The organism is Streptomyces sp. CA-250714 (genome assembly GCF_050936705.1).
Classification (GTDB): Bacteria; Actinomycetota; Actinomycetes; order Streptomycetales; family Streptomycetaceae; genus Streptomyces.
The window spans coordinates 1-57,104 of record NZ_JBNJMI010000003.1 but is presented as its reverse complement, the minus strand read 5'-3'; the positions used below and the strand labels follow the sequence as shown (position 1 = coordinate 57,104).

At 69.2% G+C, this 57,104-nt stretch carries 50 protein-coding genes and 1 pseudogene; 22 read left to right on the top strand and 29 right to left on the bottom strand.

Going from position 1 to position 57,104, the window contains the following annotated elements; all coding sequences use genetic code 11:
• Positions 1-766: 766 nt before the first annotated feature.
• The 11 genes from ACQEU8_RS35915 (at position 767) to ACQEU8_RS35865 (ending at position 10,717) form a co-directional block, all read left to right on the top strand.
• Positions 767-943 (top strand): hypothetical protein, encoded by a 177-nt coding sequence (locus ACQEU8_RS35915; RefSeq protein WP_433109106.1) that lies wholly within the window; start codon positions 767-769, stop codon positions 941-943.
• 95 nt (positions 944-1,038) lie between these two features.
• Positions 1,039-2,235, top strand: a complete 1,197-nt coding sequence (locus ACQEU8_RS35910; protein ID WP_433109070.1) for a JmjC domain-containing protein — start codon at positions 1,039-1,041, stop codon at positions 2,233-2,235.
• Complete coding sequence (locus tag ACQEU8_RS35905; protein WP_433109102.1) at positions 2,232-3,032, top strand: aldo/keto reductase; 801 nt, start codon at positions 2,232-2,234, stop codon at positions 3,030-3,032. The genes ACQEU8_RS35910 and ACQEU8_RS35905 overlap by 4 nt, the downstream gene beginning before the upstream one ends.
• 652 nt (positions 3,033-3,684) lie before the next feature.
• Complete coding sequence (locus ACQEU8_RS35900) at positions 3,685-4,956, top strand: glycosyltransferase (RefSeq protein WP_433109068.1); 1,272 nt, start codon at positions 3,685-3,687, stop codon at positions 4,954-4,956.
• An 875-nt stretch (positions 4,957-5,831) separates the two neighbouring features.
• A complete protein-coding gene (locus ACQEU8_RS35895) occupies positions 5,832-6,290 on the top strand; it encodes a hypothetical protein (RefSeq protein ID WP_433109066.1) in 459 nt (152 codons plus the stop codon).
• A 1,040-nt stretch (positions 6,291-7,330) separates the two neighbouring features.
• Complete coding sequence (locus ACQEU8_RS35890) at positions 7,331-7,489, top strand: hypothetical protein (protein WP_433109064.1); 159 nt, start codon at positions 7,331-7,333, stop codon at positions 7,487-7,489.
• Positions 7,490-8,155: 666 nt separating this feature from the next.
• On the top strand, positions 8,156-8,452 hold the full coding sequence (locus ACQEU8_RS35885; protein WP_433109063.1) for a hypothetical protein: 297 nt from the start codon (positions 8,156-8,158) through the stop codon (positions 8,450-8,452).
• A 399-nt stretch (positions 8,453-8,851) separates the two neighbouring features.
• Positions 8,852-9,001, top strand: a complete 150-nt coding sequence (locus ACQEU8_RS35880) for a hypothetical protein (protein ID WP_433109061.1) — start codon at positions 8,852-8,854, stop codon at positions 8,999-9,001.
• 203 nt (positions 9,002-9,204) lie between these two features.
• The gene (locus tag ACQEU8_RS35875) at positions 9,205-9,327 is read left to right on the top strand and encodes a hypothetical protein (RefSeq protein ID WP_433109059.1); all 123 of its coding nucleotides are present in this window, start codon (positions 9,205-9,207) and stop codon (positions 9,325-9,327) included.
• A 566-nt stretch (positions 9,328-9,893) separates the two neighbouring features.
• The gene (locus tag ACQEU8_RS35870; RefSeq protein WP_433109057.1) at positions 9,894-10,019 is read left to right on the top strand and encodes a hypothetical protein; all 126 of its coding nucleotides are present in this window, start codon (positions 9,894-9,896) and stop codon (positions 10,017-10,019) included.
• Between the two features lie 527 nt (positions 10,020-10,546).
• Positions 10,547-10,717, top strand: a complete 171-nt coding sequence (locus tag ACQEU8_RS35865; protein ID WP_433109055.1) for a hypothetical protein — start codon at positions 10,547-10,549, stop codon at positions 10,715-10,717.
• Between the two features lie 89 nt (positions 10,718-10,806).
• On the opposite strand, the gene ACQEU8_RS35860 is transcribed toward ACQEU8_RS35865, so the two are convergent.
• Positions 10,807-11,265, bottom strand: coding sequence for a hypothetical protein (locus tag ACQEU8_RS35860; protein ID WP_433109054.1), 459 nt, complete (start codon positions 11,263-11,265; stop codon positions 10,807-10,809).
• A gap of 601 nt (positions 11,266-11,866) precedes the next feature.
• Between ACQEU8_RS35860 and ACQEU8_RS35855 the strand changes: the two genes are divergently transcribed.
• The 3 genes from ACQEU8_RS35855 to mobF all read left to right on the top strand — a co-directional run bounded on the left by ACQEU8_RS35855 (position 11,867) and on the right by mobF (position 20,455).
• Positions 11,867-13,093, top strand: coding sequence for an MFS transporter (locus ACQEU8_RS35855; RefSeq protein ID WP_433109052.1), 1,227 nt, complete (start codon positions 11,867-11,869; stop codon positions 13,091-13,093).
• 524 nt (positions 13,094-13,617) lie between these two features.
• Positions 13,618-14,853 (top strand): hypothetical protein, encoded by a 1,236-nt coding sequence (locus ACQEU8_RS35850; RefSeq protein WP_433109050.1) that lies wholly within the window; start codon positions 13,618-13,620, stop codon positions 14,851-14,853.
• Positions 14,854-15,391: 538 nt separating this feature from the next.
• Positions 15,392-20,455, top strand: a complete 5,064-nt coding sequence (mobF, locus tag ACQEU8_RS35845) for a MobF family relaxase (RefSeq protein ID WP_433109048.1) — start codon at positions 15,392-15,394, stop codon at positions 20,453-20,455.
• A 39-nt stretch (positions 20,456-20,494) separates the two neighbouring features.
• Here mobF and ACQEU8_RS35840 read toward each other — a convergent pair whose 3' ends face one another.
• From ACQEU8_RS35840 to ACQEU8_RS35830, 3 genes are read right to left on the bottom strand one after another with little or no spacing between them, the layout of a single operon-like run.
• Entirely contained in the window at positions 20,495-21,673 is a 1,179-nt protein-coding gene (locus ACQEU8_RS35840) for a DUF5710 domain-containing protein (RefSeq protein ID WP_433109046.1), read from the bottom strand.
• 26 nt (positions 21,674-21,699) lie between these two features.
• The gene (locus tag ACQEU8_RS35835) at positions 21,700-22,020 is read right to left on the bottom strand and encodes a type II toxin-antitoxin system PemK/MazF family toxin (RefSeq protein ID WP_433109044.1); all 321 of its coding nucleotides are present in this window, start codon (positions 22,018-22,020) and stop codon (positions 21,700-21,702) included.
• Positions 22,017-22,229 carry a type II toxin-antitoxin system CcdA family antitoxin gene (locus tag ACQEU8_RS35830; protein WP_433109042.1) on the bottom strand — a complete coding sequence of 71 codons (213 nt, stop codon included), beginning with the start codon at positions 22,227-22,229 and terminating at the stop codon, positions 22,017-22,019. The genes ACQEU8_RS35835 and ACQEU8_RS35830 overlap by 4 nt, the downstream gene beginning before the upstream one ends.
• A gap of 166 nt (positions 22,230-22,395) precedes the next feature.
• On the opposite strand from ACQEU8_RS35830, the gene ACQEU8_RS35825 reads away from it, so the two are divergent.
• Complete coding sequence (locus ACQEU8_RS35825) at positions 22,396-22,734, top strand: hypothetical protein (RefSeq protein ID WP_433109040.1); 339 nt, start codon at positions 22,396-22,398, stop codon at positions 22,732-22,734.
• Here ACQEU8_RS35825 and ACQEU8_RS35820 read toward each other — a convergent pair.
• The 3 genes from ACQEU8_RS35820 to ACQEU8_RS35810 form a co-directional block, all read right to left on the bottom strand.
• Positions 22,680-23,027 (bottom strand): DUF1330 domain-containing protein, encoded by a 348-nt coding sequence (locus tag ACQEU8_RS35820; RefSeq protein ID WP_433109038.1) that lies wholly within the window; start codon positions 23,025-23,027, stop codon positions 22,680-22,682. The two genes, ACQEU8_RS35825 and ACQEU8_RS35820, sit on opposite strands and share 55 nt — an antisense overlap.
• A 599-nt stretch (positions 23,028-23,626) precedes the next feature.
• Positions 23,627-24,049 (bottom strand): hypothetical protein, encoded by a 423-nt coding sequence (locus ACQEU8_RS35815; protein ID WP_433109036.1) that lies wholly within the window; start codon positions 24,047-24,049, stop codon positions 23,627-23,629.
• Between the two features lie 312 nt (positions 24,050-24,361).
• A complete protein-coding gene (locus ACQEU8_RS35810) occupies positions 24,362-24,817 on the bottom strand; it encodes an NUDIX domain-containing protein (RefSeq protein WP_433109034.1) in 456 nt (151 codons plus the stop codon).
• A 530-nt stretch (positions 24,818-25,347) separates the two neighbouring features.
• On the opposite strand from ACQEU8_RS35810, the gene ACQEU8_RS35805 reads away from it, so the two are divergent.
• Together ACQEU8_RS35805 and ACQEU8_RS35800 are read left to right on the top strand one after the other, a co-directional pair.
• Positions 25,348-25,770, top strand: coding sequence for a hypothetical protein (locus ACQEU8_RS35805; RefSeq protein ID WP_433109032.1), 423 nt, complete (start codon positions 25,348-25,350; stop codon positions 25,768-25,770).
• 3 nt (positions 25,771-25,773) lie between these two features.
• Positions 25,774-28,401 carry a hypothetical protein gene (locus ACQEU8_RS35800; protein ID WP_433109030.1) on the top strand — a complete coding sequence of 876 codons (2,628 nt, stop codon included), beginning with the start codon at positions 25,774-25,776 and terminating at the stop codon, positions 28,399-28,401.
• 326 nt (positions 28,402-28,727) lie between these two features.
• Here ACQEU8_RS35800 and ACQEU8_RS35795 read toward each other — a convergent pair whose 3' ends face one another.
• Genes ACQEU8_RS35795 through ACQEU8_RS35755 form a run of 9 tightly spaced genes read right to left on the bottom strand, consistent with a single transcriptional unit; the run spans position 28,728 to position 42,482 of the window.
• Positions 28,728-33,587, bottom strand: coding sequence for a hypothetical protein (locus ACQEU8_RS35795; RefSeq protein WP_433109029.1), 4,860 nt, complete (start codon positions 33,585-33,587; stop codon positions 28,728-28,730).
• Between the two features lie 49 nt (positions 33,588-33,636).
• Entirely contained in the window at positions 33,637-34,197 is a 561-nt protein-coding gene (locus tag ACQEU8_RS35790; RefSeq protein WP_433109027.1) for a hypothetical protein, read from the bottom strand.
• On the bottom strand, positions 34,190-35,926 hold the full coding sequence (locus ACQEU8_RS35785; protein ID WP_433109025.1) for a type IV secretory system conjugative DNA transfer family protein: 1,737 nt from the start codon (positions 35,924-35,926) through the stop codon (positions 34,190-34,192). Before ACQEU8_RS35785 ends, ACQEU8_RS35790 begins: the two co-directional genes overlap by 8 nt.
• Positions 35,926-37,482: a type VI secretion protein gene (locus ACQEU8_RS35780; RefSeq protein WP_433109023.1), complete on the bottom strand. Its 1,557-nt coding sequence runs from the start codon at positions 37,480-37,482 to the stop codon at positions 35,926-35,928. Before ACQEU8_RS35780 ends, ACQEU8_RS35785 begins: the two co-directional genes overlap by 1 nt.
• Positions 37,482-39,011, bottom strand: coding sequence for an SCO6880 family protein (locus ACQEU8_RS35775; protein ID WP_433109021.1), 1,530 nt, complete (start codon positions 39,009-39,011; stop codon positions 37,482-37,484). Before ACQEU8_RS35775 ends, ACQEU8_RS35780 begins: the two co-directional genes overlap by 1 nt.
• A 3-nt stretch (positions 39,012-39,014) precedes the next feature.
• Positions 39,015-40,892 carry a hypothetical protein gene (locus ACQEU8_RS35770; RefSeq protein ID WP_433109019.1) on the bottom strand — a complete coding sequence of 626 codons (1,878 nt, stop codon included), beginning with the start codon at positions 40,890-40,892 and terminating at the stop codon, positions 39,015-39,017.
• Positions 40,834-41,589: a hypothetical protein gene (locus tag ACQEU8_RS35765; protein ID WP_433109017.1), complete on the bottom strand. Its 756-nt coding sequence runs from the start codon at positions 41,587-41,589 to the stop codon at positions 40,834-40,836. The genes ACQEU8_RS35770 and ACQEU8_RS35765 overlap by 59 nt, the downstream gene beginning before the upstream one ends.
• A 6-nt stretch (positions 41,590-41,595) precedes the next feature.
• Complete coding sequence (locus ACQEU8_RS35760; protein WP_433109015.1) at positions 41,596-41,922, bottom strand: hypothetical protein; 327 nt, start codon at positions 41,920-41,922, stop codon at positions 41,596-41,598.
• The gene (locus ACQEU8_RS35755; RefSeq protein ID WP_433109013.1) at positions 41,919-42,482 is read right to left on the bottom strand and encodes a hypothetical protein; all 564 of its coding nucleotides are present in this window, start codon (positions 42,480-42,482) and stop codon (positions 41,919-41,921) included. The genes ACQEU8_RS35760 and ACQEU8_RS35755 overlap by 4 nt, the downstream gene beginning before the upstream one ends.
• Positions 42,483-43,343: 861 nt before the next feature.
• Here ACQEU8_RS35755 and ACQEU8_RS35750 point away from each other — a divergent pair.
• The 4 genes from ACQEU8_RS35750 (at position 43,344) to ACQEU8_RS35735 (ending at position 45,774) form a co-directional block, all read left to right on the top strand.
• Positions 43,344-44,237: a peptidoglycan DD-metalloendopeptidase family protein gene (locus tag ACQEU8_RS35750; RefSeq protein WP_433109011.1), complete on the top strand. Its 894-nt coding sequence runs from the start codon at positions 43,344-43,346 to the stop codon at positions 44,235-44,237.
• Positions 44,234-44,860, top strand: coding sequence for a hypothetical protein (locus ACQEU8_RS35745; RefSeq protein WP_433109009.1), 627 nt, complete (start codon positions 44,234-44,236; stop codon positions 44,858-44,860). Before ACQEU8_RS35750 ends, ACQEU8_RS35745 begins: the two co-directional genes overlap by 4 nt.
• A gap of 413 nt (positions 44,861-45,273) precedes the next feature.
• Positions 45,274-45,435: a hypothetical protein gene (locus tag ACQEU8_RS35740; protein WP_433109007.1), complete on the top strand. Its 162-nt coding sequence runs from the start codon at positions 45,274-45,276 to the stop codon at positions 45,433-45,435.
• A 117-nt stretch (positions 45,436-45,552) separates the two neighbouring features.
• A complete protein-coding gene (locus tag ACQEU8_RS35735) occupies positions 45,553-45,774 on the top strand; it encodes a hypothetical protein (RefSeq protein ID WP_433109005.1) in 222 nt (73 codons plus the stop codon).
• Between the two features lie 145 nt (positions 45,775-45,919).
• Here the strand turns inward: ACQEU8_RS35735 and ACQEU8_RS35730 are convergent, their stop codons facing one another.
• Positions 45,920-46,216, bottom strand: coding sequence for a hypothetical protein (locus ACQEU8_RS35730; RefSeq protein ID WP_433109003.1), 297 nt, complete (start codon positions 46,214-46,216; stop codon positions 45,920-45,922).
• Between the two features lie 2 nt (positions 46,217-46,218).
• On the opposite strand from ACQEU8_RS35730, the gene ACQEU8_RS35725 reads away from it, so the two are divergent.
• Positions 46,219-46,608: a hypothetical protein gene (locus ACQEU8_RS35725; protein WP_433109001.1), complete on the top strand. Its 390-nt coding sequence runs from the start codon at positions 46,219-46,221 to the stop codon at positions 46,606-46,608.
• A 151-nt stretch (positions 46,609-46,759) separates the two neighbouring features.
• Here the strand turns inward: ACQEU8_RS35725 and ACQEU8_RS35720 are convergent.
• From ACQEU8_RS35720 to ACQEU8_RS35665, 12 genes and pseudogenes are all read right to left on the bottom strand, one after another.
• Positions 46,760-47,225 (bottom strand): annotated as a pseudogene (locus ACQEU8_RS35720) (IS5/IS1182 family transposase); the annotation flags it as partial.
• Between the two features lie 117 nt (positions 47,226-47,342).
• On the bottom strand, positions 47,343-49,913 hold the full coding sequence (locus ACQEU8_RS35715; protein ID WP_433108999.1) for a BTAD domain-containing putative transcriptional regulator: 2,571 nt from the start codon (positions 49,911-49,913) through the stop codon (positions 47,343-47,345).
• A 749-nt stretch (positions 49,914-50,662) separates the two neighbouring features.
• Positions 50,663-51,112, bottom strand: coding sequence for a TadE/TadG family type IV pilus assembly protein (locus tag ACQEU8_RS35710; RefSeq protein WP_433095621.1), 450 nt, complete (start codon positions 51,110-51,112; stop codon positions 50,663-50,665).
• Complete coding sequence (locus ACQEU8_RS35705; protein WP_433095620.1) at positions 51,112-51,597, bottom strand: TadE/TadG family type IV pilus assembly protein; 486 nt, start codon at positions 51,595-51,597, stop codon at positions 51,112-51,114. Before ACQEU8_RS35705 ends, ACQEU8_RS35710 begins: the two co-directional genes overlap by 1 nt.
• Positions 51,594-51,932 (bottom strand): TadE/TadG family type IV pilus assembly protein, encoded by a 339-nt coding sequence (locus tag ACQEU8_RS35700; protein WP_433102064.1) that lies wholly within the window; start codon positions 51,930-51,932, stop codon positions 51,594-51,596. The genes ACQEU8_RS35705 and ACQEU8_RS35700 overlap by 4 nt, the downstream gene beginning before the upstream one ends.
• A gap of 32 nt (positions 51,933-51,964) precedes the next feature.
• Entirely contained in the window at positions 51,965-52,162 is a 198-nt protein-coding gene (locus tag ACQEU8_RS35695) for a hypothetical protein (RefSeq protein ID WP_433095619.1), read from the bottom strand.
• A gap of 41 nt (positions 52,163-52,203) precedes the next feature.
• Positions 52,204-52,332, bottom strand: a complete 129-nt coding sequence (locus ACQEU8_RS35690) for a hypothetical protein (RefSeq protein WP_433108997.1) — start codon at positions 52,330-52,332, stop codon at positions 52,204-52,206.
• A 57-nt stretch (positions 52,333-52,389) separates the two neighbouring features.
• Positions 52,390-53,022: a type II secretion system F family protein gene (locus ACQEU8_RS35685; RefSeq protein ID WP_433108995.1), complete on the bottom strand. Its 633-nt coding sequence runs from the start codon at positions 53,020-53,022 to the stop codon at positions 52,390-52,392.
• A 75-nt stretch (positions 53,023-53,097) separates the two neighbouring features.
• Complete coding sequence (locus ACQEU8_RS35680) at positions 53,098-54,684, bottom strand: CpaF family protein (protein ID WP_433108993.1); 1,587 nt, start codon at positions 54,682-54,684, stop codon at positions 53,098-53,100.
• Positions 54,677-55,579, bottom strand: coding sequence for a hypothetical protein (locus ACQEU8_RS35675; RefSeq protein WP_433108991.1), 903 nt, complete (start codon positions 55,577-55,579; stop codon positions 54,677-54,679). Before ACQEU8_RS35675 ends, ACQEU8_RS35680 begins: the two co-directional genes overlap by 8 nt.
• The gene (locus ACQEU8_RS35670; protein ID WP_433108989.1) at positions 55,573-56,211 is read right to left on the bottom strand and encodes an SAF domain-containing protein; all 639 of its coding nucleotides are present in this window, start codon (positions 56,209-56,211) and stop codon (positions 55,573-55,575) included. The genes ACQEU8_RS35675 and ACQEU8_RS35670 overlap by 7 nt, the downstream gene beginning before the upstream one ends.
• An 83-nt stretch (positions 56,212-56,294) precedes the next feature.
• On the bottom strand, positions 56,295-56,720 hold the full coding sequence (locus ACQEU8_RS35665) for an ATP/GTP-binding protein (protein WP_433095611.1): 426 nt from the start codon (positions 56,718-56,720) through the stop codon (positions 56,295-56,297).
• Between the last annotated feature and the right edge of the window lie 384 nt (positions 56,721-57,104).

The following is a 57,104-nucleotide window of genomic DNA, read 5'->3' as shown; positions in this document are numbered from 1 at the left end:
CCTGTCGCTGTCGGACGCGCGGGCAGGGCTGGACGGGGCGAGCGGAGGCGGGCGCTGGGGCAGGGCCGGGGCAGCAGCGTCTCTTCCCCCTGTCTTCCCCCGACGGGTGACCCGCTGACGTTGCGAATCGAACACCTTGCAGACGTGGGCGGGGTGTCAACCAGGGGCGTTTCTCACCCGGTTGACACCCCGCCCGGGTCTGCGTGGCTGCCGACATCGCAGCGCCAGCTATGGCGGGGATCCCGTGGCGGACTCGTCAGAAACGGAGTCACCAACGGCCGCAGGTCCTTCCCTGCCCCTTCTGCTCTGCTGTCGTTCCGTCCGGTGACGCCGCTTACGCGTTGAGGACAGACCCGAGGTCACGGTGGTGACCGACGAGGCGTTGGGCGCTCTCCCAAGACAGCAGCTGCGCTGTCGGACGACGATCGCGGGTGCCAGGCGGCGGGTCAGCGCTGGGGCGCTTCGGTCGCGGAAGGCCGGTGATGTGGCTACCCCGGGGGACCCACTGCGCAGTTGAGGGTTACCGGGGTCGAGGCGTTCAGCCAGGTCCTTTCCGGCCCTTGAGCCTGGCAGACCCGCTGGGGGGGCCGCAAGGGAAAGCACCTTGCGGCCCCCCCAGCGGGTCTGCCGTCCGGCTCGTGCCGGAAAGGACCCGGCTGGACGCCTCTTCGTGAGGAGGAGGTGTTGATGTGCGGTTCTCTCCCGAGTGGAGGGAGTCGCTCTCCTGCCCCAGAGCGGGGCGGGAGTTCAGCGGAAGGAGCACGACGTGAATGCACAGGTGCAGGCGACGCCTGCCCCGGCGAAGCCCGTTGCCGGGCTCGTCCTGGCGGTGCAGGAGCTGACCGTCGTCCAGGACCGGTACGACAGCCTCCGGTCCGACAACCAGGGCAGCTCCGGCGACGCCCCGTGGCCGGGTGGTGACGGCAACCTGAGCGACCACTGACGGTCCCGGTTTCGGCGGGGGTCGGCGCGATTCGTCGCGTCGGCCCCCGCCGGCTTTTCCGCACGACACGAGTGACTTCCAAGGGGGAAGAAGAAATGGAACACAAGTTGATCAAGGCGATCGAGACCGCGCTCGGGTGGAGCGGCCCGGACGAGATCGGGAAGAGCTTCGCACGGGGGAACGTCGGTGATACCGCGCTCCTCTCCGAGATCCTGACGCCGAACCGGCTGCTGGACATCGTGATGCGCAGGAGCCTCAACCGTCCGCAGTTCCGGCTCTTCCAGAACGGTGAGGAGGTGCACCCGGCGGTGTACTTCACCGACACCGTCAGCCCTCGGGGCCAGAGCATCCCGATGGTGAACATGGAGCGCCTGGGCGGGCTGCTGCGGGAGGGTGCGACGCTGATCATGGATCAGCTCAACACCTTCGACCCGAAGATGGAGGCCGCCTGCCGGGCTCTCCAGTGGTGGTCTCACGAGCGGGTGCAGGTGAATGTGTACCTGACCACGAACGAGGCGTCGGGCTTCCCGCTGCACTGGGACGACCACGACGTGGTGATCGTGCAGCTGGCGGGCGAGAAGGAGTGGGAGGTGCGGAACACCTCCCGGCCGGCGCCGATGTACCGGGACGCCGATCCCAACACCACTCCGAGCGAGGACATGGTGTGGGAGGGGGTCATGAAGCCGGGCGACGTCATGCACATCCCCCGGGGGTTCTGGCACCAGGCGACGCGTAACGGCAGCGGCTCCGGCTACAGCCTGCACGCGACGTTCGGCATCACGAAGCGCACGGGCGCGAGCTACCTCACGTGGCTGGCGGACTGGTGCAGGACGCGGGAGATCTTCCGGCACGACCTGGACCGGGCCCCGTGGGCGGACACGACGGCGCTTCAGGAGGCGGCTGCGGAGTTCATCCGTGCGAACCCTCCGGCCGACTACCTGGCGGCGTACGAGCAGCAGCCGTTCCCGACCCGGCACGTGCCTTTCGTGGACATCTTCGGGCCGCTCGAAGGGGTGGTGTGCACCACCCACTTCCGGCCGAAGGTCGAGCGGGAAGGGGCGGCGGTGAGCGTGACCGCCGCGGGACGGAAGATCCTCTTCGCCGAAGCGGCCATGCCCGCTCTGCAGCTGCTGCTGAGTGGTGGGCCGGTCAGCCTGGGCGCCGTCGAGGCGGCCGTGGGCTACGACGTGACGGAGATCGCCGAGACTCTGGTGAAGGAGGGACTGTGCGCGCCGCTGACCGACGAGTTGTCCTCGGGCTACACCGGTCTCGTCACGAGCCCGCTGTCCTGAGGGAGGCGCTGGACCTGGGAGTTGGGGCTCTCGATACGAGCTCCAACTACCTGGGTTTTCGTTCGCACGAGACGTTGGCGCGGGTCGCTGGTGATCTGCTGCCGCGGTTCAGGGTGTCGACGAAGGTCGGGTACTTTCCGGTGCCCGGCCGGCCGTCGGAGCACTCCCTGGATCCGGAGCGTCTGCGTGCGGCGGTGGAGCGCGCGGCCCAGGAGCTGGGGCGGGAGCCGGATGTGGTGTTCCTGCACAATCCGGAGCACAGCCTGTCCGCGGGTCCTGAGGCAGCGCGCCGCGAGCGGCTGGCGGCTGCCTGTTCGGTTCTGGAGGATGCCGCGTCGAGCGGCGTGTGCGGGTCCTGGGGCATCTCGTCCTGGGACCCGCGCCCTCTGGGCGCCCTCACCGGGGACGGGCTGCCGCGTCCTGACGTTCTGATGGTCCGTTCCGGTCTGCTGGTCAGGGCCGGGATCCTCGAAGCCGCCGATCTGCTCACCGCCCGTCTGCGTCCGTCGCAGGTGTGGGGGATGAGCCCCTTCGGCGGCAGTACAGCGGAGGACGTGTGGGGGCGGTTCGACCCACGGGTGTTCCTGCGTGAGGCGGAGCAGGCCACTGCGACGCAGGCAGCTTTCCGAGCTGCCTACCGTCTCCCCGCGGTTGACGCGGTGGCGGTCGGTACGGACAACCCCGCCCATCTGCGGGAGCTGGTCGATGCGCTGGCTCTTGAGGTGGACGAGGACGTCGTCGGCCAGTATCGCCGCCTTCTGCGGGATGCCGCCGATAGGAGTGAAGCCCGGCAGTGAGCCGGGCTGCGGGCCCGCACGCATACGCGGCGGGCCCGCGACTCCGTACGAAGGAAGGGCGCCACCAGTCGGCCGGACATGGAGACCATGTCCGGCCGGTTCTGGTCAGATGGAAGGGCCGGGCGTTCCCTCTGTTTCCGGTCGTGAGAGGGGCGACCACTGCTGTGGTGCGGGCCTCTGCGCCCCCCTTCCCGGTGCCTGAGCCTGCGCCACACCGGAACGGGGGGTCAACCGAGCAAAAGGCGCGCTCGGTTGACCCCGCGCCCCGGCGCGGCGCTGTCGGCCGATCACCGGGAAGGGGACCACAGAGCCCCGGGCCGCCGCAGCGGCCATCCCTCCCGGCCACAGTTACCAGGGGGCTCCAGGAAGGCGGACGGGACCTACGGCGACGACCAGCTCGTTCTCACGGAGGTCATCGTTCGCCGGAAGGCTGAGCAGCCGGTGGCCACGCCGAAGTTCCTGCAGGGCCTGGTGGGGGAGTAGCCATCCCCCGGGAGGGGGCGGCAGCTTGCCGCCCCCTCCCCAATTCGCAAGGGCGGTCCCTCACCCGAGGGGCCGCCCTCTTCGTTGCCTGAGGCCCGCCGTAGTGCGGGCCTTCCGGGTTTCCGGGCGGGCCAATTCCGGTCCGTCCTCAACAGTGAGGAGAGATCAAGTGAGTACCAACGTGGTTCTTCCGAGCGGTGTGCGTCGTTACGCGGTGCAGCCGTCGGTCGCGTGGGACGAGTGGGCGCGGCATGGGTTCGCGCCGCTGGAAGTGGTGGTGGAGACCGTCGTCGGGAGCGGCCAGCTGTTGCGGCTGGCGGGTCCTGCCCGGCAGAGCTGGCATTGGCGTTGGCGTTTCGGCCGCTGGGTGCCGATCAGTTCGGAGAAGGCCATGGCCATGACGGCCCGTGCGGTGCGTTCCCGGCAGACCGTCCCGGCCCGGGCGCTGCTGGTGGTGCGGGACAACCCGCAGGAGGTCGTCGCGAAGCTGGCGTGGGCGCCGGAGATGGCGCTCGGCGAGGTGCTGGCGTGGCTGGGCTGGCCCAGGGCACACGAGGTCGAGCGGCTGGTGAGTGTCCGGGAGCGGCTCCGGGCCCGCAGCAACGACTACTGGGTGCTGGAGGCGGCCATGGAGGCTCTGGGGCTGCCGGAGACCAGCCGTGGCCTTCCGGCGCTTCCCGGTATCAGCGTCGTCGTCTCGGCGCGGGGCGCGCAGAGCGTGCTGGCCGGAACGGTCGGAAGCATCATCGAGGCCGCAGGACGGCTTCCGGGTGGGACGCCGTGGGAGTGCGTCGTCGTGGACGAGATGAGCCAGACCCCCCTGTGGCTTCCCGAGGGGCTGCCGTCGCAGGTGCGGCTGGTGCGGGCCGCCAAGCGGATCTTCCGCGGTGGTGCCAGGAACCTGGGCCAGGAGCTGTCGAGTCACCCGGTGACGGTCTTCATCGACGACGACCTCCAGATGGCGCCCAACTACCTGCTGGAGCACGCGGTACGGCATCTGCTGTCGCCGTATCTGGTCACGGTCTCCGGCCGGATGGAGTACCTGGAGCCGACCGCTCCGACGCCGGAGCGTCTGCCGTACGGCAAGTCGGGTGCAGATGCGGGTGCTTTCCGGGGGCTGGGCGAGGTGAGTCCGGACGAGATGTACCGGCTGGTCCAGCGTGGCGACCTGGTGGTTTCGCGGCCGATGGCGGACATCGGTTTCCCGCCCGACTACGTGGGCCGTGGTCCGGAGGAGGGGACGTTCGTGGCGAAGGCGCTGGCCCGGGGCGCGTTCGTGGTGCCGGTTGCGGGGACCGGGGTGTTCCGCCGCGGTTACCGGCGTACCGGGGATCAGGAGGCGGTGCAGGCGGTGCAGGTCGACTGTTTCCTGGCGAACCTGGAGCGTCAGCGGCGGCACCTGGACGCGCCCGCCGACGGCGGGTGGGCCGCCACCCGGTGACGGGTGAGTGACCGGTGCTTCCGGCTCCCTCCGGGGGGCCGGAAGCACCGGCCCGTGCGCTTCTCCGTCAGCGGTCCGTGGTGGCCCCTGCCCGCCGCTTGCAGCGTGCCCCGGGGGTGGGGTGGCGGCAAACCGAAGAGCGGTTTGCCGCCACCGCCCCCCGGGGCTGATCGGCTGCGCCGGGCAGGGTCCACCACGGATCCCCTCCCTCTCAGGAGGCACCGCCCGGCACTGTCGAGAAGGAGAGTGTCATGGCGAAGCAGGGCGGTATGTGGACGGACGCCGGCGGTCACGAGCCCCGGCCCGCGCCTCCCCGTCCCGAGGACGGGGACGGGTCCGGCTCGGAGGAAGGCAGCTGAACTTCGGCTGAGCCGAGAGGTGTTGCAGGCCCCGGTACCGCCGATTGCGGCGGTACCGGGGCCTTCGGCGTGATTGCGGTGCGGCCGGTTGAGCCGGGGTGTTTTCCGATGCGCGGGTGGCTTGTGACGGCGGCAACGCGGCGGAACGCAGTCGCCCGTGATGCATGGCCGAGCGGACGGCTCAGCCATGCCCCGTGGCGTTCGCCGACGTACCGGCGGCGGACACCGACGGGTTCCCGACGTACAGCCACCGGGGCACCGGGGTGCCAGGGACGGTCCGCCCGCCTACGTGGTGGTCCTCTCCCGAAGGCAGGGGTGTGACCTGTGGTTGCCCTGGGTGCCTGTTCCCTTCCCGTCATGCGAGCCTGCACCACGCCGGGGCCGGGGGCAACCGCAAGAAAAGCGCGGTTGCCCCCGGCCCCGGCGCGGCGCGGACGGCCTGTGCCGGGAAGGGCACAGACGCCCAGGGCAGCCCGCACGGGCCGCTCCCCGGCTGTCTTCAGCGGAGGAGCTGTCATGTCGAGCGTGATCAACCGTTCTTACTGGTCCACGGAGTTCGACCGTTCTTACTGGCGCATGGGGTTCAACGGCGTGCTGGTGAGCGTCGCGTCCGTGGGGGACCCGAACGAGGGCAAGGGAACCGTCCTCCTGCAGGTGGAGGTGCCCCGGCAGGGGCAGCGGCCGTGGGAGTCGCGCTCGGACTCGTGGATCGTCAAGGTTCCGTCCGAGCAGCTGAAAGAGGCCCAGGCCATCTACCGCCCGGGCGGGGAGAGCGAGTCGGGTGAGCGGGGCAAGTCCCTGAGGGACGTGGAGTACCGGTGGGTCTCCGTCGAGTTCGGCCCCGGCTATCTCACGAAGTCCCGGCGGTTCGCCTGGCTGCGCCGTCTTCTGCGGCAGCCGCTCGAACTGGGCGACGTCAAGAGCGTCGAGTTCGGCCCCCTTTACGAGGACTCCCACGCCGGGGAAGCGGCGTAGGGCGCGAGCCCAGCACGGTGAAGGCCCCGGCCCCCACTTCGGTGGGGGCCGGGGCCTTTCCGTGTGTGGTGGCCCCGCGCCGGCGGGGCCGTCTGCGTTGGGCAGGGCCGGTCCCGGCCCACCTCCTCGACGGAGGCCTGGTCCGGAGCTTTGTCGTACGGAGTGCGCAAGCACGCGGCGTACGGGCCGGGGCCCTCATCCCCCGGGCAGGCGGGCCGGGTTCTGCCTGTCCGCGCGTGGCGGTTCCGTTCCTTGTGGGCTGTGCGGTGGCTGGTTCGTTGGCGGTGGGTCGTGTCCGGCCCTGCCCGCCGCTTGCAGCCATGCGGCAGGGGCGGGGTGGCCGCAAACGAAAAGCGCGTTTGCCCCCACTCCACCCCTGCCGCTGATCGGCTGCGCCGGGCAGGGCCGGACACGGCCCGCCTCCTCGACGGAGGCCACCGCCCGGCACAACCGAAGAAGGAGTACGCCCATGAAGGAGCAGGACGGTAAGGAGCAGGACGGTAAGGACACCGGCGGTCGCGGGTCCGACGACCTCCCCACCCTGAACCCGACTCGGCCTCGGCCTGGCGATGGCGGGTCCGGCTCGGGGGGCGGCGGCTGCTGAACCTCACCAGCCCGCTGAGTAGTTGGCCCTGGTGCCGCCGATCGCGGCGGCATCAGGGCCTTCGGCGTGAGGGGGCAAGACCGAGGCGAGCTGGGCGGCTTGGCGCCGGTGACCCGGTCTCCCGCCGTGGCCGGCGCTGCGTCTTCTCCGCGTCGACGCTCTGTTCCCGTACGCCCGTAGGGCTGTTGCGTCGTCGGCTGCCGCTCCCTGCGGGACGGGGTTGCTCTCTCCCCTCTCCCGTCGAGGGGGGGCGTTCTCGGGCGGGTCCGTGGGTGCCCCTGCCCGGCGCTTGCAGCCTGCCCGGGGGGTGGGGTGGCCGCAAACGAAAAGCGCGTTTGCCCCCACCCCACCCCCCGGGCTGATCGGCTGCGCCGGGCAGGGGCACTCACGGACCGCAGAGAGCGGCCTCCCCTCTCCGGCGGAGAGGAACGAGCTCATGAAAGCCACGCGGAAGAACTTCCTGCAGGCCCTGCAGGCGATGGCGACCCTGAACAACGCGTGCCCCCAGGGCGAGAACGGCGAGAGCTGCGTGTGGGTCCAGTTCGAGGGGTTCAAGCAGTGCGGCAGGTGCTACGCGACGGAGCAGACCGGCTGAACCGGTCGTCACCGGCTCCGGCGTCCGTCGCACTGTGACGGGCGCCGGGCCAGGGTTGCCCGCCCCCTCGGGGCGGGCAACCCGCGGTCTTCCACGTCAGCTTCAGACTCGCGCGCCCGAATGTCCGGCCCTCCACTGGGGGGCCGGCCGCGTCGGAGTCTTCCCCCTCCCGCCCCCACCCCCCTCTGTGCGTGGTCGCCCCTGGACGGTCAACGGGGTGGGTGTCCTGTTCGTTGGGCTGGGCGGGCGGCGAGTCCGGTCCTGTGCCGGGCTGGAGTGACGGAGCTGAGTATGCAGCGGTGGGTCGGCCGCTTCCTCCGTGGCGCTTCCGCCGCTCCGGCCTCTGTCGGCAGCGGTGAGTCCGGGTCTCTGCCGGGATTCTTGCTCGCCGCTTTGTGGGCTTGGTGCGCGTAGGCAGCCAGGAATTGCGTCAACTCAGACGTCACGGGCTTCACGTTGCAGCTGTCCCTTTGTCATGACCGAGTTGAGTGCGGGTGGTGGTCCCCTGTCCGACGCTTTGAGCCTGCGCCACGCCGGGGCGGGAGGCAACCGGGCTCGTTCCTCCCCCGGTTGCCTCCCGCCCCGGCGCAGCGCGGTCGGCACGCGTCGGACAGGGGACCACCACCCGTCGCAGAGAGCGGCGAGTCCCCTTCCAGAGGAGGGACCATGAACGAGGACCGCAAGCGGATCAAAAGGGTGGTCTTGGCCATCGTGGGCGTGCTCGTCGGCGTCCTGCTGATCGCGCAGTGCGCGGCCAGCAGCGATGGCCGTTGCAGCGATGACAGCCGCGGTGCCACGAGGGTGCAGGCGGCGGCGTTCTCCGCGTCGAAGTCCGGAGGAACGATCCTCAGCAAGCCCGTCCCGAAGCCGAAGTCGAACTCGAACTCGAACTCCGGCCGAGGCGGCGGCGGTGGCGGCGGCTTCTTCAGCATCTTCATCATCCACGACAACGACTGCGACTGAGTACGTCCCGGTCGACGCTCAGCTGCACGACGACGTGCAGCTGAGCGGCCGAGACCCCGGTGCCCGCCGGTTTTCCGGCGGGCACCGGGGTTTGTTCGTGTGCTGGCTCCTGGTCTCAGTACGGGACCGGCGCGGGGGTCGTTCGTCGGCGTGCGGCTTGCTTCCGTGCTGCCGACTGCTCGCTTGCGCGGGGGGTGGTTCCGTCGTTGGTGGGTCGTGTTCGGCCCTGCCCGCCGCTTGCAGCCTGCGGCGGGAGCCGGGGTGGCCGCAAGCCCGAAGGGCGTGGGCTTGCCCCCACCCCGCTCCCGCCGCTGATCGGCTGCGCCGGGCAGGGCCGAACACGGCCCACCTCCCTCTCGACGGAGGCCATCGCCCGGCACATCCGAGAAGGAGAGCACCATGTCGAACCAGTCCCCGCAGCCCCAGCCGGCCCCGCAGACCTGCAACGGGTGCGGGGGACAGAACGGTCAGCACAAGGAGATCCAGGTCGTCACCAACGACGATAAGAACAACGTCGTGAACAGGTCGGAACCCTGCAAGGGCGGCTGAGGCAAGGCGACAGGCCCTGGCGCCGTCGGACCCCGACGGCGCCAGGGCCTTTTCGTGTGGAGTGCGCAAGCAAGTGGTGCGGCATGGGGGTAGCTCGGTGGCGTGCGTGCCGTGATGGCGGTCTCGCGCCGGCGGGCAGCGGCGCGCCGCATCCCCGTATCCGTACGTCTTATCTGTTCGACCTGCATGGAGGTTTCAAGGCTATGAGTCGCTACCCACAACGCCGTCCAAGTCGCGCGGTCCGGCGGCAGCGCTACTACCGCGACCGTTCCGGTGTCGCCGGGTTCTTCCGCTGGTTCCTGGGCATCTTCGGCGACTTCGACTGAACGGTTGCGGCGCGGGCTCGGCCCGCGCCGCAACCGTGCTGTTCCGTCCGTCTGCTGTGCGTGCGCCGCCGAGGGATTTGCCGCCCGGGTCTCCGTTCGTCTGCTTCTGTTCGGGCGCTGGTTCGCCGCCCCGGTCCGCGTCGGGTGATGTCGGTTCATTTCCGTCCGGTCGCCTTGGGCTACGTGTCCGAGCTCTATGCCGTTCGCCGGGAGCCGGTGCCGTCTCTTCCGTTTCCCGTTCTGCCGTTGCGCAACGCGCCGGTTCTTCCCCCGGGTTCGGCTCCGCACCTGACTTCGCCTGCCGTGTCCGCAGTCGGCTCCTCGTCCGTCCTGCTCCTTCTCGACGGTGCGTCGGCGGTACCAGCCGTCGAGATGGGGCCCCTTGGCGGTCCCTTCCCGGCGTTCAAAAGCTGGGTCGGGGGGTGGGGTGGGGGCAAGCCCGAAGTGCGCGGGCTTGCCCCCACCCCACCCCCCGACCCCAAAGGGGCAGCGCCGGGCAGGGCCCACCAAGGGGCGGGCCCGAGACGGAGTCAACCGGCCCGGCACTACACGGAAGGAGTCCCGAGATGGGCGAGGAAGTCAAGATGGAGGTCGACGACAACAACACGCTCTGGCTCTGGACGGCCTCGGATGAATCGGAGTCCGGCGGAGAGCAGCAGGGCCAGGAGTCGCAGAGTGAGAAGAACTCCTGACTCCAGTGAGTGATACGGGCCCCGGTGCCGCCGAGATCGGCGGCACCGGGGCCCTTTTTTGTGTGTGAGGGCCGTGAGTACCTCGCCGTCGTGCAGCACGGGGCCGTGGTTTTGTTCCGTCCGCTGAGTGGAGCTGCTCGGCACGGCGCCGTACCCCCGGTACTCGCCGTGCCGAGCGGCCTCTCGGCCGGTTTCCCGGGCTTGTGCACCGAGCCGTTCGGCTGTTGTGCACATGCGAGTTCGCCGCTCTGTTCGGTCCGCCTTGAACGTCGCGGCTTCTGCCAAGGCAATGCCTTTCTTCCGCGGTGTCGGGTGTCTGGCTCTGTCTGCGGGGGCCCCTTGGTGACCCCTACCCGGCGCTCAAAAGCTGGGCCGGGAGGTGGGGTGGCCGCAAGCCCGAAGTGCGCGGCTTGCCCCCACCCCACCCCCCGGCCCTGAAGGGCGGCGCCGGGCAGGGCCCACCAAGGGGCGGGCCCCTCCGAAGACGGAGTCAGACGATGCCTGGCAGCCAAGAAGGGACGTCAGCCATGACGGACACGAGCCAGAGCGGCGCCTCCACCCAGAGCGGCGACAGCACGGATCTGGGGGTCCCGAACCTCGATGTGACGTACGAGGAGGCCAGCGAGCGCGTGGACGAGATCGTTGCGGATGTCTACGAGCGCGGGCAGCAGAGGGCCGAGGGCACCCGCAAGATCTGAACCCTCGCCGAGACCGACGGGTAGTAGGTCCCGGCGCCGCCATCGCGGCGGCGCCGGGACCCTTTTTTGTGTGCGGGTTGCTGGTTGGGTCAGACCGAGTGCGGGGCCTGGGCCGGTGTGGTGGCGGGGGGTTGTGCGGCCGGGGGTTCCGGGGCCGGGTGCGCAGTGGTTTCGGGGGGTGCGGGGGTTTCGGCTGCCGGGGCGCCCGGGTTGGTGTCCGGGGCCGCGTTGTCCTCGGCGTCTCCGTCTCCGTCCGCGTTCCTGTCCGCGTCGCGGTTGTGTGTGTTGAGGTAGTCCCGCACTTCGGCCGCGGTCAGGCCGAGGGCCGCGGCCACCTCGCGTCGGCCGCCGAACACGGCGACGGCCTCGGCGACTGCCTCGGCCACCTCGCGCCGGGCGTCCTCCAGTTTGGCTATGCGCTGGTCGAAGGTGGTGACCGTGGCGAGCTGAGCGGCCTGGCGCCGCTTGGCCTCCTCCAGTTCGCGCTTGTGCTGTTCGCGCAGCGCCTGGCGCCGTGCCTGAAGGCGTTCGTTGTGTCGTGACGTCATGCCTGCACATGCTTCACGCTCACCACGCCCGCCACAAGGTGCTTCTGATCTCCTGTGTGACCGCCACAGGCAAGGAGAGCGGCCGTGGCCGATGCTGGCTCAACTTCCGAGCAGGGCTGAGCCAACGGCCGGTGGGTTCTCCGGTGGGTTCTCCAGTGGTTTCTCCGGGGGTCTTTCCAGCGTGCGGGCTGCCGCATTGCGCGGGCTGGTTCGCCTCGTGGTGGGTGGTGCTCTTCCGGAGGCGTGTCGCACGGCGGGGGCCGAGGGTCTTTCGGTGTGCCCGGGCCGATGGCGTCCCTCAAGGTCCGGTGCCGCACATCGCCCGGTGACGGCCCGGGAGTGGGGCTCCGATGCCCCGCCGGAAACGCCCCGACATAGGAGCTTGACGGATACCGGAGGTACCGGGACTTGCTCCGCGGCGCCCCGGTACCTCCGGCACCCGTCCGGGCCCCCCTGCCGGGACGTTCCCGGCGGGGCATCGGAGCCCGTGTCTGTGGCTCCGAGCCTCCTATGAAGTTCGGGAGGTGTCATGGCCGTGTCTACTTGGAACGGCTTGGCCCTGCGGTGGTCAATGACAAGGCATTTCAGCACCCTGTCGTGGGTGCTCGCCTCGACGTTCACGGGGGTCATGGGCACATGGGTGCTGACCTTGACCATGCCCTGGTTCGTCTTCGCCACGACCGGTAGTACGAGTCACGCGGGGATGGTTGTCTTCGCGGAGCTGGCGCCGGCTGTTGCGGCGCGGTTCCTGGCCGGTCCGGTGGTGGACCGTGTGGGGTTGCGGCGGACGTCGGTGATCACTTCCGTGGTCGAGACGGTCTGCGTCGTGGTGATCGCTGTGCTTATCTGCATGGACAGGCTGCCCTTTCCGCTGCTGCTGGCGCTGCTGGCGCTGATGGGTGCTGCGGGCGGTGCGGGCACTCTGGCGAAGGGCTTTCTGGCTCCGTCGGCGGCGCGCTACGTCGGTGTCGCCGAGGGCCGCGGTATCAGCCTGAGTTCGTCGATGATGACCGCGGGTCAGGTGTTCGGTCCTTCGCTCGGTGCGCTTCTGGCGCCGGTGCCCGTGGTTGGCCTGGTTGTGGTGGCCGCGTTGTTCACCGCGAGCGCGTTGATCATCGGTCTGGCGCTGCCGCACGGTATGGAGCCGGGCCATGTGCAGACGGACCCGAGCGAGGAGAAACTCGGGTACTGGCGGAGTCTCGGTGAGGGGATCAACTACTTCCGCAAGGACGGCTTGCTCGTCAGGCTGCACGTGATGCTGGCCTTCATGGGCTTTCTCGTCGCGCCGATGAACGGTGTGTTCCTGCCCCTGTGGGCCAAGGAGACCGACGCGGGTCCGGGGGTGATCGGAGCGCTCGTCAGCATGGCGGCGTTCGCGGGTTTCGTGGGGAGCCTCGTTGCCGTACCGGTGATCGAGCGTGTGCGGCCCACGGTGCTCCTGGCGGCGGGGTATCTGCTGATCATTCCGCAGCTGCTCGTGCTGGCTCTGGGTGCGCCGGTGTGGCTCGTCATGGTGTCCTGGGTCGTGGCCGGGTTCGCGGGGGCGTTCCCCTATTCGGTGGTAGGGAAGATCATGTACTTGTGGCCTCCGGAGGAGTTCCGGAGCCGGACGAGGGCCCTCGGTGGTTCGGTTTCGAAGCTGGGGGCGTCCCTCGGCGGCCTCGCCGCCGGGTTCGTCGTGGACCACTTCGGGCTGACGGTGCCGCTGATTGCGGCTGCGGTGCTGTACTTCCTGGTAACCCAGAGCACGGTGTTCCGGAAGGACATGAGGGGGCTCACCCCGGAGATCCGGGAGGACCGTCCGAAGCAGGTCGCTCTGGTGAAGTAGTCCATACGTTGAGTGTCACGCTGTTGCCTCCTTCGGTGGGCAACGGCTGACTGGCTGGTGTTCGGCCTCGGCGCCACAGGGCGTCCGGGGCCTGTTTTTTTGTGTGCGGGCGCGTGCGGTGATTCCGTTGACGGTCTTCCGAGGCCGGGGCAGGCAGAGGGCGGCGTTCGGGCTGAATCCGAGCCGCTCTGCGGCTGCGGTGTTCCCGGCGCTTCGTGCCGGTGCCGCAGATCCCAAATCCACGTGAAATCCCGTGGGTGCGACGGGTCCCGACGTCCCACCGGGGGTGTCCCGGCACAGGAGCTTGACAGATGCCGGAGGCACCGGGGCTTGCTTCGCCGCACCCCGGTACCTCCGGCATCTGTCCGAGCCCCCCTGCCGGGACACCCCCGGTGGGGCACCGTGGAACCAGTGACGGGTCAATTCGTCATGGGTTCCCGGGCTCCTTATGGAGCTTGGGAGGTTCAGCCGTGGCTTGGAACGGCTTGGCCCTGCGTATGTCGTACGCAAGGCACTTTAGTCCCGTGGCATGGGCGCAAGGCGCAACCTTCGCAGGAGGTTTGGCCGAGTGGTCGATCATGCTCATCGTGCCGATGTTCGTCTTCTCAGTGACTGACGACCCGTTCATGAGCGGCGCGACAGGCGGTGCGTTGCTGGGCGCCGCATTTGTTGTCCGCTTTCTTCTCGGCCCGGTGATCAACCAGATCGGGGCGCGACGGACCGAGTGGGTTGCCGCGGCGGTCCAAACGGTCTGCGCGGTGGGGATCGCCGTGCTCGTCGGTATGGACGAGCCCCCCATCCTGGTGCTGATCGGAGCCATGGCTGTGCTGGGAGGTGCGGGCGGCGCGAACACCCTCGCCAAGGACACCATCTCGCCGAAGGCGGCGATGTACGTCGGGCTCACGCCTCAGCGAGGGTTCGCTTTCAATTCCGCGGCGATCATCACGAGTCAGGCTTTCGGACCTACGCTCGGTGCGTTTGCGTCGTCGTACGTCCTGGTGGGCGTGATCGGGGCTGCGGCCCTGCTCAAGGTGAACGCTCTCATCGCCGGTTTCGCCCTGCCGCGCGACATGGAGACTCCTGTTCCGGCAGAGCCGGGCGGGTACTGGAAGAGCCTCGGCAGCGGCGTCGCCTACGTCTGGAAGAACCGCACGCTCCGCAGGGTGAACGGAATGCTGTTCGTCGTCGAGGGGCTGATTGCTCCGTTGAACGGAGTGGCCTTGCCCATGTGGGCCAAGGAGACCGGTGCCAGCATGGGGGCGGTCGCGACGATCGTCAGCGCGTCCGCGTTCGCGGGCATCGCGGGAGCCCTGCTGGCGATGCGTTTGGGCGAGCGGGTGCAGCCCTGGAAGATTCTGACGGTGGCGTACGTCGCCATCGTGGCTCAGCTGGCCGTGCTGGGCTTGGGTGCGCTGGGCGTCGTCGTGCCGGTCTGGCAGGTCGCCGTGGTTTGGATCCTTGCCGGTATCTCTGGGTCGGCCCCGTACGCGCAGCTCCAGGCGATCAACGGCCTGTTGCCTCCGAAGGAGCTCCAGGCCCGAACGATGGCCGTCAGCGGTTCCATTGGCAGGTCGGGGAGTTCGGTGGGCAACTTCGTTGTTGGAGCGAGCCTGGCCCAGTTCGGGCTGTGGGCGATGCTTGCAGGCGCGGTTCTGTTGTTCGTGGTGACTCAGAGCACCGCGTGGTGCCAGCGGGTCCGGGCGCTTCCCGTGGGGGTCCGGCATCAGGAGAAGGGCACCCCGGCGGTGGCCACGGCGTGATGTTTCGTCCGCTGCCCGCTTCGGTGAGCAGTGGCGGACTGGTTGGTGGCCTCGGCGCTCCAGGGCGGCAGCCGGGGCCTGTTGTGGTTGTGCGGCGTGTGCAGCGGGTTCGAAGGCGCCACCGAACACCGCTGCCGCCGCCCGCCGCCGGGGTAACCGGCGGCCTGCTCCCGTCCCGCCGCGCAGGGCCGCGGGCTGCCCCACCCACTCACCCACCCGCCCTGACCTCCTTACCGTAGTCATCTTGCCCACCGTTGTTGGGCGTTGGCATTGCCGGATCACATGCGTGACCGGTAACGCCAACGCCCAAAGGACAAAGGAAACCGGCCCTTGGCCGGACGGCTCAACGAGTTGAGCCGTCCGGCCAAGGGCCGGTTAAATGCAATCCAGTCACACCTCTTGCTATTCCCTTGCGCCAAGCTCCCTAGATCGGGTGAACTGATCCCATGCAGCTCCCAGGTGACCCCTCGATGCCGCGGCTACCACAGGTACCGCGGGTCGATGGGCGCTCCGCATTCCGGTCCCGTGGGGGTTGCCGATGATCACGCTGCACCCGCTCTCAGCAGGCTCCGGCATCGACTACCTCACGCGTACCGTCTGCGGTGATGACGTTGAGGTCGGCCAGCAGGGAGTGACCGCGCACTGGGCCGAGGGCGGAGACACCCCGGGCGAGTGGATGGGAGCTGAGGCGGCGGCGCTCGGACTGTCGGGGACGGTCACTCAGGAGGCCGCCGACGCGGTGTTCAAGGACGCCGTGGACCCTGTCAGTGGTCAGCGGATGGGCCGCGCGTGGCCTCGCTATACGCCCGCCGACGAGCTGTACGCGAAGTACCTGGCGGCGGAGCCAGAGGCGTCCGAAGCCCGCCGTAAGCAGCTGCAGGCCAAGGCCGACAAGGAGGGGAACCGCACGGCCCGGGCGGGCTGGGAGATGGTGTTCTCGCCCGTCAAAAGCTTCTCCGTGCTGTGGGCCACGGCCGACGACGAGCAGCGCGCACGGCTGGAAGCAGTCGAGCGCGCGGCGTTCGAGAAGGTCTTCGCGCGCATCGAGAAGGAGGCGTGCTGGACGCGGGTGGGACCGACCGCGGCAGCGCAGGTTCAGGTGCCCGGACGGGGGTTCATCGGGGCTGTCTTCACCCATCGCAGCTCCCGCGCCGGCGATCCGGATTTCCATCGGCATCTGGAGATCAGCTCGAAGGTTCGCACCGAGGACGGGCGCTGGCTGGCGCTGGACGCACGGCCGTTGCATGCCCGTCTGGTGGAGTTCTCCGAGCAGTACACCGCCGAGCTGGAGCGGGAGATGGTGGCCGAGTTCGGTGTCCTGGCGAGGACCCGGCAGAACTCGGTGCGTCCCGCCCGCCGGCCGGTTCGGGAGTTCCTCGGGGTGGATGACGAGGTGGTCCGGGGCTTCTCGCAACGCCGTCGTACCACCGAGGCCGCACTGGCCTCCATGACGCGTGACTTCAGGGTTCGGGAGGGGCGTGAGCCGTCCCGTGCGGAGGAGTACAAGCTGGCTCAGGCCGCCACGTTGACAGCCCGTCCGGACAAGCAGCCGACCACCGTCGAGGAGGAGCGCAGCAGGTGGATCGAGCAGGCCCGGAAGATGGGGATTGCGCACCCTGAAGCACTGCTGCAGCACGCGATTGAGGTATCCCGGAAGCATGCGGACACCACCGCGGAGGCGGATGTTCCGCTGACCGAGATACCCGTGCGGGCGCTGCGCATTCTGGAGGGACAGCGCGCGCAGTGGACCCGTTCCAACGCGGCTGCCGAGGTCTACCGGCAGCTCGTGGAGTCGGGATGGCATGTGCGGCTGGACGACGCCGCGTTTGCCGAAACGGTGGAGCGGGCCACGGACGCACTGCTCGATCCGGACCTGTGTGAGCGGCTGGACGCGCCGGACGCAGTGGCGCTTCCGGAGCGCTTCCGCCGGGCCGACGGAGCCTCCCTCTTCGAGTCGGTCGCCACCGGGCAGCTGTTCACCTCGCACGGAATCCTGGCCGCCGAACGGGAGCTGGTGGAGGCCGCGACCCGGCCGGCTCCGGTGCGGGTTCTGAGTACTGAGCAGGTCGACGCGGCCATCGCCGCGGGGGACGAGGAGCGCGGGTTCACTCCCAGCACGGAGCAGCGTCAGGTCGTGCGGAACCTGCTGGGTTCGGACGTACGGGTGGGCGCTGTCATCGGTCCTGCGGGCACTGGGAAGACCACCATCATGCGGCTGGTGCGGGAGGCCGCGGACGCACACGGGCTCCCCGTACTGGGCCTGGCGGGCGGTCAGGTGCAGGCCGACAACCTCGCGGAGGAAGCCGGAATCCGCGCGGAGAACATTGCCCGCTGGCGCTACATGAGCGAGCGGAACGGCGGTTCTCAATGGTCTCTGCGCCCCGGCCAGATCGTCATCGTCGACGAGGCGGGCCAGGCATCCACACCTGACCTGCGCGCGCTGGCGGAGCAGGTCGAGGCGGTCGGTGGACGGCTGCTGTTGGTGGGCGATCCGCGCCAGCTGGGCTCCCCGGGAGTGGGGGGCGCGCTGGCTCTGATCGAGGCCGACGCGGGTGCGCAGTATCTGTCCGAGGTGCGCCGGTTCCGGGACGCCGACAAGACGATCCGCCGCTGGGAGGTCGAGGCTGCGGCGGCGGTCTCACGCGGCGATGCGGATGCTTCGTTCGACGCCTATGCGCAGCGCGGCCGGATTGCGCACGGCAGTGCCGACGCCATGCTGGATGCCGTCTACACCGCCTGGCAGCGGGACACCGCAGACGGCATGAACTCGGTGATGATCGCCTCCAGCAACGCGCTTGTTGCGCAGTTGAACGAGCGTGCACGCAGCGACCTGGCGGCCCGTGGTGAGGTCGACACCGGCGTCGAGGCCGAGCTGGGAGACGGCAACCGGGCGGGGGCCGGAGACCGGGTCGTCACGCGCGCCAACGACCGCCGACTGCGCACTCATGACGGCCGGCAGTGGGTGCGCAACGGTGACACCTGGACGGTGGAAGCCGTCGAGGACGACGGCGGTATCACTGCCGTACACGATCGCACCGGCCGCCGTGTCACGCTGCCCGCCACGTATGTCGGTGAGGCGGTGGAGCTCGGTTACGCAGTCACCAAGGACCGCGCCCAGGGCCTGACTGTCGACACCGGTCATGCCCTGTTCGACAGCTCCATGGACCGCAACGGTGCCTACCCGGCACTGACCCGGGGCCGCCTGGCCAACTACGCCTACCTGGTCACCGTCAAGCCGAGTGACCCGGAGACCGGCGAGCCCGGTGAGCGGCTGACCGACCGCCAGGTCTGGCAGGCTGTGCTGCGCCGTGACGGCACCCAGCAGTCGGCCACCATGACTGCGCGCCGCAGCGAGGAAGCGGCCCGCTCGGTACGCACTCACACGGCCCGGCTGGCGTTTGTCCTCGACCAGATCGCCGACGACCGGGCCCGCCGCGCAGTGGTCGCTCTTCTCGGTCAGGACGCAGCTGAGCAGTTGGTCTCGGCACCCGCATGGCCCGCGCTGCGTGCGCAGCTGGGGCGGCTGGCCGATGACGGAATCGACACCGACCGGCTGCTCGAGACGACCTGGAACCAGCGGGACTTCCTCGACGGCGACGGCAACCCGGTGCGGGACATCGCCGCCGTCGTACACGCGCGCAACGCCCGTGCCGTCGACATCGACGAGGGGTCCCCCGAGGACTTCCGGCGTGCGCAGGACGCGCCTCGTCCGGCCACGGCGCCCCAGCTGCTGACTGCTGTTCCGGCACCGAGCGCCGACCCGCTGACGGCGCTCGGGCTGCTGCTGCCGGAGGCCGAGCCGGGCGACGATGCGCACACCGTCCAGGCGGCCGAGGCCCTGGCTGCCGCTGCGCGGGAGCGTGCCGCACAGCTGGGTGAAGCCGCCCAGCTCGACGCCGAGGCGGGCCAGGGATGGGCTGCCGTCTACGGCCCTCGGCCCGCCGATGCGCAGGACGCGGCGGTCTGGCAGGAGCGGCTCACCGCGGCGGCGGTCTACCGCGATCTGGCCGGCCACGACGGGCCCACCCCCACCGGGCCGGCCCCCTCCGCCGAGGGCATCGATGCGGTTCTGCGCGGCGTGTGGCGCGCCGCGCAGCCTCTCGGTGACCCCGCCCGGACGGCGGACGAACTGGCTGCCGAGGCGCCTGCCTGGCTCGTCGCACTCGGCCCCCGGCCGGGCGCTGATGAGGCGGCGCGGAAGCTGTGGGACCGGGCCGCGCTGGCGACGTACACGTACCGCAGGCTGTGGGAGTTCGGGCACGAGACTGTCGCGCTGGGGGAGCGGCCCGCCGATCCGGTGGCTGCCGCCGACTACGACGCGGCCAGTGCCGCGGTCGGCGCCTGGCGGGCCGGCTCGGGCACCGAACTGCCGGGCACGCGGCTGGGCGAGATGGACGGCGACGCGCTGCGCCGGACGGACTGGCGCGGGCGCAGCAGCGCGGACCGCGTCCAGCGGGTGGAGGAGGCGCTGGCCGTTCTGCAGCGTGCGGAGGCCGCTCGGGACGCCGCCCGGCAGGCCGCGCAGGACGCCACCAACCGCGCCCATGCTCTGCGCAACGCCCGCACGCCTGAACGTGCGGAACGTGCCCGGGAACTGACCGAGCAGGCCGCCGAGGCGAACGAGACGGCCGCCGCCCAGGAGCGGCTGATCGCCGAGGCCCGCGAGACCCTCAGCGAGCTCGCTCCCGGTGTGCTCGAGGACCGTGAGCGGGTCCGGCGTGGCTCGGATGCCCGGCGGGAACTGGCCCGCCGCACCCTGCGGGGCACCCCGGACGAGGAGCCGGCCGCCGGCACAGCCAAGGAGGTTCCGGCCTGGCAGGAGAGGCCTCATGGCAGGCTCACCGACGCGCAGTTGCGGGAGGCGCACCGTCGGGCGCTGGAGGCCGCAAGGGCTGCCGACAGCACTGCCGGTGAGCAGGAGGGGCGTGCTCAGCGGCTGACCGCTGAAGCGGTTCCCGGCGGCCGGATCGAGCAGCGGATCAGCTCCCAGGCGGCGCGGGTCGAGGCCATCCACCAGTGGCGCACCGCCAAGCAACAGGCCGAGACCGTGCGCCGGCAGGCCGGGGAGAACTCCGCTCAACGCCGGGAGTCGGCCGCGCGGCTGGCGGCCACCCACCGGATGGGCATGCCCGCCGTGCGCGGTGCGGAGCGGCGTGCATTGGAGGAGCATCTGCGCCGTCTGGAGGAGCAGGCAGCGCGGCTCGCCGAGGAGCTCGCGCAGGCCGAACAGCACCGCGATCAGGCCGCTGTCACCGCCGGGGATCCCGCCCGGCAGGAGCAGGTCCTGGCCGACTGGCAGGAGGCCGGGGGCGATTTCGACGCGGTCCTCGCCCGTGCACGTACCACTGCGGGGGAGGACGCGGAGGCCGCCGCCGCCGAGGCCCGGCGCATGCGCGAGCGCTCCCGTCAGCTCCGCGAGACGGCTGCCGCGCTCCGCCGTGAAGGGAGCGTGCGCGCCACCCTGCCGGACGACCGGCGCGCTGCCGAACAGGCCGCCCGTGCGCAGCAGTCCCGGCCGCCGCAGCAGCGTCCCGCTCCGCCCGCCGTACCTCAGCAGCGCCCGGATCCCTCTCGCCGGGACGGGCCGCGCCGTGCGACGTGACCGCTGTCCCCGGCGGCCCCGGCGGAAGGCGCAGGGGAGTTATCCGCGCTGCCGGCGGCCGTCGGTGAGCTGACCGGTCACGGTGCGGAAGCGCCGTTCGCCCGGCTCCCAGGTGGCCGCGCTGCCCGGCGCTTCCAGTGTCCGGGCCGCCGCTGCCAGCACCGCCCGGTGCAGCGGAGCGGGGAGGGCGAAGTCGTCCACCAGGTGGGCCCATTCGCAGGGCCGGCACACGATCCGCCAGTGGTCCGGGGAGGTCCGGGTCACCGACGCCACGGCGATGTCCGGCGGCCTCATGTGGGTGTCACACATGTGGCAGAACCACGGCCACCGGGGCACGGTGATCCACTGCCGGCCGCCTCCGGGTGCCGGACGGCCGAAGACGGTGTCCAGCGCCCCGGCGAGCTCCTCCTCGCTCACCGCCCGCTCCGAAGGCACGTCCGGAACCGCTGGTGAGGGCGCGTCCGGAACTGCCGGTGAGGGGGCGGCGGGCCGGGCGGTGACAGCGGGAGCAGGTTCCCCGGCGGCCCGCTCCTGCCGTACGGTCCGCCGCGCGGTCCGCTCCCGTTCGGGGGCCGCGGGCGGGGGTGTCACCGTGATGCCGGCGCCGGTGAGCATGCCCAGATCCAGGGCCCATTCGCGGGCCGAGCGCTCGCGCCAGAGCGCGAACGCGGCCCGCACATGGCTTTCCGCCGCGGCTGCCGAAAGCCCGGTGACGGACCGCAGATGGGCCAGGGCCGCGCTCCGCCTGCCGTTGACCTCGGCCAGCCCGAAGTGGGTGACGGTGTGGCAGTCGGTGCACAGGCACACCAGCCGCCGCAGCCGCTGCACCCCGCTCTCCTCGTCGTACTCCCAGCGCTCGTGCGCCTCCAGCCACCGCCGTGCCGTACGGTCCTCGCCCCGCCCGCACGCCTCGCACCGCCGGCCCGCCCGCCCGTTGATCATGCGCCGCAGCCGTTCCCAGTCGCGGGGGGCCACGCACGAGCGGACGTTGGTGAACCAGCACGAGGACGGTACGAGGTCCACGAACAATCCGGACCCGAACGCCCGGTCCTCGCCCGGGAGGAGGGCGGGTATGTCCGGCAGCGCCGCCCACCGTTCCAGGCCCGGCATCCCCTGCCGGGGGGCGAACCAGCGTCTGGCGGCCGGGTCCCAGCGGGCTCCCTGAGCCTTGGCCTCGTCCTTCTCCGCGAAGGGCACGTCCAGCCAGACGCGGGCCATCTGCACCACTCCTCGGCGCCGGTCCGTCAGGTGAGGTCCAGGGTGACGCGCAGGGCGGCGGAGATCCGGTCCATGGCCTCGGTTTCGACGGTGCCGAGGAACTCGCCGGCCCGCAGCCGCTTGTCGGTCAGCGCGGTGAGGTCGACGGCGACGGCGGCGCCGCGCACCGGGCGGGCCAGCGGGATGGTGACGACGGTGTCCGGGGCGCCCTCGGTCTCGTCGATCATCATGCACACGGCGGTGCCGGGCAGCGCTTCGAGGGCGGCGTCCGATTCGACGATGACCACGGCCCGGCTCTTGGCGGCCAGCTGGACGCGCCAGACCTGTCCGCGGGCGAGGGGCGTCACGCGACGTCTTCGCCGAAGATGTCGGCGAGTTCCTCGGTGTCGAGCGCGGCCCGCTCGCGCCAGGCCCGTACGGCGGGGGCCGCGTCGCGCAGTTGCTGGGCCCGGAGCGCATGCTCGATGTAGGCCGACAGATTGCCGCCGGAGGCGGCGCGGGCGTGGGCGACGAGATCGGCCGGCAGGCTGACCGTGGTGCGCGTACGTGTGGTCATACGGTCGAGCATACTCATGTGTGACACCGTTAGCGCGAGCAGTCCGCCGAAGGCTCTGTGGACTCCGGATAAAGCTTTCCGTGTCCGTCGTCCAGAAGGGTCCGAAACCAGTACCGAAAGATCTATTACGAAACCGAAGATTCCGGACGCTACGGCTGTCACCCCGGTGCTGGCCGCACGGCCCGAGACCTACGACGCCGCCACCCGCGCCGCCCTCGAGCACATCGACGGGCAGGCGGTGCGTGCCGTCGCCGACGGCCGCCCCGAGCGCACCCGCCGGGGCTACGCGCAGGACTGGACGAGCTGGAGCAGGTTCTGCGCGGCCAGTGGTGTCCCCCTGCTCGCCGTCACCTCCGGAACCCTGGTGATGTTCGTGGAGTGGCTGTGGGAGCAGCCGGGGCAAGCGGGCACCGCACAGCTCCCTCGACCAGCCCTCCCCCTTCCGAGGGGCTACTCGGCAGGCAGGGCCTCCCGCATCGCCTTCGCCGTGGCAGTCGGGTCGTAGTCCTCAGGGACGCCTTCAACCAGGATGATGTCGCCCTCAATGTGCCGTGAGCGCAGCGGTGCGATCTCCTGGTATGCGGGGGAGTCCCACCAGGCCCGTGCCTCGGCGATCCCGGGGAAGCCGATCACCACGACGTGCCCGGGCCAGGTCCCCTCCGTCACCTCGTGCTGGGCCCCGTGCACGAGGAAGCGACCGCCGTACGGCTCGAAGGTGGCGGTGATGCGCTCGATGTACTCAGCGATCTCCGGGTGCGGGGTGGCTTCCCGCAGGTGAGCTATGGCGTAGGCGGGCATGGCGTCCTTCCGGCCGGTCGGGCTCCGTACGCCGCCGATCATGGCATGCGGACGCGCCGGGGGCGATGAGCTGGCAGGTAAGTGGCCCCGGTCCGCAGCACGGACCTGCCCCTGGTTGAGCCAGCAACCAAGTGGGGATGGCGAGCAGGCGTGGCCGTTTTCAACCGCAGACGGTCCTCCTCCGGACCCTCGGACCGCAGTTCCGGATCGAAGAGCGGCTCGGCCCCAAGGCGACCAGGGCCCGACAAATCTGGTTTGCGCTCGCCGGGCGCTCGCTGCTGGCCAAGGCATGCCGCATGCTGCGGGGTGCCGGGGATGAGGAGTCGGCTGCCGCCCCGCCTGCGCAGGCCCCGCCGTGGCAGGAGCGGCTCCATGGGCGGCTGTCCGACGCCCAGTTGCGGGAGGCGAACCGGCGTGCGCTGGAGGGGGCGAAGGCTGCCGACAGCGCCGCCGAGGAGCAGCATGCGCGCGCCCAGAAGTTGCGGGCGGAAGCGGTTCCCGGCGGGCTGGATCGAGCAGCGGGTCGGTGCCCAGGCGGCGCGGGTCGAGGCCATCCGCCAGTGGCGCTCCGCCCGGCAGCAGGCCGAGGCCGTGCGTCGTCAGGTCGAGCAGAATGCCGTCGAGCAGCGTGATTCGGCCGCGCAGTTGGGGGCTGGCGGACGCTGGGCGCGGAGTGCCCAGCAGCGGGCTGTGCAGGAACAGTTGCACCACCTTGAGGAGCAGGCCGCCCATCTCGCCGAGGAGCTGACGGCAGCCGAACGGCTCGGGACCAGGCCGCGGTCACCGCCGGGGATCCGGCTCGCCACGATGAGGTGCTGGCCCGCCGGCAGGAGTCCGGCGGCGATACGGAGACGGTCCTGGCCCGCGCGCGTACGTCCGCCGAGGAGGACGCCCAGGCCGCCACCGCCGAGGCCCGGCAGATGCGCGAACGCGCCGAGCAACTGCGCGACACGGCCATCGAACTGCGCCGCGAAGCGGGTATCCGCGCCACCCTCCCGGACGCCCGCCGGGCCGCCGAACATGCGGCCCGGGCCCCCAGTCCGAGCGGCCCCAGCCGCCCTCGGTTCCGCCGGTGGTGCCGCCGCAGCGTGATGGTTCCTCGCGGGGGCCGCGGCGGGGATGTGACCCCGGAGGCGGCGGCGTGCGTACGTCGAAAGGCGGCGGCGGTCTGCGGGGGGTCGGGTCGGTCGTTGGTGTCGGGGCCGGTGGCTTGCGTGGAGTTGGGCGCTACTGGACCTGGCTCCGACCAGTGGCGTTGGAACGCTCCCGGAATTCGCCAGGTCGGGGAGAGGGGCCGTCGTCAGCGTTGCCGCCTTCGAGGCACAGTGCGCCGTCTATGACGGCGGTCCGGAAGGGGTCCCGCTCGGCGGCGGTGTACCGCGGAGGCTCCTGTGCTCAGGGTTCTTGGGGTCGCGTACGACGGTGCGGTCGGGCCAGGTGTCCTGAGTATCGGACAGGAATGTTGCAGGGGAGGAGCAGGAAGCGGCGGTGAAGGTGAGGTCGGTGTCGTCTCCGTCGCGGTGGATCTGGTGCTGCCACGTATTGAGGGTGTCCGCAGGGGCCCGGGGGTGAAAGAAGCTGTGCGGTGGGGGTGTCCCGTCTCGAGGGTGGGGCTTGTCCTCGACGGCGTTCTGATAGACCACGGCGGCTGTCAACAGCCCGGTCTCCTCGGCGCCTTCGCGGAGGACGGCTTCTTGGAGTTCTTCGCCTGGTGCGGCTCCTCCCGCGAGGATCCGGGTGTCCCGCGGGGATCCGGGTGCCGGCCTGCGCAGGGCGATGTGGTCGAACACCAGGAGTTCGGGAAAGGCGCGGCCGGAACACGCATGCGGCGAGGTGGATTCCGGGTCCGGTCGTTCCTGCCTTTGCCCCCGGGGCCGCGGGTGGGGGCGCGTGCGTCGGAATCGGGGCTCTTTTCACCGGGCACAGCCCCGGTCGGTGGCCGGACGCCTCCTCCCGGCTCGGCGGCCCACAATCAGATCGTCATCGCCCTGCATGGGGCTGGGCCATGCACTCCAAGTGCTCGCCGGATACCTCAATGTGGCCGATCACGGAAGGACAACTCCCTTACCGGAGCGTTGTGACAGAGCTGATACCAATTCCGGCTGCTGAGCGCTGTTTTCGAGGCGCCAGTAACTCCCGGGGTCGCTACTGTGGCTCTGGCTGGGAATTTCGGCTTTGTGTGCGAGGAGTTGGCGTGGCCGCCGTACGAGATGTGAGAAGTGAGGGGTCCCGGCCGGGCGGCTGGGATGTCCTGTCCATTGGTGCATTCGATGCCCTTTGGGCGTTGATGGACCGTGCGCAGAAGGTTTGTGCCGACCGTATGGAGTTCGCGGATTCCCCTCTCGGTGCGGGCGAAGCGGAACGGGAGCGATGGTTGGCGGTCAGCCGCCGAATGAGCGAGTGGCGTACGGCGATCCACCCGGACAACCACGACGCCGTCGAGGCGGCGCGTGCCTACTGCTCGCAGGTCATCGACGACTATGCGACCGTGCGCCCGCTGCACGAGGCTCTGGCCGCCGGGAGGGCCCGTTCCCTCACGCCGGACGGCGCGGCGATCACCTCGGGGGGCCGCTGGTGGATCGCCCGCCAGGACCGCTACCTCCCCCTAGACCCGGCCGACCCCGAACTGGCCAAGTTGATCGCCACCTTCGAGGGGTATGCGGCCCGGCTGGACGAGTTGGCCCGGGAAGAGGCGGAACCGGTTGGCGACAGCGAGCAGCAGCGGGAAGACGGGGAGCGATAAACAATGGCAGCCGATGGATTCCGTAACAGCGGGCCCTCCGACACCCCGGAAAGCGAATTGGCCGCGCGCCGCCGGATCGCAGCGGACCAGAACGCAGCGGAGAGGGGCGGGCCCGCGCGGACGGAGGGCCCGGAGGGCGTCGCCGCGGATATTGATGGGGCGATGGAGGCGGAGGCCGAGGTCGGGGCCGGGGACGGTGAGGCGGACGGGCCTGTGGGCGTCAGCACTGTGGCCTCCGCGGACACCACCCTGGATAGCGACTTGGCCGCGGTCCGCAACACAGGGGAGAGGGGCGGGCTCGAGTCGGCGGTGGGCCGGGCCGTCCCCGAGGACGATGACTGGTCGCGGGTATACGACTTGGACTATGACCTGGACGCGCCCTCGGGCAACAGCGCCGCAGCCCCTGCGGACGCCGCTCCGGGAGACGAGGCAGGCACGGGGCGCGCGAATGCGGGGGATGCGGGCGAGCCCGAGTCGGCGAGCGGCGCCGAGGCAGCCGACGGCAGCGAGGCCGCTACTCCCGAGGGCTACGATTCCGCGCAGCATCTGCAGGATGAGAGGCGGCTGTTGCAGATGCTGTGGCGCAACCCCGACCTGGTTGCCGAGGCCAGGAGGATGGACCTCACTCCCCTCCACTTCCTCGGCAGGTACCAGCGCATCTCCGCGGCAATGTGGGAGACCCATGACCACGTGGCCTTGCACGAAGTGGACGCACCTGAGAAGCGCAGGCAAGCGGCGCGCAGCTGGCTGGGTGGGGAAAACGTGGAGGGCGCACTCGGCGACGACATCGCATCCTCTGCCGACGTGAGCTTCGAAGGCGCGGTCAACGCGGTCCTCCGGAACGACCGGGAAAGGCTCAGGCTCACCTCCGAATCCCGGGCAAATGCGCAAACTGCCGTCGACGAGAACGATGACTGGATGCTCGGCGAGGGCGATGAGGGGAACAGGCCCGAGTCGATAGAGGGCGCGAGGAGCTGGGACGCCAGCGAGCGTGAGTGGTGGGAGTCTTTGTCCCCGGAAGACAGGGAGCGGTGGTACGACGACCTGGGCGGGCCCTCGGGCGACAGCGCGGCAGCCTCAGCGGACACTCCCCCGGAAGGCGGGGCGGACACGGCCCTCCGGAACGAAGCGGAAAGGAACGTAGCCAGGTCCCGGGGCGACGCGCAAGCTTTCGTCGACGAGATCGACGAGACACTCCGGATGTACGACGAGAAACTCCGGAAGTACGACGCAAGTACCGCGGATGGGGCCGGTGCCGGGCCCTCCACGCCCCGCAGCGGGGACGCGGCCGAGGGCTCCCTGGAGGCCGCGGGGGATGCTGTCGACAGTGCGCTTTCGGGGCCGGGGCAGCCGTCTTATCCGCCGTTCCAGATCGCGCCGACCGAGGAGGATCCCCGGCCGGTTCTGGTCGTCGTCGCCGGTGCCAAAGGAAGTGGTGCTGATGCGATCCGCGGTTTGGCGGAGAAGCAGCTCGGTGAGGGCAAACTTGTCATCCTCGGTGACGCTGACAAGCCGCTGGAACCGGCCCAGCACTTGGAGGCTGCCAAGCAGGCCATCGCTTCCGGGAGCAATACCATCCTGCTCACGGACGGCCGTGATCCGAAGGCACTGGCCGAGGACATGAAGGGCTTCGACGAGGCCGGCTTCCGCCTCCATTTCGCAGCCGCGGCGACGCAGGACCCCCTGTGCGCCCTCAACAACCTTGCAGCCAAGATCGATCCCCGCTTCTCGGAGATGGAGACCCTCGCCACGGGGCACAAGCTGGCGGAGGGCGCCAGCCGCGCCGTAGGGCTCGGTGCCGAGCTGCATGTTTTCGAGGCGGACGAGCGCGGCTGGGTCAGCTCCGCGCCGCTGCAGCCCGGTGAGCGGGCGGATCGGCGGATCGAGACCGCGTGCAAGGCGAAACTGAGCGACGAGATGTCGCTGCGGTCGCTTGCGAGGCTCGCCCGGCTCGCCGCCTCGACCAAGGACCGGGCCCACCACGACGAGATCCGGCAAGTCACCGCAGACGTCCTCCGGGCCAGCTCGGACAAAGCAGCGGAGTCCTGGGGCGGGGTGGTCGGTGCGGCCATCGACATCCACCCCCGGTCCGTGCGATTCAGTTGGTCCAAGGGCTTCGACTTGTCCGCCTTCAACAGCCAGTCCGAGAACTCGGGCTCGCCTTGGCACGTGGACGGCCGGGTCCGCCCCGACAGCTCGCTGAAACTCACCCCTTCCGAGGATCTGGAAGCCATGCTGATGGTCCGTCTGCGCAGCGTCGGCAAGGCGGTCCAGGAGCGCGAGTTTCTCCGGCAAGAACTCAATGATCATCTTCAGCGGGGCCCCGGCAAGACTGCGGAAGAGAAGAGGGATTACGAAGCACAAACAAAGAAGCTTCAAAACCTGCAGGCCGGCGCACAGGACTACGTGAAATTCCACGGTGAATCCGTGCAGACCGTCCTGGCCGATTTCCAGCGTCGCGCGAAGCTCTCTCCGGGAAAGCTCAAGTTCCAGGAGAAGAAGGCGCAGGAGCACAAGGCGAGCCTGGCGCGTACTGGCATCGGGTACGGACTGAAGCCCGCACAAGCCCCACAGCAGATGACGCAGCCGAAGCAGCAGAAGCAGCGGACCATGGCCGGCACCAGGAGCTGAGTCACGTGCCGGATGCGGGCGGGGGCTGCATCCGGCACGGCCGCGTCAGGCTCATGGCCTTGTGAAAAGGCTGGTATCAACTCCCGCTTAGTAAGTTCTGGGGGCATCCCAAGTCGCCCGCGGCGGGTGGTGATCAAGCTCGTATCGATCGATCATTTCCGTTCGGAACCCGGAAAGCGCGGCTCCGTAGATTGTGCCCGCCGGCCGGGAAGCAGCGGCTCCGCTTCGTTCACTGAGGGGGCGACGCCGAGCAGGTACGTTGCCCGGCTGATCGCCACGTCGAAACGGCCTCTGCCCCCGGCCGGCGACATCGAGCACGGGCCGGATCAGCGCCTGGCCGCGAACCTCGGGCGCCCCTGCTGAGCCGGCCCCGGCGCAGGCCCCGGTCCCGGACCGTGCGCCGTCTTCGGCGCGGCGGGTGCCTGTTGCTGCCGCGCCCCTGGAGTGTGCTGTGCGGAGCTTTGGCTTTGCGACTGGCTCCGCCCCCACTTCTTCGCCCGGCTCGCCACCGGGTCTTCCGGTATGAGCGACTTCGGAAAGCTGTCCCCCTGGGCCAGTCGAACGGCGAACTGGGGCGCACCCTCCGCCAACGACCGGAGCTTTTCGTTGCACTCCCTGATGTTGGGGTGCTGGGCTTCGAATTCGGGCGAGGAGTACTTCTCCAGCACCGAATTCGCCGCCTTGCCGACATCGATCATTCTGTCGGCCGCTGTCCAGTCGTCGTGAGGGACCGGAGACCGCCGGTCCCAGGCGTCAACGAGTTGCTGCACGAGGGGATCCCGATGGTTGGCCCCTTGGTTGGGGTTGAGCAACCACTCGCCCCAGTCGGTGTGTTTGAAGGCGGCCCACCGTTTGTCCATCTCCGTCTCGCCAGCCTTCCTCCCCCTTACTGTTTCGTAGGCACGTGCGTTCAGAAATTTTTCCTCCGGCACGGTGCGGGCCAGACGCACCGCGTGCACAGTGCGGGCCAGAAGCGCCGCGTGATTGAAGCTGGCATCGGCCAGAGCGTAGAGATTTTTGACGCTATCGATGTCCTTCTGCGAGATAGGGATAGTCCTGCGAGAGGCCATAGCGTCATGGCGGAGCTGATCTGCGAGGTTGTTGGCCCGGAGCGCGATCTGGCCGTACCGCTCTGCTGCCTCCCGGAGTCCTAGCTGCCTGTCGGCGGAAGGACGGTTGTCGCACGCAGCTTTGAGTTTCTTGAGGTCCTCGTTCTTGGCCTGCTCGAGTTCCTGGCGCTTATCGGTGACGCCCCACTGATCGATTAGTTTGTCGATGGCCAGGGACGCCTTCTCGATCCGTGCCAGGGTTTCCCTCCACTCGGCTTTATTCCTGGCCCCCCCTCTGTACGGTCCGTAACCATGAATGAGGCGCGGTGGTTGCTGCCTTTGAGTTTGCTTCCGCCCCGGCGGCAGCGGCTGGTCCCGTGGCACTTGCTGCTGTGGTGCTGCCCGCCGCACTGTCACAGGACCTGGCGGGCGCCATGTGTCCGATTGGCGTTGCGAGCGCGTTGGGTTGGGCTGTCCTGTCCCAGACTGTGTATCAACTTCCTCCGGTCGTCCCCCACGTAGTGCACGCACCGCTTCATCTTGTTTACGCTTCGCTTCACGTTGTTCACGGTTCGCTTTAACTTGGTCACGCTTCAACTTACGCTCGGCGCCCGCCTTCTCGTGCTTGGTCTTCGGCGGTTGCGGGACCCGTGCAGGATCGTAGAGGCTCGGTTCACTCGGGAGGACGGATAGCGAAATGGGCGCCATGTTCAGCCGCGTGGCACTTTCGGTCCCGAGGGCCACGGCTTGGCGGAGCATGGCCTTTTCTTCTTCCGGGAAGTGGGCTGTGGCCAGGGCCCTTACCTCTTCCGAGGAATAGGGCAGCGCTCCGGGAAGTGCCTCGCCTGCCGATTTCCAGTCCAGCACTTCCCGCGCGGCCTTCGCGACCCTGAGCGCTGCGTAACTGGCCCCGTACTGGTCGAATTCGCTGTACTGGTCAAATTCGTTCGACCCGCTGGCGATATTTCTATCGATGGAGAACTGCATCTGCGCATTTATGGCGTTGATCAGTTCGGCCACCGGCTCCGGCTTGTCCTGGAGCGACATCATCTGCTGGCCCATCGAGCTGTCTTTCTGCCATGCGAAGAGCAGCCCGACCAATTCGTGGTGGGCCAGCAGTGCGTCGCCCTGCGTTGCGTAGGGTTCTGCGTCCGGCTTGTTTCCGGGCGGAAGAGTGCGCGAAAGGCGTGATCCGTGTTCCTCGAGGGCTTTGCCGATCTCGTGGAGCAATTCAATGTTCTCGGGTGAGTACGGGTCGGGAGAGCCTTCGTCGATGTAGCGGGGCTTCTCCGCGAGCTTGTGGGCTCCCTCCACAAGTCTGTAGGCGCGGTTCGCCATATCGAAGTACCAGAGTGCACCCTGATTGGCCTGGTTGACCCATTTCGAGAGATCCTCAGGACGATTCTGCACGAGGGCGGAGTGAAGCCCGAATTGCGCTTCGCCGAACCCTTGCATCAGGTCGACAGGGCGGTTCTCCCACTCGGCCAAGAATTCCGAGAGTTGATCCTCAAGGTATTCGAGACTCGGCGCAAGTCCAAGTTCGTTGCGGTACTGCTCCGGCAATTCCAGAGAGAACCGGCGTGCAAGGTCATTGTGGAACTGCTCTGCCACAGTCTGTTGCCATGGCTCGAATGCCTTGACGACGCGTTCGGCGCCCTCGTTGATCGCCTGCTGGATGAGGGCCCCGTCTGCCGGTTCCCGTATCGCCCCCTCGTGCGGCCCGTATCCGGGGTAGCGTTCTTCCGCTGTTTCCCCGATCTCAGAAGGCTTCGGGGATTGCGGAGCCAACGCGGCGGCGTTCGCGGCAACCTGGCGGACTGTGGGTTTTTCCGGGACGATGGATGAGGAAACGGGTGCCTGGTGCAGCCGCGAGGCGTTATTGGTCGCGAGGTCCACCGCTCGGCGGAGCAAATCCCTTTCCTTGTCCGTGGTGTGGCTCTCGTCCAGCACCGCCTGCGCGGCCTTGGCGATCTTGATTACGTCGTAGCTGGCGCCGTTCTGGTCATAGTCGTACGCCCCCCACCTGTCGTGCTGGGATCCGTCATCCCGCCCGTCATATTCGACCGTATCGCCTCCGCGTGTCTCGAAGTCGGCCTTGTTCTCCCCGGAGGCCGGCAAACGCCCGTACTCTCTGGGTGTCGCGCTCTCGGCCTTTTTCTCCCCGAGAGAGAACGGCATCTGCGCCCTCATGGCATTGACCAGCTCGTCCACCGCCGCGCTCCGGTGGGGAACTGTCACCTGGACCCACTTGTTGTCCTGCAATTCGAAGCCCGCCCATTCGACGAGCAGCCCTCTCAGCTCCTCGCGGGCCAACCGCGCATCGTGTGGCGTTGCGAAGGGCTGGGCATCCGGATTGTTTCCGGGGGGCAGGGTGCGAGCCAGGCGCGAGGCGTGTTCGTTGAGGGAGCTGCCGAAATCGATGAGCGATTGGATGTTCTCGGGCGAGTAGGGGTCGGGAGAGCCCTGCTCGATCTCGCGGGGCTTCTTCGCGAGCTTGTCGGCCTCCTCCGCGAGTTTGTAGGCATGGTCCGCCATTTTGAAGTACCAGAGCGCGCCCCTCCTGGCCTGGCCGACCCATTCCGCGAGATCCGTGGGACGGTTCTGCTCCAGGGCAGAAGAGAGCAAGTCCTGTGCCTCGCCGAGTCCTTGCATCAGGTCGGCAGGGCGGTTCTCCCACTCGGTCAAGAACGCTGAGAGCTGATCCGGCAGGTCTTTGCCGAGCTGCTGTTCCATGCCGGTCTGTTGCCATGGCTCGAGTGCCTTGACGACGCGTTCGGCGCCCTCGTTGATCGCCTGCTGGATGAGGGCCCCGTCTGCCGGTTCCCGTATCGCACCTCCGTGCGGCCCGTATCCGGGGTAGCGCTTGTGTGGCGCTGTTTCAATTGTCAGCGCATCCGCGGTGGGAATGGGCAGATCCTCCGTGGAGCGCAGGCTGTATCCCGCCGCTATGTGGCTGAGTTTCTCCAGCGCGTTGACAGCCTTGTCGGTCTGCTCGTCCTCGCGCCCCTCCTCCTGCAATAGACGGTCGCGTTCCTTGCTCAGTTGACGGGTGAGTTCGTGGGCGTAACGGCCGACAGCTGCGCTGGTTTCCTTCTCAACGTAGGCCCACCACTCCTGCCATGCCGGTTCACCCTGGATGTGGTCTTCCCAGACGTCTGCCAGGATCGACTGGACGGTGGTCTGCAACCGCTCCTTCAGCTTGTGGGTGTGTTCGAGCTTTTCAAACAGCTTATTGCCTTGCAGAACGTCGGCGGGATTTTCGAGGACGTCCCCCAGGGCGGTGCCCAATTCGGCCCTTGCCGGCCGCTCATTGGTTTCGAACAACTCGCCTTCGTCGACTACTTTCGCGATGGTGCATGCCGTCGCCAGGTCTGAATAGAGTCGGTCCCACTTGCTTCTGCGCCGGCGCAATTCGCCTTCGAGGCTGTTATGGGCCTTGGCCGCCACCTCCTGGGACTCCCACCTGTCCACCGCTTGCTGATTCGCCAGCTTGCTCTGTGGTGGTTTCTTCTGCTGTCGTGCCGGGTGGCTCCGGAACTGCCGTCGGCTTCGTGATGGTTCCTGCGCCGTCAGGCTGTACCCCGCGGCGTGACTCACCTCCTTCAGCGCCTCGGCGAGTGGCTCGACGGCCTGTTTGTGTTCTTCCTCTTTCGTCAGCTCGCCGAACATTGCGCGGGAGAGACGGGCAAAGGTGGCGTCGCGTTCCCCTGCGGTGTAGGAAAGAAGCTTCTGCCAGTCCTCTTTTTGCTTGCCCTCCATTTTCGGGGTATCGGCCAGCTCGCGGAGTGCGAACTCCCATTTGAAATGCGCCGAGCGGGCCTGCTTCCACTCCTTCCACAACGGATTGGGGAGCAGGTGGGCGAGCTGCGGATTTTCGCGTAGGTCGTTGACGTGCTTTACGACTTTGCCCAGGGCATCGGTGAGAGCCTCTTTGTCGGGTGGCTCGTCAGCAGGGGGAGACTTGGCGGGCTCACCGAGCTCCCGTGCACTGTTCCATGTCTTTTCCAGGTCCGAGAGCGGATCGCGCAGCAGCTTCCGTACGCGTGCCTGCGTGGAGGGCTTCTCGAATTGGTCACAGACATCATTCAGCATCTGGATGATGTCTGCCTGCACGGCTGCCACAGCCTGCTCTGTCATTTAGAAACTCCTCGAAATACGTGTCAAAAGGGAGCCCACAGAGCCCCGTTCAGAACCCCGCTGCCTGCCGCAGTGCCTCAGCCTCGGCAGGGTGGGTGCCGTCGGCGGTGCCGAAGTCGGAGGTGGTCAGGTAGTCCTCGAAGGCTTCTTCGGCTTCGGGGCGGGGGGCCGGGCGCGGCGGGGGGTCGTGGTGGGTGCCGTTGGCGCAGCTGGCGACCTGGAGATGGGGGAGGAAGCCGTGGAGGGTGGAGATCCATTCGGCTTCGGCGAGGTCGCGGCCGGGGGTGGGCTGGCAGTAGGAGCGGACCCAGGCCGCGTACAGGGCGGTGAGGTGTTCGCGGACCGGGGGGTGGCGGTACCAGCACGGGGGGATGTTGTTGTGCAGTTCGAAGGTGCGGCGCACCCACTCGACCCATTCGGCCAACTCCCGCATTTTGGTGCGTCGTTCGGCCGGTGTCATGGCCATCCAGACCCAGCCGTAGGAGGCGGCCTCCTCTTCGTCGTCGTCCAGATCGGGGAGGTCGGGCCACAGGGAAGACGGGTCCTCCAGGCTGTCGCCGAAGCTGCTGTCAAGGCTCTCGCCCAGACGTTCCGTCGCGTACTCAGACATCAGCGGCCTCCAGAGGGGTCGTGCCGGCCGGCGGGTTGTTCTCGGTGTTCTTCTCCAGTGATATCCCGGCCTTCTCGGGAGCGGCCAGCAGTTTCTTCAGGTCCTTGTCGCGGAAGGTCAGCCGCATTTTCACCTTGACCGGCGGCAGGTTCGTGTACTGCGCGATAGCGGTGAACTTGGGCAGCTGCTGGAGCTCATGGACCGGGGCCAGGTCGACCTCGGCGATGGACATCTGAGTCGAGTGGTCGCCGCCGCGCCCGCGGGTGGTGGATTCGCGGCGGACTTCGGTGCGTCCGTACAGGCCGTTGAAGTAGCGCAGGGTCTCCAGGTCACCGCAGCCGGGCAGCAGCATGCGCATTCCGGAGGCGGACAGCACGGTGTTGGCCTTCTGCTGGCCGAGGCTCTCGCGCAGCTGGGACAGGTCGTGCCAGACGGTCAGCAGGCTGATGCCCATACCGCGGCCGGTGGTGAGGATGTTGGGCAGCCGCGGGTAGCGCAGCATGTTGCCGGCCTCGTCGACCATCACGCCCAGGGCCGGGTCGAGGGCGATGCCGGTGGAGTTGTAGCGGGCCTCGGCGCCGTGGATGATCGAGGCGACCAGCGAGGTCAGCAGCGGGGCGAAGCGCTCGGCGTCGGCCTCGGAGGCGATCAGGCACACGGTGCCGTTCTGGTCCAGCAGTTCCTCGACGGTGAAGTCGGTCTTGGAGCTGGTCTCGCGTACTTCCTCATCCGCGTAGACCCGGGCCAGGACGTTGAGGGTGAACTGGATGGAGCCGATGCCGTCCTCGTGCAGCCGCAGCCAGGGGGAGGCGTAGTCGTCGGCCGTCTCCTGGAAATCGTGGGCCAGCAGCACGGCGCGTACGTGATCGACGGCGTCCTTGCCCAGCGACAGCCAGCGGCGCATGTCGTTGACTCCGCCGCCGTTGAGGTGGGAGGCCAGCAGCACGCCCTTGAGGACGTTGCGGGCCTGGTCGACCCACGGGGCTGCGCGTTTGTCGTTGCCGGAGGAGGAGGCTTCGGCCATCCAGGCGGCCATCCGCTCGGCGGACTTGGCGTCGGTGCAGTAGTCGATGGGGGACCAGTGGTTGGTCTCGCGGCCGGGGATGCCGGCGGGCGCGATGACCCAGACCGGGCCCAGCGCGCGGCGGCGGGCGTAGATGACGTCCAGGTCGGCGGCCTTGGTGGTGGTGACGACCAACGGGCCCTGCCACTCCGCCGCGTTGGGCAGTACCAGTCCGGTCGTCTTGCTGCTGCCGGGGACACCGAAGACAGTGGCGGAGATGTTCGGCTCGGTGGCGACCAGCTTGTTGGTGCCCTGGCCGCGGCCCGCGGTGATCCGCCCGGACCGCTTGACCGGGGCCTCCGGCGCGGTCAGCTCCTTCTCGGTCTTGCGGCCACCCCACTGGGCGCCGCCGGTGTGGTTGAAGCGCACCATGGAGACCAGCTTGATCACCAGCAGCATCAGCCCCGTCATCAGCAGCACGAAGAGCAGATAGAAGAGCCAGGCCGGCGGGGCGGGGCTGAAGGCGGACCCGGGACCTTGGATCAGGGCGCTCAGCACCGTGGGGACGACCCCCGAGGTGCGGTCGGCCCATCCCAGTCCGACCAGCGTCGCGGCCAACGGGGCGGCCAGCAGGACCGATACGCCCACCATGGCCGACAGGCCCGCCGCGTAGACGGCCAGGACGGTGCCGTCGGACAGGTCTCCTGTGCCCGATCGCTGGGACATCACATCACCATCCGTTCGTCGGTCTCGAAGAGCTGCTGCTCGATCTGGGAGAGCATCAGCTGCACCGCATGCCCGCTGCCGCGGCCCACTTTCCACAGGGCCCGGCCGCGCTGCCCCGCGCCCCAGGAGGCGATCAGGTCACACTCGGCGTCGGTGAGGCCGATCGCCTCACGGGTGAGGTTGAGAGGGGCGGTGTCCTGGGCGAGCTGGATGCGGGTCTCGCAGCTGGCAATCAAGTCCTTGGCGATGGCCACCGCCTCGGAGCCGGCAGAGCCGACCGCCTCGAAGTCGGAGAGCCGGTGGGTGGCCAGGACCTGGATGGTGCCGGTCGCCCGGCTCAGCCGCAGGTCCGCGTCGATCTTGCGGACCATGGCCGAGCCGCCGCTGCGCAGCTGACGCCACAGCTCGTCGCGGACGACCAGCCAAGGGCGGTTGCCGGGGCGGTCGATGGCGCTCTGCGCCCAGGAGGAGACACAGGTGAGCACCATGGCGATGGTGTCGTCCCCGTACGACTCCAGGGCGGAGACGTCGACCGACTGAATGGGGGCGTCCCAGTCCAGGCCGATCGAGGTCTCCTTGTCGAACAGCCCTGCCAGATGGCCGGTGATCATGCCGCCGAGGGCGGCGCGCAGCGAGGCCATCTGTTCGCGGGCGAGCTGCACGTCGTTGCCGCGGACCCGCATCTCGCCGGCCATCTGGGTGGTGGGGTCCTTCAGCTTTTCGTAGACCAGCGGAAGGGTCGGTATCCGCAGGTGGTCCCCGCCGTGCAGCTCGCCGGTCACCTCCCGTACCGCGACATCCAGGCACTCTTCTTCCTGCGGGGTCAGGTTCCGCCGGAGCTGGAGTTCCAGCAGCGCCTTGAGCAGCGTCAGGCGGCGACGGTGGATCTCCTGGAGCCGGGACTTGTACGTCTCGCGGTCGGTCGTCTTTTCCAGTTCGTAGCCGAGCGGGCCCGCGTCCAGCGGGTTGAGCCGTCCGGGCATGCCGGGGCCGAGCCGGACGGGCTCGACCCCCAAGTGGCGGCTCAGCTGTGCGTATTCGCCCTTGACGTCACCCGCGATCAGCGTGCGGTGACCGAGCGCCATCATGCGGAAGGCCAGCGCTTTGATGTGCGCGCTCTTCCCGGAGCCGGGGATGCCCGTGATCATCACGTTGGGGTTGGTGCACAGCCCCTCGCTGACCCATGCGGTCGGGTGGGCGCTGAACGCCTGTTGGGTGAGGGTGTTCCAGCCGACGTAGACCCCGATCGAGGGCAGCGAAGCCCCGTGCAGGAAGGGATAGATGCCGCTGGCCTGCGAGGTGTCCGAGCGGAAGACCTCCGCTTTGTTGATCGAGGCGGCCCGCCCGGCGAGGGGCTGGTTCCAGCCTTTGCGCGGGGCGACCCGCATCGCGGCTGCCGGGTCCTCCAGCAGCCGGGTGCGGCGCTGTTCGCGGGCGCTGAGCTGCGGGTTCCGGGCCGGGGCGTCGGTCTGCCCGCCGGGGGGGAACAGGTCCGCGACGGCCTCGGCCTTGAGCAGCGAGTCGCCCTTCAGATCGCGGCGGCGGAAGAGGCCCATCAGATGCCCACCCGCCGCTCCGGCAGTCCCTGGGCGAGCGGCAGCGCGGAGGCCGCGAACGCGTCGTCCTGCGCGCCCCACACCCGCCGCAGCTCCAGCCCGGCGGCCGAGGCGTCCGCCTGGAGATCGGCGCAGGCAATCTCCAGCTCGTCCACGTCGACGACGGTGACCGCGACCAGCGCGGTGAGCCGCACCACGCCGTGGCCCGCTGCGCGGGCCATGTCCTGGGCGCGCGCGGTCATCGCCTCGCGCCGCTCGTCCTCGCTCTCCGACCGGCCGGTCTTGGCCCGCAGCCCGCGCGCCGCTTCCCGCTTGGTCTTCTCCCTGGCCAGTTCCTTGCGTGCCTTGGCAGGGCCGATCGGCTCGTAGACGACCGACAGCGAACGCCGGGCATTGGACCGGGGCCGCAGCAGCGGCTGCAGGAACGTCGCGTACACCTCGCTCTGCGGGAAGCCGCGCACCTGGTAGCTGACGGTCCATGCGCCGTCGTGCCGGTAGACGCCCCACTGGGTCTCGGCCGCCGCCGGGCCGGCCACTTCCGGGTCGACGCCGCGGGGGGTGCCCTGCCACCCGGGAACGGTGGAGGCTGCCTCGTTGCGCTCGGCGAGCACCACATGCGCTTCCGGGTCGTAGGCGGTACGGATCGTCTGCGCCACCCCGCGCGGGGTGAGCCACTCCTTGACCTGGAGCCCCGCGCTGCTCAGCGCGGGTTGCATGGCGTTGAGTTCGCGCACCAGCACGGCGGCGGCGCCGCGCTGTCCGCCGCCCGCGCCCTTGATCGCCAGCCGGGCGCGGAACGCGGAGAGGGTCACGGCCAGATAGGTCTCCCGGATGGTGGCCGCCGGCCCGGCGCCCGCCATCAACTGGTCCAGGGCCTCCACCGCGGGGGCCGGGGCGTCCTGGGAGATGTGCCGCTCCGTCCAGGAGCGCAGCGCGGCGCCGTCGTCCGGGAGGGAGCGCTGGTGGACGCCGATCCGGGTGATGACGCCGTCCTCCTTACAGTGGCTGCGCAGTACGGCGGCCCAGGCGCCGACCCTGGTGTTCTGCCGCTCGGTGTCGACGAGCGCCAGCCCGGGGTGGGTCAGGCGGCAGACGGCGGTGTAGGTGTTGTCGACGGGGTTGTGCATGATGCCCAGTTGCCCGCCGAGGCCGTCGGGGGCCTCCAGCAGATGCAGCCGGGCCAGGGTGCCCGGCAGATCCATGGGCTGGTCCCCGTCCTTGGTACGGGGGGCGAAGATGCCGGAGAAGAACAGGTTTCTGCTGGTGGCCACGGCGATCTGGTGCCTTACTGCGAGGACGATCCACTGGTCGGCCGTCAGCCCCAGCACGCGTCCGTACGCGAGCAGCAGGAGCACGGCCGCCACCGGAAGGGCGAAGAATGCGCTGGAGAAGGACTGGCTGTAGAGCGGGATCAGGGCGATCACGGACGCCGCGGCGACCAGCGTGAATCCGGGGCCGCTGAGATTGCCGATGAACCCGCTGCGTTCCGACTGCCAACCGCCGTAGGTGGCAGGCTCGGTGGTCGTCACGGATCAGTCCCCTTCCGGATTCTGGGGTTGGGGTGCGGGCGGCGTGGGCCGCGGGCCTTCCAACGGGGAGGGACCCTGCTCTTGCATGGGGGCCGGTGCGGGTGGGGGAGCCGCTTCCTCCGACCCTTCCCTTCCGCGATCGGGGGTGACGGTGTGGCGCCCGCCCTGGGCCGCGTGGTCGAGACCGGCATGGGCGGCGACGTTCCCTGCGGTACTCTCCAGCACGTCCTTGCCCATGGCAGCAACCTGCATGCCCATGCCGACGGTTCCCTTGGATGCCTTGAGCGCTCCCTTGGCGTTCGCCTTGAAACCGGCACCCTGTTGGAATTGGGACCCCATGAGCTTCTTGGCCCAGGAGGAGCCTCCACCGCCGCCGCCGCCCGCACCGCTCTCGTTCTCGGACTCCAGGGCCTGGGTGAAGCCGCTGCCCCCACCGGACGATCCCGCACCGCTCTGACCCGACGTCGGCTGGCCGAAGTAGCTGGAGACCGAGGAGCCGATCGAGCTGAGCATGCCCGAGGCGGCACTCGAGCCGGTGCCGACGGTGGTGAACGTCATGAACTTCGCCAGGGCCGGCCAGGCGAAGCAGGCCAGCAGGAAGATCAGCAGGCCGACAATGACGTTGCCGGTGCCGTCGCTGTACTCGATCGAGGAGAAGCCGATGCAGAAGCACAGGACGATCACAGGCTTCATGAGGATCAGCGAGATCAGCGCATTGCGGGCTTTGGGCCACCACTCGTTCGTCGCGTCAGCGATCTGCCCCGCCAGGGCGAGGGGCATCACGATGAGCAGGATCATGATTCCTGCCTGCCGGATTTGCATCTCGAGCCACAGGGCGGCGATCGCCAGGATGCACAGGATGCCGACGACGATGACGAAGCCGACGGCGGCGGGCACGAAACCGCTGCCGGTGACCAGCGCGCCGGCCCCGGCCGTTACCGTACCGCTGCCACCGATCAGGCCGGCGAACGCCCCCGTCAGCTGTGCCTTCATCGCGGCGCTGGCGTCCTTACCCGAGCCGTGCCCATCGTTGAAGGTGTAGTTGATCAGGGCCGTGCTGAAGGTGTCCGACCAGTTGAGGGCGACCTGGGTCGCCGTTACGTAGACGGCCAGGATCACCCCCCACTTGGCCAGGCCGGTGATCGCGGTGACCGCCGGGGCGGCCTGCTGCGACACGGCCAGTTTTCCGAACTGGATGAGCAGCAGGAACGCGGCCACCAGGGCGGATACCGCCGTCATGACGCCCATCATCGGGCCGATTCCGGTCTTCGACAGAGTGATGACGGAGGTCTTGTTGAAGATGTTGGCGAACTGTTTGACGAGCCATACGACGCCGTTCCCGACGGCGCCGGCGGCCTCCTGGAGCGCGTCCGACGCAGCCTCGGAGATCTTCCCCTCAGTCCACTGTTCGAGCAGCGACTTCTGATCGTCGAGGTCCGCGACCATGCACTTGTCGATGCTGCCATGTTCCCGCACGCAATTGGCCAGGAAGCGCTTGGTGCTTTGGTAGTGCGAATCCTCGGGGCTGACTCCCTCCTCCTTCAGGTACCTGGCAGCCTCGCGCTCGGCCGGGTCGTCGGCTTTCTTATTGCGGCAGGGCCCGCCGGGAACCTCACAGTCCTGAGGCCAGCGGCAGTTGTCTTCCCCGACAATGCAGTATTGGTTGTTTTCGGTGTTGACGCCGATGGTGCGGCCGGCCGCACGCTCTTTCAGTTCCTTGGGGATGGGGTCCCCTGGCATGGTCTCCGCGTAGGCGGGCGTGGCCAGCACCGCCAGCGCGACGAGGACGGCGCCCAGCAGGGCGCCCAGCCGGGCGAGTGTTCTAGACATTGGTGACCTCCCGCCAACCGTCCTCGAACGCGGCGAAGCTGTCCGGGTCATAGCTGCGCGGTTCTGGCAGCTTCCGCTCCCACTCCGGTGCCTGGGTGACCTTCCAGTCGCCGTCACGCCAGGTCACGATCAGGTAGTCCTGCTGGTCTTTGAGGGGGCCGCCGGATTCCTTGTCGGGGATGGTGGCGTAGCGGTCGAAGTTCATCCACACCCCGATGACGTTTCCCTGGGAGTCGAGGCTGCGGGCTTGGACAGCCTTGACCTGGGTGGTGAAGGTGATTTCGTTCGGAGGCCCCCCGGAGGGTGGCAGCCCCACTGATTCACGCAGCTTGCGGACGCTGGAGACCATGTCGCGCACCACCGGGTCCGAGGGGCTGACGGCGATGGTTCGCAACTGCCGCTCGGCGGCTTGGTCGTCGATGTAGCTCAGATCCGTCCAGTACGAGACTGCCGCCGAGGTGGCGCCGACCGCGGTGTGGGGGAAGTCGATGCCGATGCCGTTCTTCGCAGACCGCGGCTTCACTATCCGTGCGGAACGGGCGGTTGCAGGGGTGTACCTCTTCCCGCCGGGAGCCGGACCGTTCGCCTTGCTGCGCCCCGAGGAGGGCTTTGTCCGCGGGGCGGAGGAGGCGCTGTCCCCGGCGCTGTTGACGGCCAGGACACCGCCGCCGACCACGATGGCGGCGACTGCGACGCCCAGCGCGACCAGACGCAGCCAGGCACGCCGGGCCTTGGACCGGTAATCCATGAACGCTCAGCCCTGGCCCTGCGACAGCCTGAAGAAGGTCCACACCAGGCTGTAGGTCACTCCGATCCCCATGCCGGATATCAGGCTCCACACGACCGCCTGCTTCCCCCGGGCCGCGAGACCGCCGCGTTCGCTGTTGTGCCCGATCGCCACGCACGCCCAGCCGGAGAGGCCCCCCAGGACCGCCATGGCCAGGCCGACACCGGCCGTCCAGCTCAGAATCGTTCCGGTGGGGCCCGAGAGGGCCCCGGGCAGCTCCGGATTGAAGCCGGGGATCGGGTTCTTCGGCTTCTTTGCGGCGAGGAAGTTAAGCGTTTCCATCATCTGGCTCATGCGGGGACCTTTCCGGAAGCAACATGGGGGCTGGAGGACAAAGGGGCAGGCGCAAGGGCCGCCGGAAGCGGATCGCCCCACACCTGGTGGGCGGAGGCGAGAACTGCTCGTGCGAGGTCGTTGCCGGCCGCGAGAGTCTTCGGCCTGATGCGATGTGCGTCACTCATCCCGTATGTGCGGATGTGTGGATCGTACGGAATGGTGACCACGGCGTAGACATGGGAGCGGAGCATTGCTGCGGCGGCCCGGACGGGGGAGGGCAGGCGGCCCTCCGCGGTCTTGGCCAGGGCGATGACCATCCGCTGCAGTGGTAGCCCCTCTGCTACAGCTGCTTTCACTGCGAGTTGGAGGGCCAGTACGCCCGGCCCGGTGGCCGCCGTGCAGAGAACGGGAATGCAGAACGGCAGCGCGCACCAGGCGGCCGTCTGTCCGGCGTGCCCGGCGCACCGGGTCGCGATGACGTCGTGAGCCATGGCGTTGCCGGTGTCGGCGACGGCAACCTGCCAGCCGCCGGCTGCTGCGAGTTGGTGCCAGGCGGCAGGGTCATCAGGCAGCGGCAACGGGGGGCCGCTCCACTTCTGATGGTCCGTCAGTACGTGCCAGGAGCGGCCTGCCGGTGCCGGGCACCGCGCGGCAGCGTCCTGGATGCGCTGCCGGGAGGCGGGCTGGTCCGGAGGGATGGATGCCAGTCCCGTGCCGGGCTCTGCGGCCCAGTACGGCCACGGAGAGGCCGCTCGCGGAACGGTGTCCAGGACGACTGAGGGCGCGGCGGAGGCGGACACCGCAGCCAGCAGGCCGGCTGTGGTGGAACGGCCACTTCCGCCCGCATTGCCCAACACGGGTATGAGCAGACGAGCGTGCGCCGGGAGTGGCTTCGGAGCTGACGATCTCTTGGACAACTTACTCCCCCGGGGATTGCAGTCGCGCCCAACTCTATTAGGAGAACCCGCTGAAGTGGCATCAATAGCGGTGGCAGTGACGTCTGTCCACCATTCCATGGTTCCACCCGCTGGCTGGATAGTTCCAGGCGTTGAACTCCGACGGCAACATGGGGGATTTGTGTTGGTTAAGCAGTGTTTGCTGTAACGGGAGCAGTGACTGCTCTGTAACGAATCCCCCCGGGATAGCCACCCGAAACGGATGTGAGAATGTGGGCGGCTCGAACCCGTGGTCTTCGATGCTTCCTGGCGACGGAGTGCATCATGCGGTGCCCGGGGGACTGCCCAACCGCTCAAGGGGGGATGACCGGTTTGAGTTTCGTTCGCACTACGCAAAGTGTCGGCGCCGGAGTAGCCGCGTTCGTCCTTGCTCTGGCGTTCGGGGTCTTTCTCCTTGTGGGGACGGCTGAGGGCGGCGAAGGTGGGAGCGCGAGCAGCGGAGCTGAGTCGGGGTCAGGTTCTTTGAAGGTCGGGGAGGACGGCGTGCCGGCCCAATACGCGAGCCTCATCAAGAAAGCAGTCGCGGGTTGCAAGGCAGGTCTGCCGGCGGGTGTTCTGGCTGCCCAGCTGAAGCAGGAGTCAGGCTTCCAGGCCGACCCGGGGAAGAGCTCCGCCGGCGCGCTGGGCATAGCCCAGTTCATGCCGGACACCTGGTACGGCAAGAACGGCAGCAAGGGCGCCGGCGTGGACGGCAACAACGACGGCAAGAAGGACCCCCTCGACCCGGAGGACGCGATACCGGCGCAGGGCCAGATGATGTGCAAGCTGCTGACGACGGCGAAGAAGCACCCCGACTACGACGGCAGCCCCATCGAACTGGCCCTCGCGGGCTACAACGCCGGCTGGGGCCGGGTGCAGCAGTTCCGCGGGGTGCCCCCCAAGTCGTTCGCGAAGGGCGAGACCTACAACTACGTGAAGATCATCATGTCCAACGTCGCTTCGCTGACCGGCCCCGACGGTAAGTTGTCCACCTCCGGGTGGACCCGGCCCGTGGAAGGCGCGCTCGGAACCCCGTACGGCCAGGCCGGCGGCGCCTGGTCCAGCGGCCGGCACACCGGCGTCGACTTCACCGTCCCGACGGGGACACCCGTCAAGGCCGCCGGGCCCGGCACCGTGCAGACGGCCGGCCAGGGCGGCGCGTACGGCAACCAGGTCGTCATCAGGCACCAGGACGGCACGTACAGCCAGTACGCCCACCTCTCCAAGATCTCCGTCTCCGCCGGCAAGCACGTCAAGGGAGGGCAGAAGATCGGCCTCTCCGGCGACACGGGCAACACTTCCGGCCCGCACCTGCACTTCGAGATCCGCACCGGCCCGGAGTACGGGTCGGACATCAACCCCGTCCCCTTCCTGCGTGAGCGTGGGGTGAAGCTGTGACGGGAGAACCGCAGTTCGCCCCCTGGGGGATCGTTTCCGCGCAGTTCTGGGCCGACGACCAAGCCGCCACCTCAGCCGCCGGAGAGCTGCCGGGTAAGCAGCCTCACGCCTACCCCGTGCTCACCACCACAGGGGCGAACACGGGTGCTGAGACGGAACAGCCTCCGCCACCCCCGGAGGAGTACCGCGAGCGCGTCGCCGCCATCACCGCGACATTCACGCCACCGCACGACCCCCAGCGCCTGGCATGGGCCGCCATCCAGGCCGAACGTCTGGACCAGGAAGCCACCGCGACCTACGGCCCTGCACACACCCACACCATCAGCATCCGGGAACTACGCGGCTGGATCGCCCGGCTGCAGGGTGACCCACAAGCGGCAACCCACTGGGACCTGCACGTAATCCAGCTCCAAGGAACAGCGTGGGGCATGCACCACACGATCACCCGTGCCAGCGCCCAGCGTGCGGTACGGCACTGGACCGAAATCACCGACCCCGCCGCCCGGCTCGCCCTCAGCAAGCAACTCCTGGGCATGCTCATCGCAGTCACCGGCGAGAACAGCCGCCTCAGCCGGCACGTGCGAAAGCTGGTACGCAAGGCTCAGGACGCTGCCGCCCCATGAGCGCGCACCACGCACGCCTGACGCGGCAGCCGCCGACAGCTGTTACCGACCTGTGCCCCTTCGTCCTGGCTTCTGGCATTCCCTCTTGCAACACTCTTCACAGCTAGCCACATACGCCTCAACTACCCCTGTTGTGAGCACTGTTGGGCTGGCAGGAGTTTCGGGGCCGACGCATCAGCAAACGGCGAGAGCAACGCCGCTGAATACTCCGTCAAGGGAGAACAGCGCGCTCGCGCAAAGCAGCGACGTTCCGCGCGCCCCCTCCACCACCATGCACACCAGCAGGAGAAGGAACGACAATGACGTCCTTTCGGCACCTGACATGGGCAGACCTTGACCAGCTCACACGTGCAGAACTGACCCCACTGGTCGCCCAGGAAAGTGCCCACTGGGAGCGACTGACTGAGAAGGAGATGGACGAGCAGGACGCACTCGCCTACCTGGAGTTCCTGCAAATCGTGGCCGCAGTCTATGACGCCTGGGGCCTGGCCACCCACATGAGCAACCTCATCGACGGACACGACGACGGCTACATGAACGAAGCGCCGGGCCGCAGCCTGCTGGAACCTCAATGACAGACCACGAAGCGCGCAGAGGCGGCTACCGCGCTCCCGGGCGGTACGGTCAGTCAGCGGAGGACACGCCGACCGCGCCGGTGTGGCTGACTCCCTGAGGAGAAGCCCTGAACGTCCATGCTTCCTTTGCTGGTTGTGCTGCTACTGGTCGGCCTGTTGTACGCCGACGCGCTCAGTTACGCCGCCTACCGCCGCCCCGCGCTCCAGCCGTCGCTGACAGTCGCTCTGTCCGGGGCGGCGGTACTGGTCGCCCACCACGGCGACCGTCGCTCCCCGATGCCCCCGGGCGGGCCCAGGCGGCTGCCTTGCCTTCAGCAGCCGTGTCTCGGCCGAACGTGATCGTTTGGTTTCTGCTGGTCAGGCATGGTTTCGCCGGGGCGAGGGAGAGATGCGGCGTCTTGTGTCGGCTTGATGGCCGAGGGGCGCGCGGTGGCGTCGGTGTTGGCCTGGCCCGCAGGGCGGTCGTCCTGCGGAGGGTTGGGGGTCAGAAGAGCCAGATCAGGTCGGTTACACGGAACTCGCGGAGCCCGGGGTATCGGGTGTAGCTGATGAGCACGGGAAGCCTGGGCACGTCGATGTTGTAGCGGCCGTCGCCCATGGGGAGGCCGGGGAGAGGTTTGTCTGCGTCGGCGGCGGCGCCAGCCTCAAGGGCCCGGGCTTGGAGGAACCGCACAAGCTGGTCGTGGAGTTCGGTCTCTCCGCAGCGGCGCATGGCCTCTAAGACTGTGGCGGAGTCCTCATTGCAGTAGATCGTCCAGCCGGGACGGTCCGGGGTGCTCACCCGTGGTCTCCTACAAGATCGGGGAGTCGGGTGAGGTGACGTCCTGCATCAGTGTCAGCGAGCCGCTGTTCCCGGCCAGGCCGGCTGTCAGCGATCGCCTCGATCCACCACTTGTCCAGAGTGCTGGTGAGCTCGTCACCTTCGGCTTGTCCGATCTCGCGGTAGAAATCCATGCGCTTGGCGCCGGTCAGGGCACCAGCTACAGCGTCGATGGTGCGGGGGATCGGGTGGACGCGCGGGTCCGCGGGGTGTTCTGGCTGGGCGCTCACGGTGCCTCCCCTTGGGTGATGGACGCCTCTACGGTACTGCGCGGAGAGGAGGCACAGGAGTCGTATCGGGGACGAACGTGGTGGGGCTTCCTGGGCGGTTTGCAAGGCTACGCCCCCTCTTGACCTACGCGGGCCGTATGTCGGCGGGCGCCGCTACTGGCTGTGTGAGCAGCGGCAAAGGCCCTGGGGTTTCGGGGACTGCGTGCCTGCTCGTGTCCGCGTCGAACGAGCTGGACCACCCCTTAGAAGCTCGCGCAGATTGGTACCGCCAGTGACGTTGTCGGGGCTGGTCGTCCCAGCGGTGAGGGCAAAGACCAGTGGATCAGGCTACGGACGGTGATGATCGTGTCGGCGAGGTCGAAGAAGGCATCGTTGATCGTGGCGCGGCGTTCGTAGCAGCGGGCGAGCCGGTGGAAGGCGTTCTGCCAGGCGTTGGTGCGCTCGGCTTGCCATCGCCAGCTCGCCTGGACCTGCGCCTTCGCGCCCTTGTGCGCGATGCGGCCGTTCAGGTTGCGGGCGGCGAGTTCGGTCCGGGTATTGTCCGAGTCGTAGCCAGCGTCCAGGTGCACGGTGATGTCATCGGGGAGCGGTCCGAGGTCCGCCAGCCGGTCCAGGGTCGGGGCGAGTAGCGAGGAGGGGCCATCCCCGCACGCGGGGGGATGGCCCCGAGCTGTATCCGGGGTGCGCCGGGGTCCCGTTTGTGCTCCCCGCGTCCGCGGGGTTGGCCCTGTTGCCTCGCCTCACGGCGACTGGCCAATCTATGGGAGAGCAGGATGGCTCCGCGTTTCCCCAGGGTTCGATGCTGGGGGCGGCTCCGAGTACTTCTCGACGTGGTGGTGGTGCCGCGAACCTGACGGTCAGGCACTGCTCATCAGATTCCGCAGCGTCTCCAGCGTGGCCTCGTCTGCTTCCACACCGAGCGCGTCGTTGAGCGCGTCCAGTTCGGCCACGGCCCGTTGCAAGCTGTCCATGTCGCCCAGCGCGTGCAGTGCGGTGAACTGGTGGCGCCGCAGCTGCTCGGCCTCCGGCGCCGCCTCAAGGCCCTTGACCGCAGCCCACAGCGCTTCCCGGGCCCTGCCCTGGACCATGTACCGCTCGGCGAGGATTTCAGCAGCGTCGACGATCTCGGAGATCATGTCCTGGATCAGCGGCTCCGCCCACCCGTACCGGAAGGGCGGAACTCCCGCGAACGGACGTCCCCGGACCAGCTCCAGGGCCTGGCGCAGCGCCCTGGTGCCCTGCTCTCCGCTGGTGCGTTCCCCGTACGCGGCCAGTTCCTGGAACTGCTTCCAGTCCAGGCTCACTCCCTCAAGCGAGTACCGGGAGTCGGCGTCGGCGATGACGGGGAAGAAGTAGCTGCCGTCCGGGCGGGTGCCCAGCCAGCCCCGAGTGCGGCTGATCAGCTCGGTGACGGTGCGGCGCTGCACGCTGCGTCCCCGCCACAACGCCTCTTCGATCACGGGCCGCTCCACGCCGCGGTTGCAGGCGAGGAACGCGACCAGCTCCGTTGCCGCCCGTCGGCGTTTGGTCTCGACCTTGCCGCGGGCCCCCTCAATCTCCACGCTGCCCAGCACCCGTACCAGCACCGACGCCTCGTCATGGGACGACGTCGGTGCGGCCGGGGGCTGCGTCGTGGCCAGGTCGGGAGCGTCCTTGCTGTCGTCCGATCCGGAGGTCGGCGCTGGCTCGGAAGTCAGGGGAGTGGCGCCGGGCCGGGCGGTGGGCTCGTCAGCTGCCGCGCCTTCCTTGTCTCCTTCCGCAGGTTCGGCCAGGCCCAGGTCGGCCAGCTGCGCGATCACGTTCGGCTGCGGCGTGCCCGCCTGTCGGTTTTCGGGTGCGGGGGAGGGCTGGGGGCCTTCCTCGTCTCCTTCGTCTGCTTTTGTCCTGGGCTGTTCAATGTCGCCGGGCCGCGGCCGGGGCATCTCCCCTTCGGGGAAGACGGAGACATCCAGGCGGGGCAGCGGATCCGGCCTACCCTGCTCGCGGGCTGGCTCGTCCTGGTCCGCGTCGGCGGTGGCGAGCAGTTCCACGATGTCCTGGTAGTCCTCGTCGCCGATTACGTGAGGGACGCACGCCACCTCCGTTCCCGGTACGACGACCACCGCCCCGTCGACGGACGTGTGCAGGCTCCAGCCGGTGTCATCCTCCCCCGCGTCGGCGTGCTCCTCAGCGGTGATGATGACGGCCGTGGCCGTGCGCGGTTCCTGCCTCGCTACCTCTCCGACCGTGGCCGCTGCGGCAGGATCCGCTCCGGCATCGGCCAGCACGACGTGTGGGGTCCAGCCGCCGGCGCCCGCGGCGGTCAGCCGGGCTGCGCGCAGCGACTCCACACCCAGCACGGTCAGCGCCCGCTGCTGCTCGGCATGGTGAGCGCGGAGCGCACCGACGACGTCCTCGCTCAGTTCCTGGTGGGAGGTCAGCCGTTCGCACACACTGGCCAGGCCGGGAGCAAGGTCCTCGGAGAGCTGCACTTCGACTGCATCGGCAAGTGGCGTCAGCGCCAGCTCCACCGCCAGGCTCCGCGCGACCACGTGGCGAGCGGGCCCGGTCAGATGCAGCACACCGATGCTCTCCAAGTCGACCAGCACCAGCCGCTGGTCCTCGGCAGTGGCGCCCAGGGTGACCAGGCCCGGCAACGGGAGGTCCACCTCGTCCAGTTCGTCGGCGCTCAGCAGTTCCTTCGTGGTGACCGGGCACGTCCACCGCTCCAAGTTCCCGGCCGCCGCGAACGGCGCGCCCGGGGGCGCGCTCTCGCCCAGGTACAGGTCGATCGTGCGCCCCAACACCACGGCGCGCACGGTCGGGAAGGGGCGCTCTTCCTCAGCGAGGTGCGCGGCGGCGGTACGCAGCACCTGTGCCAGCAGCTGCAGGTCCACGAGTGGTTCGGCTGCCCGCAGGTCCGCCTCGGTCTGCGCCGCCTTGCCTTGCGGCATTGGGATGCGACGGCCGCGGCGTCGGCGCCGCTGCTGGAGCGCGCGGCGGACGAACAGCCCACCGATCACGCCGGCAGCTACAACGCCTCCGGTCACCATGAGAGTTGAGACTGCCGCTCCCGTGTCCGTGGTGTCAGGGGCATCAGCGGAAGCTTTCGAGGCATGCTCCCGGCTTGGGGACGGCTCGGGCGACAAATCCTTGTGTGGCGAGTCGGGGGTCTGTTCGCGGTCGGGAGCCGGGACCTGCTTGTCCGGTGTCTCGTGCTTCGTGTCCTGACCTTGATTCTCGCCCTTGTCCTGGTCCTGCTTCTGCGGCTTCTTCTCCGGAGGGGGCGGCGGGGTGTCCTGGCCGGGGGGCGTGGCCTGCTGGGAGGGGAGGGCGAGCTTGTCGCCGGGGTGAATCACGTTCGGGTCGGAAACCACATCGCGGTTGTCCTCCGCGATCTGCCGCCACTTGGTCGGATCTCCGAGCTGGCTGTCGGCAACGCCCCACAACGTGTCCCCGGACTCGACCGTGTACGTCTCGGGCTTCTCGCCCGCGGCCTCCCCCTTGCCCGCGGGGCTTCGACGTCTGCGCCTTCAGCGCCGGGGTGTCCGATGGCATCTTCAGCACCGTGCCCTCGGGCAGCTCCTCGCCCTGCTCCAGTCCGGGGTTGAGGGCCTGGATGTCTTTCCACCGTGAACCATCGCCCAGCCGCTCCTTGGCGATGCCCCACAGGGTGGGGTTGTCCGTCGTGACCCGGTGCACCGGCTCACTGTCCTCGCGCGCTGCTGTATCAGCCGCCTGCGACGACGAGTTATCCGGATGGCTGGCTCCGTCGGAGTGCGGCACAGCCGCAACGGCTGCTGCGGCCGGGGTGGCCGCGCTGGCAGCCACTGGGGAGGCTGCCAGCAGCGCCCCCACCAGGTAGGAGGCCAACCGCTGTGGAGTGGCCAGGCCCGGCAGGCGGGGGGCAACCCGGCGGGTGAGCAGCGCGCCGGTCTCCACCAGCAGCGGCAGGGCCAGCCACGCCCACAGCAGCCAACCCGCCACGGTCAGCACGCTGACGAGCAAGGAGCCGTCGTCCGGCTGCATCAGTACCGCGCCCCACTCGGCGGGTGACGTCCACCGCTGAGGGAGCTGCCCGAACTCCCATAGCGCGACTGGGATGCCCACCAAGAGGATCGCCATACCGGCCAGGGCAACCAGGGCCTTGACGAAGCGGAGCCCGCGGGAGGGACGGCGTGGTGCGAGGGCATGAGTGTCAGCCTCCGGGCCGGTGGATCAGCGTGGCGGTGCCGTCACCGTCGACACGGATCGATCCCGCGCCGATCAGTGAGGTGAAGACGGCATCGTAGGTCTCGGTCACGTGCACGGTCAGCGTCTGTCCGTCATCGCCCACCCGCACGCTGCCCGAGACGCCCTGAGCGTCGAGATAGGAGGTGGCCGCCTGGCGGGCGGCCTCCGGGTCGACCACGATGGCATCTCCCGGGATGGCCTGGCTGGCGTCGATCTCCTGCGCGCCGGCCCGGGCGGCTTCCTGGGCGACGTAGTCGGCATGGGACTTGGCATCCAACGCGCCCCCGCCATCGACCACCAGACCGATGATCAGGAAGCCGACCAGCGCCATCCCCGCATACAGCAGCTCCAGCCCGCCACGGTCCCCCATGCGGGAACGCAGCACCTTGAGGTAGCGGGAAGTCTCGTGGTGCATCAGCCGCTCCGGCCGCGGTAGCGGTCCACGACGCTGGTCATCGTCGCCTCCAAGTTCTTGGAGCCGGGCAGGCCAGGAAGGGCGACGTCGTCCAGTCGCGCGGCGCAGATGACGGTGGCCTCCACCGTGGAGGTCTGCCCCACCGGCGTATCCAGCCCCGCGGTGTCGATGCTCACCGAGAGGCTGGCGCAGCGCACCCCGGAGTCTTGCAGGCTCGTCAACGCCGCAGAGCGCGCCTTGGTCTCTGCCTCGGCGGGGGACCGCTCCAGGGATGCGGTGCGTGCCGCCGCGCGGGCGGCGGCCTCGGCCGCGCCTTTGGCGAGGACGATGCGTCCGCCGGCCACGGCCAGGCCCAGCAGCATGAACACCACCGGCACGCAGATCGCCGTACTCAACGCGGCACTGCCCCGGTCCCACGCCCGCCGGTTGCCCCGCCACCGCAGCCTGCGGAGTCGGGTGGCACGCGGCCATGGACGGGCCCTCATTCGGTCCACTCCTCGACCGGTGCCTGCACCCGTTGCTCGACGTGGAGCGGCACTCCCGGCACCAGGCTGGAGATTTCGCCGCGTACCGTGACGGCGATCTGCCCGCCGTGGGTCTCGACCGATACGGAGTGGGATTGCAGGCTGCCGCCCATCTTGGCGACGAACCGCTCGGCGGCCTCGGCCGCGTCTCCGCGCTGTGCGGTGTAGGAGCGTCCGGCATCGGCGCCCTGCTGGGCGGCGTGCTGGGCTACGGAGCGGCCGTGCAGCCACAGCCCGCCCTGGATCAGCAAGAACAGCAGCATCAGCGCGATGATGGCGGCGACGCTGACTTCGATGTTCCCCTGGTCCTGCCGCCACCAGCGACCGGTCAGCTGCCCTTGATGACGTTGATCTTTTCCAGGACCTTCGTGTTGATGGCGGCGTAGATCAGCGCGGCGACCGTGGCACCGGCGGCAGTGATGAACACCCATTCCATGACGCTGTATCCGGCATCCGACAGACGCCCCCGCACTGCCTGGATACGGGTCCGGGCAGCCTGACTGATCCGGTTCCACCACGTTGTCACAACGTCCTCCTCGTGCATTGTTCTTCGAAGTCAACATGCGGTCACACCTGCAGGATCCGGACGAAGGCCGGTCCGCCGACGAACAGCACCATCACGAAGGCCACAGCCAGAACCGGCAGCACCATCCGCTCGCTGGCCTGGTTCGCTTCCGCCTTGCGGGCGGACTGCAACGACGCCCACTGCAGAGGCGTACGGCTCGGTGTAGACGGTGTTGAGCATGCACACCGTCACCACCAGCAGCGTGAACAGCGACACCCACCGCGCGTTGCCCCGCACCTTGGCCCGGTCCGCGTCGACCGCCCGGAAGTCTTCGCCTGAGCCCCGGCGCTCTGCGCGGCCGCGCTCAGTGCCGCCGACAAGCCGGGTCCGCGCCCTTCAGCGTGCTCCATCAGCAGCAGCGCCACTTCATCTCCGGCCGTATCACCAAGGTCATCGGCCAGGAGCGCATACACCTCCCGTGGTGTCACGCCCTGTTGCAGACGTACCGCTGCGGCGGCGACCGGCTCGCGCAGAACCGTGGGTGCTCGGCCGACCGAGGCGGCGATCGTCTGCTCCAGCGAGGTGCCGGCGATGTGGATACTCGCAAGCTGGTGCAGCCACTGCGCCAGCGCGTCCAGCCGTGCGATGCGCCGCTGTGCCGAGCCGCCCGGGTGCAGCAGGAACGGCAGCCCCGCCAAGGCCCCGGCGGTCATCAGCCCGTGGATGGGCCACCCGGTCCACACCCACATACCCACCCCGGCCACCGCCGCGGCAACCAGCAGATAGCGGTAATTGTCCCGCCAGCGCGGCGGCAACTCATCCATCGCGCGCTGCCCGCGGTGCCGCAGCCCCCTGCCGCGCCAGTGCCGGGCTCCAGCCACGCCCTACGGCGATAGCGCCGCACACTCCCAGGACGACGAGGGCAGCGCCCAGGCCGGCCAGCATGCTCCAGGTGCTCATCGCAGCACCACCAGCTTCAGCTCGGGCCAGGTCCCGGCCGCGTACTTCTCCACCCAGCGCTTGTCGAACCTGCCCTCGCTCAGCAGCCGCAGCCAGCGCCGCTCGGTCAGCCCGTTCGCCCAACGTGCCCGCGGATCTTCCCCCTTGGGGGCGAAGACGGTGCCGGTGGCCACGCCGCTGCCCTCGCCGCGGCCGGTCACCTCCGTCACGTGCGAAACAAACCGGTGCAGCCGGCCAGGGTTGCCCTGCTGGTCGACCTTGTCGCGCTCATCGATGCCGTCCACGTACACCACCAGGTCGATGGCGCTGGCGATCAGCCGGTAAGCGGCGGTGTCACTCAGCCCCGCCCGGGTGACCGGCACCATCAGCCGCTCGATCACCTCATCCGGGCTCACCGCGTGGATCGTGCACATCGACCCGGCACCGCCGGAGACCATCGCCTCCAGCATGGGCACAGCTTCGGTGGAGCGGACCTCACCGACCATGAGCCGGTCGGCGCGGTAGCGCAGCGCCATCGGCACCATGTCCGCGATAGTGACCTCACCGATCAGGTTGCCGTTGCTGTCCCGCTCGCCGTTGGACTGCCGCGATTGGAAACTGAGCGCGTGGGGCCCGTCGGTGAACTGGTCCAGCCGCAGCTCCAGCACATCCTCCAGAGTGGCAACACGCTCCCGGGCCGGGATGAAGCGGGACAGTGCCCGCATCAGCGTCGTCTTCCCCCGGCCCATGTCACCGGCGACCAGGATGTTGAACCGTGCCTTGACCGCGGCAGCCAGGAAGTTGGCCAGGACCCCATCGAGCGTGCCCCAGTCCACCAGCTCCCGCAGGCTCGCCTTCTCCACCCGGTGCCGGCGCAGCGCCACCGTTGCGGCGTTCGGCGACAGCAGCGTCGCAGAACCGCGAGATCCGTCCGGCAGATCGAAGTCGACCATCGGCCGGGACGGCGACAGCTGCCCGGCCCGGTGCCCGGAGCGGGCACACATCTGGTTCACCCAGTCGATCTTCGCTTCCTCGTCCGTGAACGGGCTGGTGAACTCCTGACGCGGCCGGTCAGTGAAGTCGACCACCATCCGGCGGTCGATCACGACGTCCTCCACCCCCGGCCACTCCAGCACCTGCTGAATCGGCCCGGCCAGGAACAACGCATCCAGCACCGCCTTACGCAGGGCCTTCACCTGCTCCGGCGTCCACGGCTCACGCCCTGGCTGCGCCACATGCTCGGCCGCAGCCGCAGCAACCCGCTCATGCACCGCCGCCTGGGCGGCCTGCCGCTCATCCGCAGCGCTCAACGCAGAGCTTTTCGCGGCCTGGTGCTTCTTCTTGATGTCCTCCAGGTCATCGGAGACCTGCTCCCGCAGCCGCTGCACCACTTCCCAGGCCACCGGCAGCGCACCAGGCATCTCCCCCAGCGGCTTCGCAGCCTCAGCCACACCGGCGCCGCCCTCCCCGCCGCTCGGCCCGGCAGGGCGGGGAAGGGGAGCGACGGGCGGCTCGGGATGGCCGGCGCCCTGGGCGGCGAGCATCTCTCCCAGCCGCGTATGCCGCTGCGCAGGCGTATGGCCGTTGACCCGGGTCTCAGCCATGGGAGCGCACCCCCGCACCACGCTGCGCCGCCACCCGCTGGGCCACCGACGCCACCTGCGGCGACATCGCCTGCGCCGCGCCCATACGGATGTGCAGGCGACGGCGGTGCGCGTGCTCGCGCACCTGGTCACCGTAGGAACGGGCCGCCCGCATCAGCTTCGAGCGGATGAAGCCACGCGGCGGATGCCCCCCGGCCGTCACATAGTCGGCCTCACGCGGCTCGAACGGCAGCACCGCCCGCAGCGCAACCCCCAGCGCGTCGGCAACCTCCTGGGCCGGATAGGTGCCGTCCTCGATCACCAGCAGCCCCAAAGCCGCGTCATCCCCGGCGGTCAGCTCCTGTCGCAGCACCTGCACCGCAGGATGAGCCAGAGCCACGGACGCCTCGGTGGTGCGGACCACCAGCAGCACCACATCGGCCTGCTGAAGCACCTGGACAGGGTTGAGCTCCGCATGCAGGCGACCGCGGTCGACCACAAGCCGCCCGCAGTCGGCGAGCACATCGAAGCCGTGCTGCTGGTCGGACAGCTGCATCACGTTGATCAGCTCCGGCCACGTGTGGGCCAGGGACGGCGCCTGCGCAGGGCTGGTCAGCCCCGGCAAGACCACACGGCTGTCCGACCCGTCCAGCGGCCACAAATTCTCATCCACCGCAGGCGCAAGAGACTCACTCTCCCCCCGGGCCCAGTCCGCGCGGGGAAGACGGTGCAGTCCGATCCGCCCATCCAGCACCCGGCCCTCACCGGAAGGAGCATGACGCAGCAGACCATGCCGCAACGTTCCGCCACTCAAATCCAACTCGGCCAGCAGCACGGGGCGCGAGCTGGCCAAGGCCATAGCGGTGGCCGACGTCGTCACGCCGTCGCTCTTGGCGGACACCAGTGCAGTCAGCATCGCTCAGCTCCTCGGCTCACGCACGAGCGCCAGCTGCTTGGCGGCGGCCTTCGCCGCAACCCTGGCCCCTCCGACGGGTCCACGGCCACGTTGACCGTCATCGCCCCCGAAGCGTCCGGAGGGCCGACCGAGACAACCTGCGCCTCCACACTCTCGGGATCCTTGGCCGTCTCACCGGAGGAGACATCCTCGCCCTGCGCGGGAATCGTCACCGCCAGCACCCTGTCGCCGGGCTTCAACGCGTTCCGCGGCGCCTGGCCCCGCTTCACCTCCACCCCGACCAACTGCTGGTCATCTCCCAACCCACCGCCCGGGGTCAGCTGAGCATCAGACAGCAGGCTGCCCTTGCGCAGATCGACCGCCACCCGCTTGCCCACCACCGAAGCCCGCTGTGAGGAGTCGAGCGTGGCCACAGCCGGATCCTTGGCAATGGAGGCCACCTGCACATCCGATCCGGTCAGCCGCTCACCAGCCGGCACATCCTTGGACACCACCAGAACACTGACCCGGTCACCGGCGCGGGAGACAGCCACCACCACGACCAGCGCCCCGACCACAGCCAGCAGCACACACAGCGCCAGCCCCGACCACCGGATCGGCGTCTTCCGCCGGCCACCCGTACTCGGCGCCAACTCAGCCGGAGGCTGGCGAGGAGGGGAGGGAAGCTGCGTCGTCGAACTCACAGAAAACAACCTCTCGTGCTGCTCATGCGGTGCTAGTTGACGGCCTGCGACTCACGGAACGTCGCCTCGGCCTGGGCCGTACGGGTCTGGTCCAGCTCACCGGACTCATCGCTGCCCTCGACCTGCCAGTCCACGTCCCAGTACGCGGTCGCCGTCACCTTGTAGGTGCCGCGCCCATTGGTGGCGTTGTCCGGCAAGGAGCGGTAGCGGTAACCGCAGGCCGACTCCCGCATCCCGTACGACTTCTTGTACGGCTTCATCTGCCCGGCCGTGCAAGTCCGTGTGGCGCCGTCACCCAGCTTCCACACGACACGGGACACTTTGGCCTTCGCCGTCACGGTGACGCCGCCAGCCGAAGCAGTGGCGGATGTCGGGCCGAACGAGGACTTCGAACTCTCATCGACAGCCAGCCACACCGGCATGCCCACCAGCCCCTCGCCATCCGGCTTCGGACTCATCGTGTGGGACGCATGCCCGGCATGAGTCAGCCGCGCCGGCGGGTCTAGGGCGGTGACCACGATGACCTGTACCCGTATGCCCGCCCGGCCGCTCCTACCGCGAGTTGGTGGGCGGTCCGCTCGATGGGCTGTTGCTCAATGTCACCGGCCAGAGTGAGGCAGAGTTGGCCGACGGCGCGGGCCTGATAACCGAGATCGGCCGGTTCGGACCCGGCGGCCGAGCCCTCTACAGCCCCCGCCCCACCATTTCCTTAAGTGGGACTGGGAAGGCGACACCCCCTGAAAAATTCCACGCCTGACAGAACATTTCCTGAGACAAAATCAGGAACTTTTTCCCCGGCCGATTTCCAGACCCGACAGACCGATTCCCGGGCACGCAAGGTG

Bases quoted from the DNA above. Each gene is read 5' to 3' on its own strand.
- ACQEU8_RS35910 (WP_433109070.1), top strand. From the start codon at position 1,039: ATGGAACACAAGTTGATCAAGGCGATCGAGACCGCGCTCGGGTGGAGC.
- ACQEU8_RS35865 (WP_433109055.1), top strand. From the start codon at position 10,547: ATGACGGACACGAGCCAGAGCGGCGCCTCCACCCAGAGCGGCGACAGC.
- ACQEU8_RS35790 (WP_433109027.1), bottom strand. From the start codon at position 34,197: ATGTCTGAGTACGCGACGGAACGTCTGGGCGAGAGCCTTGACAGCAGC.
- ACQEU8_RS35735 (WP_433109005.1), top strand. From the start codon at position 45,553: ATGCTTCCTTTGCTGGTTGTGCTGCTACTGGTCGGCCTGTTGTACGCC.
- ACQEU8_RS35710 (WP_433095621.1), bottom strand. From the start codon at position 51,112: ATGCACCACGAGACTTCCCGCTACCTCAAGGTGCTGCGTTCCCGCATG.
- ACQEU8_RS35780 (WP_433109023.1), bottom strand. From the start codon at position 37,482: ATGGGCCTCTTCCGCCGCCGCGATCTGAAGGGCGACTCGCTGCTCAAG.
- ACQEU8_RS35765 (WP_433109017.1), bottom strand. From the start codon at position 41,589: ATGGATTACCGGTCCAAGGCCCGGCGTGCCTGGCTGCGTCTGGTCGCG.
- ACQEU8_RS35805 (WP_433109032.1), top strand. From the start codon at position 25,348: ATGGAGTTCGCGGATTCCCCTCTCGGTGCGGGCGAAGCGGAACGGGAG.
- ACQEU8_RS35770 (WP_433109019.1), bottom strand. From the start codon at position 40,892: ATGACCCGGACAGCTTCGCCGCGTTCGAGGACGGTTGGCGGGAGGTCA.
- ACQEU8_RS35665 (WP_433095611.1), bottom strand. From the start codon at position 56,720: ATGAGTCCGAAGCCGGATGGCGAGGGGCTGGTGGGCATGCCGGTGTGG.
- ACQEU8_RS35675 (WP_433108991.1), bottom strand. From the start codon at position 55,579: ATGCTGACTGCACTGGTGTCCGCCAAGAGCGACGGCGTGACGACGTCG.
- ACQEU8_RS35800 (WP_433109030.1), top strand. From the start codon at position 25,774: ATGGCAGCCGATGGATTCCGTAACAGCGGGCCCTCCGACACCCCGGAA.
- ACQEU8_RS35820 (WP_433109038.1), bottom strand. From the start codon at position 23,027: ATGCCCGCCTACGCCATAGCTCACCTGCGGGAAGCCACCCCGCACCCG.
- ACQEU8_RS35760 (WP_433109015.1), bottom strand. From the start codon at position 41,922: ATGAGCCAGATGATGGAAACGCTTAACTTCCTCGCCGCAAAGAAGCCG.
- ACQEU8_RS35895 (WP_433109066.1), top strand. From the start codon at position 5,832: ATGTCGAGCGTGATCAACCGTTCTTACTGGTCCACGGAGTTCGACCGT.
- ACQEU8_RS35795 (WP_433109029.1), bottom strand. From the start codon at position 33,587: ATGACAGAGCAGGCTGTGGCAGCCGTGCAGGCAGACATCATCCAGATG.
- ACQEU8_RS35885 (WP_433109063.1), top strand. From the start codon at position 8,156: ATGAACGAGGACCGCAAGCGGATCAAAAGGGTGGTCTTGGCCATCGTG.
- ACQEU8_RS35680 (WP_433108993.1), bottom strand. From the start codon at position 54,684: ATGGCTGAGACCCGGGTCAACGGCCATACGCCTGCGCAGCGGCATACG.
- ACQEU8_RS35705 (WP_433095620.1), bottom strand. From the start codon at position 51,597: ATGAGGGCCCGTCCATGGCCGCGTGCCACCCGACTCCGCAGGCTGCGG.
- ACQEU8_RS35830 (WP_433109042.1), bottom strand. From the start codon at position 22,229: ATGACCACACGTACGCGCACCACGGTCAGCCTGCCGGCCGATCTCGTC.
- ACQEU8_RS35890 (WP_433109064.1), top strand. From the start codon at position 7,331: ATGAAAGCCACGCGGAAGAACTTCCTGCAGGCCCTGCAGGCGATGGCG.
- mobF (WP_433109048.1), top strand. From the start codon at position 15,392: ATGATCACGCTGCACCCGCTCTCAGCAGGCTCCGGCATCGACTACCTC.
- ACQEU8_RS35840 (WP_433109046.1), bottom strand. From the start codon at position 21,673: ATGGCCCGCGTCTGGCTGGACGTGCCCTTCGCGGAGAAGGACGAGGCC.
- ACQEU8_RS35870 (WP_433109057.1), top strand. From the start codon at position 9,894: ATGGGCGAGGAAGTCAAGATGGAGGTCGACGACAACAACACGCTCTGG.
- ACQEU8_RS35740 (WP_433109007.1), top strand. From the start codon at position 45,274: ATGGACGAGCAGGACGCACTCGCCTACCTGGAGTTCCTGCAAATCGTG.
- ACQEU8_RS35815 (WP_433109036.1), bottom strand. From the start codon at position 24,049: ATGTTCGGCGGCCCGGCGGGCGTCCGGGAGGGTGGCGCGGATACCCGC.
- ACQEU8_RS35785 (WP_433109025.1), bottom strand. From the start codon at position 35,926: ATGTCCCAGCGATCGGGCACAGGAGACCTGTCCGACGGCACCGTCCTG.
- ACQEU8_RS35860 (WP_433109054.1), bottom strand. From the start codon at position 11,265: ATGACGTCACGACACAACGAACGCCTTCAGGCACGGCGCCAGGCGCTG.
- ACQEU8_RS35880 (WP_433109061.1), top strand. From the start codon at position 8,852: ATGTCGAACCAGTCCCCGCAGCCCCAGCCGGCCCCGCAGACCTGCAAC.
- ACQEU8_RS35875 (WP_433109059.1), top strand. From the start codon at position 9,205: ATGAGTCGCTACCCACAACGCCGTCCAAGTCGCGCGGTCCGGCGGCAG.